Genomic DNA, 57,671 nt, shown 5'->3' with positions numbered 1-57,671 from the left:
TATCGATATCCTTGAAGGTGACCTGGAACCAGTCGAGCGGATTTTCATGCGGATGAAGCCCCGTTTGTACCACCACGCCCTGCTTGCGGACGGCATCGGTACAGGCTTTCAAAGCGTGTTCATTGCCCACGCATTCAATGGCGACATCGCAACCGACGCCGCCTTCGGTTCTCGACCGGACGATGTCGCCGACCAGCTCGCGCTTCGGGTTGATGGTGATCAAATCCGGCAGGATGCCGACCGCCAGTTCCAGCCGCGTATCGTTGATATCGGAGAGGAACAATTGGGCGGCACCGGCAGCTCGGGCCGCAAGCAGCGTCAACACACCAATCGGTCCCGCCCCGGTCACGAGAACACTGCTTCCAGCTGTCACCCCGCCGCGATCACAGGCATAGACCGCCACGGCGGCGGGTTCGACCAGCGCCGCTTCCTCGTCGGTCATTTCATCCGGGATGCGCTGCACATTGTATTCATTCAGCAGGGCATATTCCGCCATGCCGCCGGACTGCCAGCTCAACCCGGCCAAGGCCAGATTCGTACTCAGATGAAAAAGACCGCGATCGGCAAAATAGTCGCCGGAGCGCCGCATGATCAAAGGCTGGACGGAAACCCGGTCACCCGGTTTGACCGACGTCACCCCCGCGCCGACCGCTTCAACGACACCGCCGAATTCATGCCCCAAAATCTGCGGCCCACTCGCCCCGGTGAACGGATGCGGTTCAACCGGAATAAAGATGGGCCCCGACACATATTCGTGCAGGTCCGTTCCGCAAATACCGACAAACCGGTTGCGGATCAACACCTGCCCGGCCTGCGGCGCCGACGAAGGCGCGTCAATATTTTCAAGACGAAGGTCTTTCGCCGCATGGAAACGCAGTGCTTTCATTCATTCCTCCCGGCCCCGTTTCGCGACAAGGCCTGTCTGTTGTTCGCATCAAGCTTCCCGCATTGCGATCAACGCAAGCAGCTGGTGTGCGAAAGCACTGCAAGGAACGTGCCAGCAGCCGGAGTTTCCTCTATCTGACTGACTTTCAAATGTTTTTATGACGAAGGAAGAATTGGCGACAGCGCGGCTGTTGCAATTCGCCACAGCTGTGGCGCAACGCTCTGCAACAGTTGCAACACCTGGGCAGGCCTGACATCAATGCGCTGCCTTTTGGCGGACGCGGCGCAGCTGCCTGTGTACGGTTGAACGGTCGACACCAAGCAGGCGCGCCGCAGCGGAAATGTTTCCGTCCGTTGCCGCCAGAGCTTCCGTCAACCGGGAATGTTCATCATGCTGTTCACGGCCTGCGCTGACCGGATGATTTTGGGCCTGTCGCTGGACGTGCTCGGGAAGATCCGTCAGGTCTACACACCCGTTTTCACAGAGTGCCGCCGCAACATCAAGAACATTGAAAAGTTCGCGGATATTGCCCGGCCAATTGTGCCGCCGCAGCGCCAACTGCGCTTCGGCGGAAACGACCGGAGCCGAACCCGTATCCGCCGTGCATTTCTTCAGGATTTCCGCGAGCAGCCAATCAAAATCGCTGCGGTTCCGCAGCGCCGGCAGTGACAGGGTGGCGGCGTTCAGGCGATAGAACAGGTCCTGGCGGAATGTGCCGTTGCGCACGAGTTCGGCAAGGTCGCGGTGGGATGCGGAGAGAATGCGTACATTGACCGGTTTGGCCCGCGATGCGCCGAGAGGCAAAACCTCGCCTTCGGCCAGCACCCGCAGAAGCCGGCTTTGCAGCGCCAAAGGCATGTCACCGATTTCATCGAGAAACAGCGTGCCACCATCGGCTTCCTCGACAAGCCCCTTGCGCCCCTTCGCCAAAGCTCCTGTGAAGGCACCCGGCGCATAACCGAACAGCTCGCTCTCGATAAGCTGCTCCGGCATAGCAGCACAATTGACGGCAATAAAGCGTCCGCTGGCACCACTGCTGTCATGGATGGCGCGCGCCAGATATTCCTTGCCTGTACCGGTTTCGCCCTGGATCAGAATCGGCAACGACTTGCCGGCAAGCTTTGCCGCCTTTGTCTGCAGCCCAGCCAGATGCGGATCGCCGCCGCTCAACCGGCGCAGCGAGGCGGGGATGCGCTCCTGAACAATCGGTGCACCGCGCGATGGGTAGTGCGGTTCTATCGCATGCGCAAACAGAACATTGCCGTCCCGCGCGAACACCAGCCGGTCTTCGGACGGCCTCGTGCGGGTAAGATTGCCGAGATCGTCGACATCCATATCGAAAAAACGCGATATGGATTGCCCGATCAGATTCGCCGGCTGCCGCCAATCGAGCCCGGACGCGCGCGCCATGATCTTTGCGCCGTCGTGGGTCATGCCGATAATTCGCCCCGCACCGTCGATCGAGATCGCCGCTTCCGGATCGACGTCGAGAAATTCAGGAGAGCGCGAAAAACGCAACACCCACTCATTGCGCGTCTGGGCCATGAGATTGGCAAGCTCGATCCGCCGCGCCGTAGCCGTTACCAGGTGCAGCGCCAAGTTCTGGCTCGTCTTGATTTGCGGCGAACGCAACAGCGAAATATCAAGCACGGCCGAAAGCTGCCCCTGTGCGTCATAGATGGGCGCGGCGGTGCAGGTCAGCGGTGTATGGGTATTGTCAAAATGATCGGTCTGATGAATCGTCAACGGCTCGCCTGTCTCCAGGCAGGAGCCAACGGCACAGGTGCCTGCCCGCGCCTCCGACCATTCCGAACCGAGATAAAGACCCGCCTTGCGCAGATTGTTGTCGAACAGCGGATCGCCGAGGAATTCAACAGTGATCCCGTCGCGATCGGAAAGAAGCAGCACATAGTTCTGACCGGCAACATGACGAAACAGGTTTTCAAGTCCCGACCGCGCGATTGAAATCAACTGCTCCGACTGCTGCCGATGCTCGCGCAACTGGGTTTCGGGAACGATGTAGGCCTCGCATGCCTGTGCCGGGTCCAGCCTGTGCTGCTTGATGCAGCGCAACCAGGATTCAACCACGGTTTCATCACGGTTGGTCGAGCCTCCCAGACTCACCGTCTCGATTTCGCGAATATGGTCCGAATGCAGCGACATGAGATTTTGCCATGCGCCTCCCAGCGCACCGCTCTCCCTTCTTCAGCCAGACCAGTCTGCACGAGTTGGACCAATTGTAAATGCGCAGGGACTTCACAACTCCACGCAACCATAAGTCACAGTGCTGCGCCGCGGCCGGGATACCCCCGACCTATCCCGCACGGCGGTCCGCCAAAATGTCCGCGAGGAAATTCTGAACGTGGCCGAGCACCTGCATGCGATCGTGCGAAATACCGGGAACAAGATCGAATTTCACGGATACACCGGCACCTTCAAAGGAGCGCCGAAGAGATGACAGCCGTTCGGGCCGCGTGCGCCCCGCATCGTTTGCCCCCGGCATCCAGTTTGTACTGCCCTCCGGAATGGTGATTTCCCATGTTTCCAGATCGGCATCGCCGACGACCATATGCATGGGGATACGGGCCAGCGCCTCCCGGTCGAAGGTGATGCCAAACCGTTCCTGCAGATTGCGGATACCCACCCACCAGTCCTTGTCCGGATCAAGCAGGGTCACCGAACCGGGGGCGCCGATTGAGGCGGCCCAAAGTTTTTGCGGATGCAGTATGGCAAAGCGATGGGTGAAGTGACCGCCTCCGGAGAACCCGAACATGGCGAATGTGTCCCAATTCTGCCGGTATTTTGCGGCGACCTCCGCAACCATGTCCAGAAGAAGCAGATCGTAGCGGATATCGCCCTCGATCATGAACTTGTAGCCGCTGCGCGCATCATCGCCCAGGACGCCGACGGGAAAAACCGGGCAAAGAATGGCGCAGTCGTTCCACCGGCCGAATTCGGCAAAGCCATCGCGAAAATCAAGAAACGATGTGCGTCCCGTGCCGTGAACGGCCACCAGAAGATCCACCGTCCCGCCCTCGCCGACGATGGGAGGCACGTAGAGGCAATAATGAAACCGGGGATCGGATTTGCAGGCAAAAATGGCCGTGCGGCCAAGATCATAGATCGCTTGCGCCCGGCTTTCGGATGATGGTGACATGCTATTCCTCGCTACAATGATTCAAGACCGGCCACCGGCTGATTTCCTGCCAACCTCGTCAAAACGCCATCCCAGTTCGACGCCGCCATTGTCGGTGCTGAACAGAGCGGGAATGGCCTGGAGCAGTTTGCGGGTATAGTCCTGCTGGGGATTGTCGAAGATCGCATCACGGCTGCCCTCTTCGACGATGACACCGTTGTTCATGACGATGACCCGGTCGGCGATCTGCTCGACCACGGCCAGATCATGGCTGATGAACAGGCACGAGAAGCCGTGCTTTCGCTGCAGCTCGGCAAACAGCTTGAGCACCTGCGCGCGGACGGTCACATCCAGTGCCGAAACCGGCTCGTCGGCGATGACGAATTGCGGCCGCCTGACAACGGCGCGGGCAATGGCCACGCGTTGCCGCTGGCCGCCGGACAGCTGGTGCGGGAAACGCGCAGCAAACGCCGAAGACAGGCCCACTTCGTCAAGAACTTCCGCGACACGCGCGCTCTTTTCTTTGCTCGTCAGTTCCGTCGAATGGCGAAGTGCCTCCCCGATCAGGCTGCCAATCGTCATGCGCGGATCAAGCGACGAGTAAGGGTCTTGAAACACCATCTGACAATTGAGCCGATACTCCGCGTAGTCGGCCGCCGATGTCTGGACCGACTTGCCGTTGAAAAGGATTTTGCCATCCGTCGGTTCGATCAATCCGGCGATGGTGCGCCCCAAGGTGGTCTTGCCCGACCCCGATCCGCCGACCACCGCCACAACCTCTCCGGGCATAACGCTCAGGCTGACGCCGCTCAGGGCACGCTTGGGCTGCCCCTTGCGCAACAGGCTGCGGCGCGCCGCAAAGTCGACGATGAGGCGATCGACCGTGATCCGCGCCACCGGCGAGACCTTAACGGCCCTTGCGGGCATGCGGTGCGGCAGGGCGGAAAGCAGTTTGCGCGTATAGGGATGCTTCGGCGCACGCAGCAGATCCCGGGTATCCCCCTGCTCGACGATTTCGCCCTGCGACATGACCACAACGCGGTCCGAATATTTTGCCACCATCGCCAGATCGTGGCTGATCATGAGAACCGCCGTGTTGTTCTCGCGTGTGAGGTCAACCATCAGTTCGAGCACATCGCGCTGGACCACAGCATCCAATGCCGTGGTTGGCTCGTCGGCAATCAGCAAGGCCGGTTTGAGCAGCATCACGGCAGCCAGCATGATGCGCTGGCGCATGCCGCCGGAAAAATGATGCGGCATGGCTGCAAGTGCCGTCTGCGGGTCATTCAAGCCAACCCGGGCCAGCATGTCGACAATCAGCCGGTGGCGCTCCCGTCCCGTCAGCCGCCGGTGCAGCCGCAGCCCCTCTTCCAGCTGACGGCCGATCGTCATCGATGGATTGAGCGATGTCATCGGCTCCTGGAAAACCATGCCAATCCGGGCGCCACGCAACGCCTGCAGCGCGCGCTTTTGCATGCTGCCGATTTCCCGTCCTTCGAAACATATCGTTCCGGCGGTACGTTGCACCGCTGGCGGATTGAGGGCAATGACGGCACGGGCAGCCATCGACTTTCCCGAACCGGACTCGCCGACAATTCCGACGATTTCACCCGCTTTGACATTGAAACTGATGGTCTTGAGTATCTGAATTCCCGTTCGTGCCACCTCAAGGGAAAGGCCGCGCACATCGAGCAGTGGTGTGTTCTCCTGCATCGTCAGCCCCTCATCCTTGGATCGAGTTTGTCACGCAGCGCATCGCCGAGAAGATTGATCCCGAGCAGGGTCAGCGAGATGCAGAGACCGGGAAATATGGCCAGCCACACCGCCTGGGATATGAAGGGACGCCCGCTCGCAAGCATGTTGCCCCATGTCGGCGCGGGCGGCGGCACGCCGAGGCCGAGGAAGCTGAGCGCGCTTTCGGCAAGCAGCACCCAGCCGAACATCGACGTGGCGAGGACCGTAAGCGGTGCGACACAGTTGGGCAGGATGTGGCGGCCCATCGTATAGGCGTTCGAGTTGCCCATGACACGCGAGGCTTCGATGAACTCCCGCTCGCGCAGTGACAGGACGTTGCCGCGGACAATCCGCACGACAGTAGGGGTATAGGCGAGGCCAAGCGCCAGAATGATGCCATACTTGTTCGCTCCTACAATCGCGAGCAGCCCGAGCGCCAAGAGGATGCCCGGGAAGGCGAGCAGCGCGTCATTGAAGGTCATGACGATGCGATCGACCCAGCCGCGGAAATAGCCCGTCAATATCCCGATCAGGGTGCCGGCGGTGACGGCGAGCGCCACGGTAAGCAGGCTTATCCAGAAACTGGTCGCCGCACCGGCCAGCAACCGGCTGAGCACATCGCGGCCGAACTCATCCGTCCCCAGCCAGTGGGCGGCGCTTGGCCCGGCAAGTTTGAGCTTGAAGTTGAGGCCGAGCGGATCATAGGGCGTCCATACCGCTCCCATGAATGCCCCGGCCAGCAATGTTCCGATCAGTGCGCTTCCAAGGAGCGCATTGGGAGCGAGATTTCTCATTCGGCAGTCACCCTCGGATCGAATAGGGGATAGAGCAGATCGACAATGAGGTTTACCAGCACGTACACCGTTGCAATGAGCAGAAGGCAGCCCTGGATCACCGGATAGTCCCTGGCGAAAATGGCATCGACAAGCAAACGTCCGAGACCGGGTATGGTGAACACCGTTTCAACCACGGCGATACCGCCGAGCAGATTGCCGAGGACGATGCCGATCAGGGTCCAGGTCGGGCCAAAGGCATTCTTGAACGCGTGCCGCCAGAGGACCGCGGATTCCGACAGGCCCTTGGCCCGGGCGTGGGTGATGTAATCCAGCTGCATGACTTCCAGCGTCGAGGCGCGCGCCATGCGCAGGATCACGCCAATCTCATGCAGGAAGAGCGTTACCACCGGCAGGACGATATAGAGCAATCCCTGCGGAAGGTTCTGGGACATGGAGACATAACCCAGCACCGGTAGCCAGCCCAGCTTCAGCCCGAAAAACAGCAGCAGGAGCAGCCCCATCCAGAATGCCGGGATGGAGAGCAGGATGGTCGCACCACCAACCAGCGCCACGTCCGTCATGCTGTTTTGCCGCCAGGCGGCGATCATCCCCGCCGGTACGGCAACGATACTCGCCAGGAAAACTGCGATCAGGACGATTTCTGCACTGATGCGCAAACGCGCCAATATCAGCGGCAGAACCTCCTGCTGGTTGGTGATCGACCGGCCAAAGTCGCCATGCATTATATTGCCGAGCCAGATTGCGAACTGGGCCGGAATGCTTTGGTCGAGCCCCAGTCTGGCGCGCAGGTCCGCAAGACTTGCCGGATCCGCCAGGTCACCCAGCATCAGCGATGCCGGATCACCAGGAATGAGGCGGATGAGAAAGAACACGGACACCGCCACGATGAACAATGTCGGGATCGCAGTGCCAACGCGGGTAATGGCGAACTTCAGCATGCTGACCTCTCGGGCTTACGGGAACACAGCGTCTACTGTTCGAGACCGAGTTCCCAAAGCCGGAGTTTTGCCTGCCAGACAGGCGTGCCCTTCAAGCGCTTGCTGTTGACGGTTTCACCCGTGCCATTACAGTAAATGATCAAGGGAACATCATGCAGCAGCTTTTTGTGAAGCTCATCGAAGATGGCCTGCCGCTGCGCCTGATCGGATACTTCCATGGCTTTGGCGATCAGCCCCAGCGCCTCCGGATTGTCCCAGACTTTCCGCGGCTGTTTGTCCTTGGGCCCGGAGAACTGCTCGAAACTCAGAGCCGGATCGAGACGCGCGGAATAGGAGAAGGACATCATCTGGTATTTGCCGGAATTGTAGCGGTCGAGCTGGGTTGACCAGTCGAGGACCTCAATGCGGGCGTTGATGCCGACGGCCTGAAGCATGGCCTGTGCCACCACCGCCGCATCGAAACTCGGTGCGGTGGGACGCTTGTTGGCGATAATATTGATTTCCTCGCCCTTGTAGCCGGCCTTGGCGAGCAGGTCCGCCACCTTTGCCGGATCAGGGGCAAAGGCTTCTTTCTGGATATCGCTGTAGTAGCGCGAGCCGGGGAAGATCGCGGAATTGTTGGGACGGCCGGTTCCGTTGGTCGCCTGCGCGACGAGGGTGGGAAGATCGAGCGCCGCGGCGATGGCTTGCCGCATCTCCACCTTGGAAAGCAGCGGATCTTTGGTCTGCATCAGGAACGTATGCTTGGAGGCTTCCGCTCCCGTCGTTACGGTGAAATTCGCATTGGCTGAAAACTCTGGAATGTCGGTGCTCAGAACCGATGCGACATCCAGCGCGCCGGACAATAGACCGGCTTTCACCGTGGCCGGATCCGGTACGACTAGGAATTTGATTTCCTTGATCAGCGGGCGCTTGGAGCCGACATAGCCATCGGCCTTCTCTCCGCCCGGCGAAACATAGTTTTCAAAGGCGTCGAGGGTGATGTATTCCCCGTGCTTCCAGTTGCCGAACTTATATGGCCCGGTGCCGATAGGCTTGTCCCAGCTGCCATCGGCCTTGACCGATGCCTTCTGCAGGACGGCGGTCATCCCGCAATCCGTGCGCGCCAGCGTATCGAGAAAAATCGCGCTCGGGTGATTGATCTTCATGACCACGGTTTGCGGATCAGGTGTCGTGACGGCGTCCACCTTGAGGCCATTGCGGCCGTCAAATTCCGGCAGGCAGCGCCACTCGGTCTTGGGGTCCATGTAACGGGTCCAGCTCCACAGCACGTCGGCAGCGGTCAATGGCTCTCCGTTGTGAAAGGTAACGCCGGACCTGAGCTTGAACGTGTAGGTCAGCCCATCCGGCGAAAGCTCGAAGCTCTGTGCAAGCAGCGGCCCGACGGAGCCGTCTTCTTTATAGCCGACGAGACCCTCGACCGTGTGCAGCACCACCGCATCCGTATAGTCGTCGCGGTTGACGCCGGGATTGGAGCTGCGAATGTCAGCCGGAATTGCCGCGGTAATCGACTGGGCGGCGGCAGGTGCCGCGATCAGCCCCAATGCCAATGACATCAAAATAGCATTCTTCATATTCTGAACCCCATTATTCATTCAGGCTTAGGTGCCCGTTGGTTGAAGAAGGAAAGATTTCCGCCGCTTAAGCGGCCACGACTTGAACCGGGTCCGACCGAAGGCTGTAACGGGTGAAGTTGCGGTTGATGGCCGGCAGGCAGGCAACCTCCATGGTGCCGCTGGCGGGATGCATGATGACCATGGCAACCGTGGCCGAAAGGTTCCCTTCGGTGTTCAATCTCGGCGGCCTGCAAACGGCATAGGGCGTCAGAAAGTCATCGAAGAACGCGCGCTTCATATCGGCAATGCCGAGTTTTTCCCCGGCTTCCTCCAGTATCTTGCGCACGCGCCAGTCACGGTACGGGCTTTCCGGCACATGCGGCAGGCCCGTGTCCCGGAGTTTCGAAAGCGCCACGGGGCTCACCCAATGGTTGGCGTGAACAACCAACCCATTGGCCGGCAATATATGGAATACCTCATCCGGTGCGCACTCAAGGTCGATGGCAAAACCCGCGCCGGTCGAGAGGATCATGTTGTTGGAGCAGGCCTTCGGCGTTCCCGCCACCGCCCGCATCGCAAGGGCGAAATGCGCCTGCTCCAATGCCTTGCGCCGGATCAGTGCCAGCGGGACGCCCTGTTGCCGGTAGTCGCGGTCGGATTCAAGATAGTTTGCAGTGATGCAGACGCCGGCGCTGTTCATGCCGTTCCGCGCAAGACCGCCCGCTTCGACGAATGTCAGGAAATCCGGGCCGTCCTCCTGCAAAACCCGCAAGACAATGGCCGTCTCGGCGCACTCGGTCTTCCAGTCCCAGTTCTGGCCGTGAATAAGAGTGCCGTCCAGGCTTCTCTCGGGAAGAATGACCGCTCCGGTGCATCCATCATCGATCTCATCTTCCTCGTCCAGCGGAGCGTTCTTTTCCAGACGCGCCTTGGCGATGACTTCGGTGCGCGCATTGATCATGACGATATCGTCGAAAGCAACGCCAGCGCCCTCGGCGATGCCACGCATCTCCTCGATGTAGTGCGCACCGAAATTCGCGATTTCCCCCGCAAACTCCTCGATAAGCCGCGTCTTTTCGGATGCGCTGTAGCCCAGCTTGGCAAGCTGGTCGCCATACAGCGCAACGCTTTTTTTCACGCGCTCGGGCACCGCAGCACCGTATTGGCGCCCACGCTCAAACGGCGTCCCGGAGACGGTTACGAAGGGAAAGGATGTCGGATAGGAACTCATCGCTGCGCCTTATAGTGTATTTTGTTTAATTTACGTACACTTTAATACGTAATGATTGCGTGTCAATTGGCTTTTATGCAAAAATAAGCCGCATAGGATATGGAGCCAGGATTGACCGTCAGTGACCTGCAAATAGAAATCGCCCGCCAGATCGTTTCCTTGGCCTCGTCGGAGCGCTGGCCTGTCGGGGAGCGCGTGTCAGATTTTGCGTTGGCCAGAAGGCTGGGGGTCTCACGATCGCCGATCCGCTCGGCCCTTGCTCTGCTGGCGAGCCGCGGCGTTCTGGCCCATGCGCCCGGCCGGGGCTATGTCCTGGCTCTCCTGCCTGATGGCAACGGTGATATCGATGGTATCGCGCCCCCATCGGAGCTGGAAGACATCCACAAACGGCTGATGGCTGACCGGGCGACGGGCGCAATACCGATGGAGGTATCAGAGACGCTGCTGGCGGAGCGTTACAGCTCAACACGCGGAACCATTCGCAAAGTCCTGCTGCGGTTTGCCGCCGAAGGCCTGGTCCAGCGTCAGAGGGGCCACGGCTGGGCTTTTGCCGAAAGCCTCGATACCGACCAAGTGGAGGAGGAAAGCTATCAGTTCCGCATGATTCTGGAATGCGGCGCCCTGCGGCATCCGGGCTTCAAGGTGGACAAGGACCATCTTGCTTCCATCCGCGCCGCGCAGGCGGATATCATGCGCATCCCGCCCGCATCGGTTCAGCGCGATCAGTGGTTCAACGTCAATGCGTCGTTCCACGAAGCCCTGGCGGTCTGGTCGGGCAATCGCTTTCTCGTTCAGGCCGTTCGCCAGCAAAACAGCCTGCGGCGCATTACCGAGTACGCCTATTTCGAAAGACTCCCGCACGAACGCATCCGTCAGGTCTGCATCGAACACATTGCCATTCTCGACGCCCTGTCCGAGAACGACGTGATCTTTGCCGAGGCCCTTTTGCGCCGTCACATCGAAGGCGCAAGCCGCTATGAGGTGGAATGACCGGATGCTGGACTTACTAGTCTCGAGTCATAATCAACCCGTTTCTGCCGTGATTCCCAAAAAAACAACCATAACTAGAAATAAAGACTTCAGACGATAGAAACTGCCGACATATTCGCGTATTGCAGACAGCGATAAATATGTGCGGGGGTGCATCCAATGAATGAAGCCATTCGGGAACTTTTGGCTAAGGTAGGCGGTTTGCCGGTCGCGGTCGATCAGATCAGCGATGAAGAAGACTTATACAATGCGGGGTTGTCCTCGTTCGCCTCTGTCCAGCTGATGCTGGGCATCGAGGACACATTCGATATTGAGTTTTCGGACCAGTTCCTCAACCGCAAATCCTTTGCCAGCATCAAGGCCATCGAACGGACAGTGGAAGCGATCCTCAAGAACAATGAGGACGCCTGATGAACGCCGGCGCCGGTAACAGTCTGCAGCTGCGCGCGTCGCGCGTTGCCGCCATCGCCGCCCAGTTCGCCGACAATGTTGATACCGAAGCACGCTTTCCGCGCGAAGCCATCAATGCGATGAAGGCCGAGCATCTGCTTGGTATCCAAGTTCCCACCGATCTTGGCGGCGAAGCGGCGCAGGTCGAGCAGATTGCGGAAATATGTTCCATTATCGGACAGTCCTGTGCTGCCAGCGCGATGATTTTCGCGATGCACCACATCAAGCTGTCGAGCTTGGTCGAACATGGCAAATCCGCCGAATGGCACCGGGCCTTCATGCGCCGGGTTGCAGCCGAACAGCTGCTGCTGGCCTCTGCAACCACCGAAGGCGGCATTGGCGGGGATTTGCGCAACAGCATATGCGCCATCGAAATTGACGGCGATACCTGCCGCCTCGAAAAGAATGCGACAGTCATTTCCTACGGCACCGAAGCCGATGCGATCCTGATCACGTCCCGCTCGAGCGCGGAGGCCGCATCTTCCGACCAGGTCATGACTGTCTTTGTCAGGGATCAGTACACACTGGAGAAGACAAACGGCTGGGATACCCTCGGCATGCGCGGCACCTGCTCGGAAGGCTTCGTTTTCCGGGGAACCGGCAGCACGGAACAGATCCTGCCCCACCCTTTCGCGGAAATCGCGGCGCAGTCCATGCTGGCCATGGCACATCTCCTCTGGAGCGCGCTCTGGTACGGCATTGCGGTCGATGCCGTAACCCGGGCCCAGTCCTTCGTCAGGGCGGCGGCCAAGCGCATGCCCGGCGTTCAGCAGCCGGGAGCATTGCGTGTCGCCGAAGCGTCGAACATGCTGCAGATGCTGAAGTCCGAAATCGTCGCCTGCCTCAATACCTACCGGCATGCCAAAGACGACAGCGACAAGCTCGCCTCGATGGGCTTTGCTATTACGATGAACAACCTCAAGGTCGGCGCGTCGCAATCCATTCTGCAGATCATCAATCATGCCATGCTCGTCTGCGGCATCATGGGTTACAAGAACGGAACACCCTACAGCCTCGGCCGGCATTTGCGCGATGCCAATTCGGCACAGCTCATGGTCTCCAATGAGCGCATTCTTGGCAACACGGCCACGATGCTGCTCATCCATAAACAGAACACCAGTCTCTTGGGGTAACACGGCATGGACGCTCAAATATCTTTTCTCGACCGCCTGTTTTCGGCTGGTCTCCTTCTCGATACCGGCGTTGACGGTCTTTATGGACGCAGCGGCCGTTTCGAGGACGTTATTGCCGCGTTCGAGCGGCTGATTGACCGCACCGGCGGCAGCGATGGTGCGGAAGCCATCCGCTTCCCGCCCGGGATGAACCGCGCCATCTTCGAAAAAAGCGGCTACATGAAGAGTTTTCCGCAATTGGCCGGAACCATCCACAGTTTCTGCGGATGCGAGCTTGATCATGTCAATCTCATCCAGTGCATGGATGCCGGTAAGGACTGGACGAAGGAACAGGAAGCGACCGACATCGTGCTGACGCCGGCCGCCTGCTATCCGCTCTATCCCGTCGTGGCACAGCGCGGCGACCTGCCGGCCGATGGCGGGCTGTTCGACCTGCAATCCTATTGCTTCCGGCACGAACCGTCGAAAGACCCGGCGCGCCAGCAGATGTTCCGCATGCGTGAATATGTCCGCATGGGCAAGGCCGACGACGTGACGGAATTCCGCCAGCTCTGGATCGAGCGCGGCACGGACATCATGCAGCGGGTGGGTCTTCCCGTTCACATCGACGTTGCCAACGATCCGTTCTTTGGCCGCGCCGGGCGCATGCTGGTCAACAATCAGCGCGATCAGAACCTGAAATTCGAACTGCTTATCCCGATCACTTCAACCGAAAACCCGACCGCCTGCATGAGCTTCAACTATCATCAGGATCATTTCGGCACGAAATGGGGCATTCAATTCGCTGATGGCACGACTGCCCATACTGCCTGTGTCGGATTTGGCCTGGAGCGGATTGCGCTCGCCCTGTTCCACCACCATGGCCTCGATATCGAAGCCTGGCCGGAACAGGTTCGCCAGGAATTGTGGGGCTGACCGGCGGCATGCAAGCTGTTTTCCCCCATATCGATCCGCAGACCTACCGGCCGCATGCCCTGCATGCGCAGGACCGGATTTGGCCGGAGACCAACTGCTACGTTGATCTGTGGATCGAGGTTCTTGCCGCGCAGAACCTGCCGCCGGAAGCAATGCTGGGCTTCACCCTGAGCCAGGACTTTGAAGGTGACCAGTTCACGTTTTTCAAGGTGCCGCTGGAGGATCTGGAGACGCTTTATGGCATTCGCGTCGGCGAGCTTGCCATCTTTGACACGGTGGAAAGCCACGTGGCCGCGCAGATGACGCGGGGCCGCCTCACCCTCGTGGAAATGGACAGCTATTTCATGCCGGACACCCATGGAGTGGGCTACCGCAGCGAGCACGGCAAGACGACGGTCGCCATCAACCGCATGGATACACAAAAACGCAGCCTCGACTATTTCCACAATGGCGGCTTCTTCCGCCTGGACGGCGACGATTTTGACGGCCTGTTCCAACGTCATCTGACTGATGAAGACATGCCGTTCCTGCCCTATACGGAATTTGCAAAATTCCCCGACCAGCCAGCCGATGCCACATCCATACGCGCGAAATCCGCACATCTGCTGCCCGGCCATTTCGCCCGCCGGCCCGCGGCAAATCCCATTCGTGCGTTCATGGATGTGTTTCCGCGGCAAGCCGAGGCCGTGGCGGAACGGCCCTTTGCGTTCTTCCATAAATACGCCTTCAACACGATGCGCCAGCTCGGAGCGAACTTCGAACTCGCCGCCAGCCATCTCACATGGCTGCACCCGGATGGAGGCCTTGCGGCGGCAGCAAAGGATGCGATCCGCATTGCCGAGGTCGCCAAGGCGGCACAGTTCCAGCTTGCCCGTGCCGTCACGCGCAAGAAATTTGCCCCGCTGGGCGATGCGCTCCTTCCAGCCGCCGATGCATGGGACAGCATGATGGATATTCTGACTTCGGAACTCGGCCATCCCAAAGTGCACGCCGCTGCCGAAAGCCGCGTGGACGCCTGACGCGGATGGAGAGCGTGCCGGTGCCGATCAGTAGCGAGGGTGGTCAACTTCTCGGCGATGCGTGGCACCTCATCCTGACGGCATCGGGCGAGGCATCCGGACCGGATCAGTTGCGCCGCGAAGGCGCTTTGCCCAATGTCCCGGTACCCGGCACAGTGGCGGAAGCCCTGGAACAGGCCGGCCGGTTTGAACGTGGCGCTCCCTTTCCACTCAATCAACAGGACGCCTGGTATATCAGGGCATTCGGCAACGAACCGGCGGGAACGGCCATCCTCCGTTTCGAAGGGCTGGCGACAATCGCTGAAGTCTACTGGAACGGCAGCCGCATTCTGCAGTCCGGCAATATGTTCCTGTCGTCGGACGTTGCAGTCGAATTGACCGGCAGGGACGAGCTTGCCATATGTTTTCGCGCATTGGCGCCTCTTCTCAACCGGAAGGGGCCGCGCGCACGCTGGCGCACGCAACTGATGAACGAACAGGGCCTGCGTCTGCTGCGGACCACGCCTCTCGGCTACATGCCCGGCTGGTGTCCCGAAATTCATCCGGCAGGTCCATGGCGCCCGGTAAGGCTGTTGCGGCCGTGCTCCGAGCCGATCGCGGATATTGACATCCACAGCGCATTGACCGGCGGTGGCGACGGCGTTCTCCGCGTGAGCTTTGCCTGGTCTGGCCCGTTCGAACACCCCGTGGTGGAATGTGCTGGCTGCAGCATCGAAGCCGTTCTGAACGATGACGGACGCTGGCATGCGCGTCTTGATGTACCCGGTGTGACCCAGTGGTGGCCCCATACGCACGGTTCGCCCGTCCTGCATGACGTCGTGCTCCGTGCCGGGCATGAAACATATCGGCTGGGGCGCACCGGCTTCAGGAGCCTGGAAATCGACCGGGGTGGGGACGGCCAGGGCTTTGCCTTGATCGTCAACGGCAAGCGCATTTTCTGCCGAGGAGCCGTCTGGAGCTCCGCCGACATTGTCCGCCTGCCGGGCGAACGTGAGGACTACGCACCCTGGCTGCGCCTTGCCGCGGATGCCGGAATGAACATGATCCGCGTCAGCGGCATAACGGCCTATGAAAGCAATGATTTCTTCTATCTGTGCGACGAGCTCGGCATCCTGGTCTGGCAGGATTTCATGTTCGCCAATTTCGATTATCCGGTGAAGGATGCCGAATTCGCAGCGCAAGTCGATGCGGAAGCCCGGCAATTCCTCAAGCGAACGTGCGCGGCCCCATCCCTGGCGGTCCTGTGCGGCGGTAGCGAAATCTACCAGCAGGGCTCGATGCTGGGCTTGCCGGAAACCGTTTGGAAAGGGCCTCTGACCGAGGAAATCCTGCCATCCCTGTCACGCAGCCTGCGTCCCGACGTGCCGTACGTTGCCAATTCACCATGCGACGGTGCCCTGCCCTTCATCGCCAATGCCGGCGTCAGCCACTATTACGGTGTCAGCGCCTATTGCCGGCCGCTGGACGACGCGCGCCGCGCCAGTGTCCGCTTCGCCACGGAATGCCTGGCGTTTTCCAACGTTCCGGAAGCCCGCACATTGACGGCGCACCTGAACGTGCCTGCGGTCCACCATCCCCGCTGGAAAGCAAGGGTGCCCCGCGACAACGATGTATCCTGGGACTTCGAGGATGTGCGGGAGGCCTATCTCGCCATGCTGTACGGATTCGACCCGATGACACTGCGCCGCGAAGACATGCCGTCCTACCTGCACCTGTCCCGGGCGGTAACGGCCGAAGTGATGGAAGCCACCTTTGCCGAGTGGCGGCGGCCGGGAAGCAGCTGCTGGGGCGGGCTGGTCTGGATGCTGCAGGATCTTTTGCCGGGTGCAGGCTGGGGCGTCATCGACAGCGCGGGGGAACCGAAGGCCGTATGGTACGGCTTGAAACGTGCCTGGCGCCCCGTCAATCTCACCCTCACCGATGAGGGCGTCAATGGTCTTGCGCTTCACATCGTCAATGAACGGCCGCACGGGCTGGAAGCCAGCGTGGAGGTCACATCACTGCGCGCCGGGAAACAGCCGGTTGTATCAGGCCGCCGTGATCTGACGCTCGAACCCGGCCAATCATTGACGCTGGCAGCGACGGATCTGTTCGGTGCCTTCTTTGACACAACCTATGCCTATCGCTTTGGCCCGATTTCCCATGATGTGACCGTGGCCCGCCTGAAAGACACGCAGTCCGGCAGGGTTCTCGCCGAAGCTTTCCATTTTCCGCAGGGCCGGACGAAAGCCTTCCATGAGGCGGCGGTCGAAACCGCCCTTACCCTGGAGGGGAATGTCTGGTTCCTTGAGCTGACCACGCCCGTGCTCGCCCAGTCAGTCCATGTGGATATCGAGGGATACCGCCCCGATGACAACTGGTTTCATCTGGCACCTGGCGAGACCAAGAGGCTCGAATTGATCCCGCGGGACGGTACTTCGCTTTCAACCCGCCCAACCGGCGAGATCCGTATTGCCGGAAGTCCTCGCACCGTCTGGTTTGAGTGATCGTCAGCCCGGAAAACGCACCGCCATCCGTTCGAGCGCGTCAATATAGATATCGCGGGCGTGTTGCGGTGTGAGATTGTGATCCGCATCGGCGATCTTCTTGACCGACACATTGGGATACCCGGCAATCCTGCCTTCCCGCGCATCGAAGTAGTAGCCGAAATATTCAAGTCCGGGATCCCGGTAGCTGTAGAGCAGTTCAACGGGACTCTGCCTCTCCTTCAACGCGCCGAATGCCTTGTAGACGGCCCGGCCTTCTGTCGTCCGGCCGCGAAGCAGATGCCGCGCCCGTTTGGCAATGCGCCGGCCCATTCCTCCGGCAACGTTTCGGGCAATGCCGACAAAATCCAGTTCGCCGCGGACAAGACGTTTGAATGTCGAGGCGCGCAACAGCCGGCTGCCATATTCTTCCAGGGTTCGGCTGCCTTCACGCACGGCCTCATCGACCGAACGTCCCGGTTCCCAGTAAAAGGTAATGGGATTGACGAGGACCGCGCCGGACAGCCGCGGATCGGCAACGATGTTCTGAAATCCGAGATAAGCGCCGCTGCAGCGGCCCGCAGCGATGATCGCCGCGGTGCCGAGACTACCCAGGAAAGACAGCGCTTCGCCAACGTCGGCATTCTGCGCATCATGATAGAGCACTTGATCCGGAATACCCGGCACCGGCGGACTATCGGACGCATTGGCCGTATCAAACCGGAGCGAAGCGACGCCGCGCCGTGCCAGCGCGCGCGCTATGGTGACAATCGTGCGCCCCCAACCCGCATGCCTGTCATAAGCAGAGGTCAGAAACAGCACCGTTGCCCCGCGCCGTGTACCTTGCGGCTCGCACAGCACGCCATAGAGCCGGTCACCACGACCGAAACGCAGCGGGGTTTCCGCAAAACCATCGCCCTGCAACGTCCCGGCTTTCACGTCCCGAACGACAGGTGCACGGGCTTCGATGGGCGGGAAGCGTCCTGCAACACCGGCGGCCCAATCGACAATGCGGTCGGCAACGGCGAGCGGCAGCTGCGAGATGACAGGATTGGAAACCAATTTGTCATAGCTGGTGTAGTCCTCGGTCACCGTATCCATGCCGAGCTGGCTGAGATGCGCCGCGAACTCCCGGTCGGACGGTCGGTCCACCCGCGCCAAGACCAGACATTCCGCGGCAATCTTGCTGCCAAGTGTCATCAGGTTTGCCCGGCGCAATCCTTCCGCCACTTCGGTGGGCAGTTTCAACGAGGCAATCGACACGCCAGTTTTGTCGCGCTGGGCTTCCGGCAAGCCAAGGTCGGCGTCAACCATGCCGGACCAGATCGATAGTTCACGCGTATAGTGTCGGCCTGAAACAACCGGCGCCATGAACGCAATGGCTTCAAGCCCGTCAATCCGGCCCGCCGCATCGGCGGCGACAACGCAACCCAATCCCTGGCTCAGAACGATGATGCGCTGGCAGCCCGAGAGGTCCTTCAACAGCCCCGCCCCGGCCACAAGCGCGTCACTCCAGATCCCCAGCCCCCTTGAAAAGTCGCCATCATCCAGCGCGTCACCGGTTCCCGGCCAATCGAAGCGGAAGGACGGGATGCCCTTCTCAGCCAGTTTCTCCGCAATGATGCGCCAGAATTTGCGGGTGCACAGTTCTTCCAGCCCCCACGGGCTGGCGAAAAGCACCGCCATACTGCCCGGATGATCCGAATCAGCCCTTTGAAAAAGTCCAATCGTCTGATTGAAAACAACAGGCTGCGCCGCCGCCCGCCCCCCTATCCTTATTGCGTCCGCAAGTTCCCCGGACTGGATATGGATTTCCTTGTTCATGGTCCGCCTCGCCCCCGATGCTGAAGGAACTGATCTAGCAGAGGAACAGGGGCAATGGCCACCGGCCCTTTCCATCCCGGTTACCAAACGCATAAGAATTCGACCCGCTGCACGGGAGAGCCAACAGCCGTAGTGACAATCGGCCGGAGTCTCCATTAACATCACGCCGGATTACCTTGGGGCGGCCAATGGTTGAATCAGGTCGTTTTCCTGCTTCGCACCGGACGCCGCTGACCCGTATATTGACATCGCGGGAGAAAAGCATGGCCTCTTATAAATATGGAAAGTACCTGCTGAGATACGAGAGCGATCAGTTTGACAAAGAATTCGAACCCGGATCGATCCCCTACAATTCCGGAATATACCGCTGCAAAAACTGCGGTGAGGAGATAGCTGCAACAGAAGGCGTACCGCTGCCGGCTCAACACCGGCACTCGAATAACCTGCCAATCGTCTGGCAATTGCTCGTCTATGCAGCTCCCAGAGACTGAATATCCGGACATTACAAGCGCTGCTGGCGTTCCCGTTACGTCGTCGCCCGCGGGCAGCAGAGGCCTTTCACAACAATGGGTGTTCCACAGCCAAGCGGCCCGGATTTGCAAATTGGAAGCCTAAGCGCTTTTCAATTTCGCCGAATGCGGCCATAGTTGCTGCGTTCGAATTGGAGGATTAAATGAAAAAAATTCTGATCACGGCAACAATACTCTTTGCTGCTCTTGGGTCAGCGGCACAGGCTGACGGAACTCTGGACAAGATCAAGTCCTCTGGCACCATCACGCAGGGTGTCCGGGAGTCATCCGGATTGGCCTATACGCTCGGCAACGGCGTCTACACCGGCTATCACTACGATGTTTGCCAGAATATCATTGCGGACATCAAGAAGAAGCTTGGGCTTGAAAAGCTGGACATCCGGTATCAGCCCGTTACATCGCAGAACCGTGTGCCCCTGGTCCAGAACGGCACCGTTGATCTCGAATGCGGCTCAACAACGAACAACACCGCACGCGCAAAGGACGTTGCATTTGCCGATACCGTGTATGTCGAGGAAGTGAAAATTGCGGTCCGCGCCAACTCCAACATCAGCAAGCTGGAAGATCTGAACGGCAAGAACGTGGCGACCACGACCGGCACCACTTCTGTTCAGACCTTGCGCAAAAACAAGCGCGGCAAAGACATTACCTTCAACGAGGTCTACGGCAAGGATCACGCCGACAGCTTCCTGCTCCTGCAGAGCGGCCGCGCCGATGCGTTCGTGATGGACGCCTCGATCCTCGCGGCCAATATTGCCCGGGCACAAAAGCCGAGCGATTTCAAGGTTCTGCCGGAAGTCCTGTCCGTTGAACCGATCGCCATCATGATCCGCAAGGACGACCCCGAGTTCAAGAAGGCGGTCGATGAAAGCATCGTGGAACAGATCAAGGCGGGCACCATCGCCAAGCTCTACGACAAGTGGTTCATGCAGCCCATTCCGCCGAACAATGTTTCGCTGAACATGCCGGCCTCGGAAGCAACAAAGGAAGCCTGGGCCAATCCGAACGACAAGCCGACCGAGGACTACAAGCAACCCGGTCAATAGGTTTGAGCTTACCAGGGCCGGGAAACGTGCAGTACCGGCCCTGTTGATGCAACACGTGCGGGTGGGCGAGATATGATGGCGTATTGGCAGAACGTATGGGATCGCTGGCAGTTTCTTTGGGATGACCGGGGTGACGGCGTCACCTACTTTCAATGGATGCTGTCGGCTTGGGGCTACACGGTGGCTGTGGCCGCCACCTCGCTCGTAATCGCTCTGGTGTTCGGCATCGTCATTGGCACGTTGCGCACGCTGTCGGGACACCGGGTCATCTCCGCCTTCGCGGCGGGATGGGTTGAACTTTTCCGCAATATTCCCATCCTCGTCCAGCTCTTCATCTGGTTCTTCGTGATTTCCGAACTCGTTCCGGGCATGCGGAGCGTGCCGGGCTTCGTTTTGGCCTGCTGTGCGCTCGGCTTCTTCACCTCCGCCCGTATCGCCGAACAGATACGCGCCGGTATCCAGGCTTTGCCGACAGGCCAGCGCAACGCCGCCTATGCTGTCGGCTTCACCCAGTTCCAGACCTACCGCTATGTGATCCTGCCGCAGACCTTCCGCATCATCATCCCGCCGCTGACCAGCGAAGCGATGAATATTGTCAAGAACTCGTCGGTCGCCTTTGCGGTATCGATTCCCGAACTGATCAGCTTCGCCATGCAGACACAGGAAGAGACGTCGCGCGGGGTCGAGGTCTATCTGGCAGCCACGGTGCTCTATGCGGTAACCGCGCTGGTGGTCAACCGGGTCATGGCCTTCATGGAACGGCGGATGCGCATACCCGGCCTGACGGTCCAGACGCAGGGAGCGCACTGATGGCTACGCTCGACTTTTCATTCTATACATGGGCCAATATCAGCAATTATCTGCTCAGCGGCCTCTATTTCAGCGTCTCGCTTACGATCGCTGCCACCATTGGCGGCATTGCCCTCGGCACCGTCATTGCCCTGATGCGCCTGTCCAACGTCAAGCCGCTGGAATATATCGCCACGTGGTATGTCAATGTGTTTCGCAGCGTGCCGCTGGTGATGGTGATCCTCTGGTTTTTCCTGCTGGTGCCATCCGGCTTTTACGACCTGTTCCCGGGTGGAAGCGGCCAGAAATACCGGGCCGAGATTTGCGCCCTGATTACCTTCATTGTCTTTGAAGCCGCCTTCTTCAGCGAGATCGTGCGCGCCGGCATCCAATCCCTGCCGCGCGGCCAGACGAATGCGGGGCAGGCTCTCGGCATGACCTATGCGCAGAACATGCGCTACATCATCCTGCCCCAGGCGATCCGCAACATGCTGCCGGTCTTCCTGACCCAGACCATCGTGCTGTTCCAGGATACCTCGCTGGTCTATGCCATCGGCGCCTACGACATCCTCAAGGGTTTCGAAATCATGGGCAATACGTTCGGCCGGCGGATCGAAACCTATCTCCTCGCTGCCGTGGTCTATTTTATCATCTCCTTTTTCTTGTCCATGCTCGTCAAGAAACTGAACCAGAAAATCCGCATCGTGCGCTGAACTGAAGGACGCAATCACAATGATCGAAATGAAAAGCGTTTCCAAATGGTATGGCACGACTCAGGTCCTCAACGACTGCTCGGTCAAGATCAACAAGGGAGAAGTTGTCGTCGTTTGCGGGCCGTCCGGCTCAGGCAAATCCACCCTGATCAAGACCATCAACGCGCTTGAACCGATCCAGAAGGGTGAAATCTGGATCGACGGCGTCGCCGTTCACGACAAGGCCACCGACCTGCCGAAATTGAGAAGCCGCGTCGGGATGGTCTTCCAGCACTTCGAACTGTTTCCGCATCTTTCGGTCACCGACAACCTCATCATTGCCCAGATAAAGGTGCTTGGCCGCCGGCGCGACGAGGCCAAGAAACGCGGCCTGCAAATGCTGGAGCGTGTCGGCCTCATCGATCATCAGCACAAATTCCCCGGCCAGCTCTCCGGCGGCCAGCAGCAGCGTGTGGCTATCGCCCGCGCGCTCTCCATGGATCCGATCATCATGCTCTTCGACGAGCCGACATCGGCGCTTGATCCGGAGATGGTGGGCGAGGTGCTGGATGTCATGGTCGGTCTCGCCTCGGAAGGCATGACCATGATGGTCGTGACCCACGAAATGGGTTTTGCCCGGAAAGTCTCCAACCGCGTCATTTTCATGGATGTCGGCGGACGCATTCTCGAGGATACGACCAAGGACGAGTTCTTCGGCAAGATCGAGGACCGCCAGCCGCGCACGCGCGAGTTTCTTAACAAGATTCTGCAGTATTGAGGTAGCGGCAGGGGCGACCGTCCCCGCTTTGTTCAGGCCATCACTGGGTGCCGACCGGGCGTGGCGGATAGATGGCCTGCACCTGTGTGGACCTGGGCGTGCCGGATATCGCACCTGTCGTCATACCCGACGTGCCGGGGTGGGTTTTTCCGGCAATCAGCATATCTTCGTGCACCCAGCCAATCATGTCGGTGGCGGGAATCACGATATGATGCCATTTGCCGGTTTTGCCATAGGAGCGCATTTCGCGTCCTTTTTCCACGGTGCCCGCCGGTTCGGATTTATCCCACGCATTGCGCCGCAAGGTCAGCCTTTCGCGCGCATACACCACCGATGGCGTCATGTTGGGCATGTTGATCCCGCGTGGCAGGTGAATGCCCGTCCTCTCCGCAGGACCAACGGCCAAGGCCGGCCGCTGCAATGGTTGCGGCTGCTGCAATGCTGCCCGCTGCAGCGGCGTGGGCACCACGGGATTCGGCTGTGCGCCGACGGGAACGGAGGGGCGCGGGATCGGAGCATTGAAAGCGGTAGCCGGAATGTTCTCCTGACGCGGCGCGGCTTTCACTGTCTGTTTCACATCTGCGTCTGGCTTTGCGGCGGCTGATCGACTGGTCTGTGCCGCTGGACGCTCGAACCATCCGGCGAAGGCTTTGAGCGGGCCTTTGTGCTGCGTTGCCGACCATACGCTCAATGCGCCAACGCCGACAATCACGGCAAGAGCCAGGAATATACCCATCGAGGACCCGCTCGATGCCGAGCGCGAGGATGATCGCTTCGGCGAACGTGACGGTGAACGGGTGCTGCGCTTTTTCTTGGCCATATGAATCCTGCCCTCTTCGGCCCAGTTGCGGTCGGGCCAGATCAACATCGGGTTTGACAACGTTCCTGAGCGTCGAATCGCGATGTCACCCAGCCTGACAGGGCTTCCTTGGTATTTCGTTACCGGGCAGCAAGGACATGGTGCATCAGCAGCTTGAGGGACGCGGTGGCTGGCGTCGCGGACGATTTTCATCCCGTTATGCCGAGCCCGATACTCTGCCGAACACGTTCCCTAAAGCCCGAGATTTCCGATATGGCTTCAGACCTGTGTACATTGCACACAGATACGTGTACAAAGCACACATGACCATGGACCGGATCTTTGCGGCGGCCAAAGCCGTACTCGAACAGGACGGAATCGCGGGACTCACCATCCGAAAGGTGGCGCAGAGCGCGCAGATGTCGACGATGGCGATGTACCGCCACTTCGCCGACAAGAACGCTCTGCTGAACGCTTTGATGGCGGACGGACTTCGAGCCTGGGAAGAGCGCGCGCGCGCCATTGGCACATCCGATCCGATGGAATGGCTGGAGGAGCTCGGCGAAGCTTACTTGGACTTCGCCATCACGGAACCCCACCGGTTCGACGCCGCGTTCTTCCTGCCCGCTCCCGAGGCGCGCCGCTTTCCAGACGACTTTGCGGCCGGTCGCTCGCCCGTGTTGACCATGGCCATGAAGCGCATCGAAGAGGCGCAGGCAGAGGGACGCATCGGGGACACGCCCGCGCTCGAAATCGCCTTGGCGCTCGCCGCGCTCGGTCAAGGTCTCGTCTCGATGCATCGCGCTAACCGCTTTTCGAGCGAGACGCAGTTCAAAGCGCTCTACCGCACGGCCCTTCACCAATGCCTCGCTTCATTCCAATCTGCTCGGAGAACAAGATGATCGCCGTCCTCGCTGCGCTGCTGAGCGGCGCGATGTTCTACCTGTCACAGGGCTTCGACGACGTATGGATGCTGGCTTGGTTCGCACCGGTGCCGCTCCTGTGGCTGGCCTACGGAAAGCAACCGATGTGGCAGGTCATGGTCGCGAGCGCGGCCGCGATCCTGGCAAGCGGCGGCTACATACTGCAACTGCCTTACATACCGCCGCTCTTCATAATCGTGCCGGTGCTGCTGCTTTACGTTGGCATGTTTTGCGCCGCTGTCTGGTTCGCGCGCTTTGTACACCTCTGGGCGCATCCGTTCGCCACACTCTTCGCGTTTCCAACATGGTGGACGGCGTTCGAACTCCTGAGCCAGCTTCCATCGCCGAACGGCACCTACGGCTCGTTTGCCTACAGCACGATGTCAGCGCCCATCCTTATCCAGAGTGCTTCGCTCTTGGGAATGTATGCCGTCACATTCCTCATTTGCCTCTTCGCCAACACCATTGCCTTGGCGCTGCGCGCCAGGCGGGAGGCCATCGCCGCCATCACTCTGGGCGTTGCTATCTGCGCGGCGAACTTGGCGTTCGGGTTCGTGCGTCTGGCCCAGCCTCAGCCGTCCACCGTCCGGGTGGCAGGCATCGTGGATGAATCCATTGTAGCGAACGCCTGGCGCGCGCATGCTTTGCCGGAGGATCTTGCGGTGACGACAGCCTACGCACAGGAAATCCGTGAAGCGGCTCGCCAGGGCGCCCGTTTCATCGTGACGTCGGAAGGCGGCATGGCATCGATCCCTGAGGCGCAGTCGGCCATCATCGCGCCGCTTGCGTCCGCGTCCAGGGAAACAGGAGTACGGATCATTGCCGGCTTCCATTCTGACCACCCGCCAGCCGACTTCGCGCTTGCATTCGACCCCACGGGACCGACGCAGCGCTATGACAAGCGGCATCCCGTGCCAGGGCTTGAAGAGCGCTACGTGCCCGGTCACGCCTCCGGGACCCTGGCCGACGGATTCGCGATGGAGATCTGCAAAGACATGGATTTCCCCAGCACCATTCGCTCCGATGCCGTGAACGGAGCCCGGCTGGCAGGTGTGCCGGCGGGCGACTTCGGCATCGACGGCTGGCAGCATGCACGAATGGCCATCATGCGCGGCGTCGAGAATGGATTTTCCATGATGCGTCCCGCGCACCATGGTCTGGTGATCGCCAGCGATGCGCAAGGCCGTGTCATCGCGATGAAGGAGGATGCGCCGACGGGCCTGACCATGGTGGTCACGGACCTTCCGCTTGGCCCCGGGCCGACGCTTTACACGCGGATCGGCGATCTCTTCGCATGGCTGTGCCTCGCTTCAACACTTTCGATCGCCATTCTCTCGATGTTGAAACGTCGGCGCGCGGTCACCGCTGCCCCTGCGCAGTCCTAATGCCGCCACCGGCTGCGCAAGGTTCGGATATCGAACGGACGCTTAAACTTGCTGGTCCGCGATGATCAGGCAGCGGCCACAGTTAAAAAAGAATCGTCATGCGTGTCTCCCCTAAGTAGCAATTGCGGAGACAGACCATTATGCCAAGCTCAATCCTGGATGACCGGAAATCTCGGGTTTTAAGGAATGGGCTCGGGATAAGCACTAGATCTGCGCTTCGATGGCTGCCTTGTCTATCACCGACCATACCAGGCTGATCTTTCCGTCTCGAAACTGGTAGAATACATTTTCGCTGAAGGACACTTTCCTCCCATTGATGGGAAGGCCAAAGAAACTCCCTTTTGGCGTCACGTTAAACAGGAGGCGGGCAGCAATATAGGATTGGTCGGAAATCAGCAGATCAATATTGAAATACAGATCCGGAATTTCCACAAAGTCGTTCTCCAGCAGCCCTCGGTACCCTGTCAACCCGATCAGCTTTCCGTTGTAGCGCACGTCCTCCTGAACGAACTTTCCGAGGTTCGGCCAATCCTGCGTATTCAAGCAGGAAATATAGGCCTTGTAGATTTCCGCGAGGTTAGTCTCAGTCATGATAACGGCTCCTTGGCTGCCCGTGAGGTTCAGGACGAGGCGAATACGTGCATCGGTCACCACATTAAGACTCCACCTGCTGCGGCAACTTTCTCATCATACCGATGATCATCGGCTTATTCTGTAAAGCAACTGGACAAATCGCGATAATTTCAATCTATTAGACTGAAGATCCAAATTGAATCAGTGTTATTGCAGGGGGATTGAGCAATGAACATGAGAAGCTTTCTCACACTACTTGTTTTTTGTTCCACGATAATATTCTCGGCAGGCTCTGCTCTTGCTGATGTCGCCTATACAACTGGGAATGTTAATCTTCGCACCGGTCCGGCAACACATTACACCCGCGTTGGTACTCTGGCTGCGGGAATACGCGTGAATGTTCTGGCTTGCCAGTCAAACTGGTGCCGGATCGGACGGCAGGGCATCCGGGGATGGGTGTCAGCCAACTATCTCGATCGCGTGGCCGTTCACAGGCCTGCCATTGTGGTTCGGCCGACGATTGTTGTGCGGCCTCCCTATTATCATGGCCACCGCCCGCCGCCGCGGCCCCACCGCCCTCGCCCGAATTGCAAGATCGCGCCAGGATTCTCTTGCCGGTGAAATCTCGCCATTGTTCCTTCAACCGCACGGTTGGAGGAACGGCGCCATGCATTAATTTGCCCTGATCCGATCAGTGTCGGCATTTGCGATGCTCCCGACGGACCGGTGTCCGTGTGCGGGTTGTACGGCAATACCTGCCAATCCGTCTACAATCATCCAAATGCCATTAACCGTAAATCGCCTTGCGGGTCAGTAACATTAAAATAAATCATTTTCATTCCGCAGATTAGCGTGTAGAAACGCATTCTTATTTCTGAGATTTCGCATCTATCAATACCAATCTCAACTTGAATACAACTGATCCTTCCCTGAGTGTTGTTATGAGTAGGTACGCGTCGATGAAATTCATTAGCCGGAATATTCTCGGACTAGCTCTGCTCTTATCTTCCAGCCTCTTTCTTCATGCAAATGCCGTGGCTGAACCAAGCATTTGCATCCGGCTTCGCCAGCAGCTCAAACTGCCAATCCGGGACGAACCGCAGGTCAATAGAGCTGTCCAAGAGCAAGCGATGAAGCTGCAGCAAGCACGCGCACGCGCCAATCAGGCGGGTTGCGGCAACACGCTCTTTTCCAGAGGAGACCCGAAGCAATGCGCGCGTTTTCAACAGAATGTTGAAAGCCTTGCGGCAGAGCTTGAGAGGCGCAAGCGTGCGGAAACCCGTTCCAAAGGCTCCCCTTCCTCCAAAGCGCACATTCTTGCGGCACTGAAAGCAAATGGGTGCGCTGAAGAGCGGCGGCAGGGGCTGCTCGAGGCGCTTTTCGGCAATTCAGCGTCCGAACCGGAAGTAACGAAAGTCGCAACGCTTCCCAGGCAGGCGATCGAACGGAAACGGCCGCGGCAACCGACGCCAACCCCTGATGCATCCAGTACGAAACTCTATCGAACACTCTGTGTGCGAACGTGCGATGGGTATTATTTTCCGATCTCTTTCGCCGTCCAGACCAAATACTTCGATCGCGACCAGAATACCTGCAGTGAAATGTGTCCCGCGTCGGCGGTAAAATTGTATTCCCACGCCATACCGGAGCAGTCTTCCGAGGATATGATCTCCGTCGAAACAAAGATTCCCTATAAGGACCTGCCCACCGCGTTCAACTATCGTCTTACCGGCGCTCCGCCCGTGGCCAATTGCACGTGCCACAATGCGCAACAATCATTAAAAACATCGGTCAGTGCGGTGGCCCCCGCAGGTCAAGGAGCTTCAACAGCCCTTGGTCCTGAATTGCCAATCGCGCAACGTCCTTCCGAGGTGGAGACATCTGCGGACGCGGACGTGGCACCCAAAAGCAGCGGCAACCCCTTTGGCAGCGTCTTGGCAGAACCCGCCCAGGAGAATGATCGGCGAAATGTACGCATCGTCGGTTCGGCATATCTTCCCGATGAAGAACGGAAAATTGATTTTAAGGCGCCGCGGCCAGCCGAGCCGCTTTTTACGCAAGACCCCGATCGAGCAAACAGGTTCACATTCGGCATGGCCATCGAAACAGTTGCGACCGATATACTGAAGCGGCTTGGAGACTAAGAATTGGCACTCGAAGTGCCTTAGCAATTGACCTCCGATTCAAACCAGCGCCGCCACATACTGCGCAATGGGCAGGCAGGACGTCAGCCCCGGGCTTTCAATACCAAACAGATTGACCAGTCCTTTTACACCGTGCGACGACGGGCCCTCGATAAGGAAATCTGTCACCGTTTCGCCCGCAACACTCAGTTTTGGCCTGATGCCGCAATAGGCAGGCTGGAGAACCCCATCGGGCAACGCGGGCCAATATGTCCGTATTGCCTGATAGAAACGCTCGGCCCGCGCCGGATCGACCGAATAGTCAATGGTATCCACCCACTCGACATCCGGACCAAACCGCATGCTGCCTCCCAGATCGAGCGTCAGGTGGATACCCAGGCCTCCGGGCTCGGGCACTGGATAAATCAGGTGCTGAAACGGCGCGGCACCCGGCACCGAGAAATAGTTTCCCTTTGCATATCGGCGCTCCGGCACATGATGCTTCGGTAATGCCGCAATTTTCGTTGCCAGTTCAGGCGCGTTGAGCCCGCAGGCATTGATAAACACATCCGTGCGAAACTCATACGGCCGGTCAGTTTCCGTCTCGATGGTGTGAACGACAAATCCATCGCTGTCAGCGTCCACGGACACCACCTTGGTATGGAATGCGATCATTGCATCGTGGGCCTGCGCATCTCCAAGCAGCGCCAGCATCAGATCATGGCAATCAACGATTCCGGTAGACTGAGACATAATCGCGGCCGTGCAGTTCAATTCCGGCTCGACGCGACGGGCTTGCGCTCCGGAAAGGAATTGCAGGTCGCCCGCACCGCACCTGCGGGCGCGCCCGGCAATTTCGGTCAGAGTCTCAACCTGCTGGTTATCAGTCGCAACAATCAGTTTGCCGCAGCGCTTATGCGCCACGCCGTATGCATTCGCAAACCGGTAGAGCGCGGCGTTACCTTCCACACAGAACTGCGCCTTCAAACTGGCTTCGGGGTAATAGAGGCCGGCGTGAATGACACCGGAGTTGCGGGAACTTATTCCACTCCCCACCGCACCGCTCTCTTCGGCGATGAGCGTTTCAATGCCTTGTCTTGCAAATTCCCGCGCGATGGCAATCCCGATAACGCCACCGCCCGCAACAACGCAGCCTATGCGATCCACTCTTCACCCCATCGTAGATTCATGATGTCAGTTTTTTCTCCAGACTCTGGAGCGTCTCTATAATCTTGCTGCCGACCCGCTCATAGCTGGGATAGTGCAAAAGGTGTTCTTTGTCCCAGTCAGCCGGCGAGAGATCATTGGCACCATCCTGCGGCGCAAAATTCTTCAGCTCATTGAGAAACTCCTGAACCGAGCGCGCCGTTGGCGGGGTTCCCGTCGCCGCATACAGAAAAAGGGCACGAAGCCAGAACTGGATCGCCATCATTTCTGTCCGTATCTGCTCGTCCTCGATCATGGAAATCCTGGCTCACACGCAACGCCCTGAGAACCATTTCTTTACCACTTTTGTGAGCCGGATTGGTAATTGGTCTGACGGATATCAGGTACATCCTTAAGCGTTCGGCCGAACTGTGAAGACAATAAAATCGATGATCTGCCGATATCTTTCAATGGACACGGCAGGGCCAATTGTCACCATTCGATTCCTGCCCGCGTCGTATTGAGGACGCAGGTACGTCGAACGGCTTAGCCGCCTTTCAACTGAATAGACAGCTTAAACCGGCTTCTACAAAGCGCTAGAGTTAAGGTTGCCTGCGTGCCGCCATGACGTAAAAGTCCGGCTGGCAAACAAGCGCTCGAAAAACGGTCGACAATCACAAGAGAGGTCAGAGGGTGAGCGCTGTACGCCGGGCATTTTTCATGGCGATACTGGAACAGTATTCGCAAGTGATCGTCAGCGTGGCGATGATCACGGTCCTGTCGCGCATGTTGAGCAGCAGCGAGATCGGGATAGCCGTCATCGGCTTGGGAATTGGCACGATTGCGCTGACCGTCAGGGAGTTCGTCACGTCAGAATACCTTATTCAGCGCGACACACTCACACGCGAGGACATAAGAACCAGCTTCACGCTGACCTTCGGCTTCTCCACCGTCATAGGCTGCGCCCTGTTTTTCTCGGCCCCGTTCCTTTCCCGATTTTACGCCGCGCCTGAACTGCTCGCATTCATCAAAATACTGGCCTTTGCAGGTGTTGTCGACGCCGCTGTCTGTCCGATCATCGCCCTGTTGCGCCGGGATCTGACCTTTGGTGCCGTAACCCGCATCAACGCCATCGGAAGCATAACCAATGCTGTTGCGACAATCGCATTTGTTGCCTTGCATTTTGGCTTCATGAGCTTTGCCTGGGGAACACTCGCCTCGGCTATCGTACGGATGCTTCTCGCTTTTCACACCAGACCAATCTTCTGGATGCTGACCCCCTGCCTGAAGAGCTGGCGGGCGGCTTTCGCTTTCGGCTCCTACAAAGGTGCATCGACGCTCCTTGATCGATCGTATGAGGCACTTCCCCAGCTCGTCCTGGGCCGGATCATGCCGCTCACGGCGGTTGGCCTCTACAATCGTGCAAATCTCGTTTGCGGCTTACCCGACAAGATCCTGCTCTCGGCGATATTTTCCGTCGCCTTTCCCGCATTTGCATCGGAAGTCAGAGCGGAACGCGACGTCAAAGCCGCATATCTGCGCATCATAAGCTACATCACGGCCCTGTACTGGCCAGCAACCCTGGCAATGGCCATTCTAGCCTATCCGATTGTTCGCATCGCACTGGGCCCCCAATGGTCCGAGACAGCACCTCTTGTCCAGATTTTTGCGCTGGCCGCGCTCTTCTGGTTTCCCAATATCCTGACCTTTCCCGTTCTCGTCGCAATGGGCGCAAATAGACAGGCATTTGAAGCCAATTTCATTGGCCGGGGACTGTCGATGCTCGTGATCTGCGCAGCCAGCTTTTTCGGGCTCTACGCCCTGGCACTGAGCCAGTTCATAGTCCTGCCCTTTCAGATGTACCTTTCGCTGGTCTATGTCCGCCGACAGGTTCCCTTTGCGTGGGACGAACTGTTTCACGTTTTATACCGAAGCGGCCTCGTGACGATATGGGCCATTGCAGGTCCGCTGCTCGTTCTCGCGGCAAACCGTTTTCAGTTCGACCTGTCGATTGCCCAAGCCTGCATTGCGGGTCTGTTCTCGGCGATAGGATGGTTGGCAGCTCTGGCTTACTTCAAGCATCCTTTCCTCGACGAAGTGGAAAACATTGCAAGAATCGCAATGCCGACATTGCTGGCAAGGATAAACGCCGCGGCCGTCAAATGAGCGGCCCCGTGCTTCGGCTCAAGGATTGGATTTTCGACGATGAAATCCATTGACGTGGTCATACCGAATTACAATTACGCCCACTATCTGAAAAACTGCGTCGACAGCGTGCGCAACCAACCTGCCGAGAGGCTGCGCATTCTGATCATCGACAATGCCTCTACCGACGACAGCGCGGCCGTTGCCAGGATGCTGGCCAGTGCCGATCCCAGAATAGAACTGATGCTGCGCCCCAAAAACCTCGGTGCACACGCGTCATTCAATGACGGTATCGATTGGGCACAATCGGATTATTTTCTGATCCTTTGTTCCGACGATTACCTGGCACCGGGAGCTCTTGCCCGGGCAATGGCCTTCATGGAGGACAATCGCGATGTTCATCTGGTGCATGGCAAGACCCATTTTCGCGCAAACAATACGGAAAGCGATGGGCTGCCGGACAATCCAATGCCTTCGGACTGGTCAAAGCAGGACGGCATGTCCTTTCTGAAATCCCTCTGTCAGAGCGGAAGGAATTTTGTGAGCGGCCCCACGGCGATCGTACGTACGGCAATCCAGAAGAAAGTCGGGTATTACAAGCCCTCCCTGATCCACACAGATGATCTTGAGATGTGGCTGCGTTTTGCCCTTCACGGTGCAGTGGGCCGAACGGAAAACATCCAGGCGGTCGCAAGGGTTCATGATTTCAATCAATCCGCGACCGTTCGCACCCTGGAGCAGTGGAGCATTGAATTCGAAGCAGCGTTCCAGTCATTCTTCGAAAATGACGGGGCAATCCTGACGGATGCTGATGTACTTTTACGGCAGGCGCGCAATGCACTGAGTGAAAGGGCCTACTGGTCGGCAGTCGCGCAATTGTGCCGGGGTGAACCGGGGGCTATGGCGTTGATGCGTCATGCCATCAAGCTCCGGCCGTCCACAGCCTGGCTGCCGCCTCTCCGCTACCTCTTGCGCAGATCAGATGCCTCGGCATTGATTGGCCGCAGCGTCAAGGCTCTTGGGCGGCGACTTGGTACATCCACGGCACCAGACGGCAAGCTATGATGACATGACAGGCTGCTCAGTGAAAAGCGGGCCGATAACCCTCTCTTCCAGCAGTTTTTCCTGAATGGAAAGCTGCCGTTGAACGCGCGCATTCACTCTGGCCAGTTCCAGATGCACCTCATTGAGGTTGGCAAGCATGCGCCGCGTCTGATCTTTCAGGATCTCGACATCGAAGGTTTCAATGTGCTGGCATGCGCGCTGATCATATTGTGCCAGCAGTTCATCATTCTTTTGGGCATATCCGAGCGAGATCGTGGGGCGCGCGAGCTTCAAGGCGCAGACAACATTGTGATAACGCGTCACAACCACAATATCGGTCTTGCCTATCTCCCGCATCAGATCGTGGAGAGTAGCACCATGCTCCACGGTTACGCGTTCTTCGGGCTTGTCATGGATAGGAACCGAGACTCTTTCGACAATGTCACCCACCGCCCGCCAGTCCCGCTCATCGCCGGTCAACAAGCGGACATTGTGCCCCTCGTCGAGCAGCCATTGGATGAAGGAGGCCAACTTGCCGATGTAAGAGCGGTAGATTGCTTCACCAAACACCGCATCCTTTGACCATCCGCGGTAGTCCATAACGCCTACGCCGACGGTTACGGGACTGTCGTATTTGGGAGGCGAGGAAGGTGGGACCGGAAGCCGAAATGCGATATCGGGGAATAGGCCATCACGCTCGACGGAAAGGCCCATCCTTTTCATATAGGCCAAGGAATAAGCGTCCCGATAGGATCGGTACTGCGCCATTCTGGCCGCCGAGCGCAGAAACCAGCGGCTGAGGGGGTGCTCGATCGGACCTGCACCAATGCTGACAAAAGCAATGTCTGCCCCACGCAACCGGGCTGCCAGGCACCAGCGGAAGAGCACAAACGGCCAACCAAAGGGCGTCTCCTGAAAATCATCCAGGATACCGGTGCCGGGGATGATCAACAGATCCACCCCGCTCAAGCTTGCAAACAGCATATAGATACTGGCGATACGGCGCGGGATGTCAGCAAGAAACGCGTTCATTCGAATGAACCACTGGTCTTGCAGAACCAGACCGCTGATCCCGATCGATTTGATCTTGTATTCCTTCTCGACCAGTTCCGGGTTGGAACAGATGCACATGAGTTCGGCTTCAGACGGCAATGAGCGCAGGAAATTCACCATCGCTTCAAGTGAACCGTCGTTCCCGGTATTACCGCTGCCAAACTGCCCCAGTAAGCATATTTTCATCCACGCATCCTCAGCGTCGCGCGCGATCAATGGGATATCTTGCCGACGGAAGTTTGCTGCCGCTGCCGGGCAAAAAACACATGGTCTTTGGAACACCGCACCCAGCCTAATGAGCAAGGGGCTTCCCCCAAAGGGTTATAGGCCTCACCCGCCGCGACACATTCAATTCCCGCGTCTCCCGGTTCATGCTGTTTTCCGGATGAAGCCGAAAAACCCAAGGACAGGACTTCATGAAGTTCGCTTATTTCGTCCGCCCCCATATTGGTGGCACATACACGGTGTTCAGACAGCTGCGCGCCGCGCTGGCTGAAAAGGGAATTGACGTCCGTTGGCTGGGGATGGCCACCTACGGTACTCCTTATGATGCCCAATGGCGTCCTGAGTTCTCTTACGGTTCCCTGGTGGAAACGCCCAACGGAGCAAGTGAACGGGATCAGGCCGAGGCCCTTGTGGAAGCCCTGGAAGAGGGCGAATTTGACGGAATATTCATCAACGTCCTCAGCGATCGAATTCAAACGAATATTGCGCGTTATCTACCCGACAAATTCCTGCGCATCATGATCGTACACAACATCACTGCCGGGACTTACAGCGCGGCAAACGCGATCAAGAACCACGTGCATGCGACCGTCGGCGTTTCCGATCGCATTCGTAGTGACCTGATCAGGAAACTGGGCTTTCCCGCAGACCGAACCTTCGCGATTCCTCATGCCGCGACGGCACCAACCATGCGGCAATTCCAGAGGGAACCCAACCCCGCCGACACATTGCGGGTCATTTTCCTTGGCCGTATCGAGGACGCGTCGAAAGGGGTGTTCTGGTTGCCGGAAATTTTCGCGCATTTGCCGCAGTCCATTCATCTGACTGTTGCCGGCAATGGGCCTGATCTAGAAAGCTTGAAGGCAAAGATGGCAACCCGCCAACGGCAGGCCACCTTTCTCGGCGCGGTTCATCCCGAAGCTGTTTTCGATCTTCTGCTTCGGCATGACGTACTCGTCATGCCCTCGCGTTTCGAAGGATTTGGGCTGACCATAACCGAAGCAATGTCAGCCGGCTGCATACCGGTTGTTTCGCGTATCCGGGGAGTGACCGACACCATCGTCGATGATGGCACCAACGGCTTCCTCTTCACCATCGGAAACGTCAGGGAGGCAGCTCAGATCATCGGCCAGATCCATTCCAGCCGGGAAACCGCGCAATGGATGTCTGACGCGGCACGACACAAGGCCAATAGCACATTCACCATCGGGAATATGGCTGAACGGTATGGCGACGTTATCCGGCACGTCACGACGCACAGACCTGCCATCGCACCACCGCTCAAAATGCGGGATTGGTCCCTGCCGAAAGGCTTGCGCTCGGGTTTGCGAACATTTGTGCCACGCCCGGTGAAGAATTGGCTGCGCATGATGCGGGAGCGCATTTGAAGAGTTATCGGCAGATCAGGTAAAAGGGGTTTGGCACATGACTGCATCGATCCGCAATTTTGAAAATTCAGATCACCTGCGCGACCTGGCGCATGATCTGATTCCGGGTGGCGCACATACCTATGCAAAAGGCGATGATCAATATCCCCTGCTGTCGCCTGGCTTCATCGCCAGGGGCTATGGCAGTCATGTGTGGGACATCGACGGCAATGAGTATATCGAGTACGGCATGGGCAACCGTGCCGTCGGATTGGGCCACGCTTATCCTCCCGTCCTTGAGGCGGTCATGCGCCAGCTCCAGCTCGGCTGCAATTTCACCCGCCCTGCCGAAATCGAGGTCGAGTGTGCAGCGACCTTCCTTGAGACGGTTCAGTCAGCCGAAATGGTCAAATTCTGCAAGGACGGCTCCGATGCCACATCTGCGGCCGTTCGACTGGCCCGGGCCGTCACCGGGCGGGATATGATCGGTATTTGTGCGGATCATCCATTCTTCTCGACAGACGATTGGTTCATTGGTTCAACGGAAATGAATGCCGGCATTCCAACCGCCATTCAGGCACTGACCGTTGGCTTCAAGTATAATGATCTCGAAAGTGCGCGCGCACTCTTTGAACGATATCCCCACAGGATCGCCGCGCTCATACTCGAGCCCTCGCGCAGTGATGGCCCGGCCCAACCATTTCTGAACGATCTGATGGAGCTGTGTCATGAAAATGGGGCTCTGCTCATTCTCGATGAAATGATTACGGGTTTCCGCTGGCATGCCGGAGGCGCACAGAAGCTCTTTGGCATAGAACCCGACCTGTCGTGCTTTGGCAAAGCGCTCGGCAACGGCTTCTCGGTCTCGGCGCTCGCCGGCAAACGCGAGTTCATGAATCTCGGCGGCATTACGCAAGTGTTCAAACCGAGAGTTTTCCTGCTGTCGACCACACACGGTGCGGAAACCCACGCGCTCGCCGCGGCGATTGCAACCATGCGGATTTATCAGAATGAACCGGTAATTGAACATCTTTACGCGCAAGGACAGCGGCTGAGGAGTGGTGTTCAACAGTCGATTGCCCGGCATGACCTCACGGGTTACGTCAGCGTCACCGGCGCCAATTGCTGCCTTGCCTATGCCACGCTGGATACGGAGCGCTTGCCTTCGCAAGCCTTCAGAACGCTGTTTTTACAGGAAACGATACGCCGCGGCATTCTGATGCCATCGCTGGTCGTGAGTTATGCGCATACGAAGGAAGACGTTGACCGCACGATAGACGCGATTGATGGAGCGCTCGGCGTGTACAAGAAAGCGCTGCAGCACGGGGTGGACAAGTATCTGGTTGGCCGCGCTTCGCAGCCGGTCTTCCGCCGCTTCAACAGTCCCGACACGCCCGCTCCCGTTTTAAAACGCGCCAGCAATGCTTGACGCATTTCCGAGGCGGGTTCTGCTATGGGCACTTTTGTTGCTCCTTGGACTGTGCACGTCAGTTGTTGCAAAAGAAGCTGCGTTTCCACTGCACATCTCAGCCAACCAACGCTATTTGGAAGACGCTGCAGGGCGGCCATTCCTGATGACAGCGGACACGGCGTGGTCCCTCATAGGGGACCTGTCCCGCGAAGAAGCCGATCACTACCTGGAGGATCGCAGGAAACGCGGTTTCAACACCATCTTGGTTTCGCTCATCGAGCACCGCTTCAGCCGCAACGCACCGGGCAATTTCTACAAGCGAAAGCCATTTGCGGCAGGCGGCTTTGTCGCTCCCAACGATGCCTATTTTGACGATGCGGAGTGGATTCTGCGCCGGGCGCAAGATCGGGGATTTCTTGTACTGCTCGTCCCGGCCTATCTCGGCGTGAATGGCGGAGATCAGGGGTGGTATGGCGAGATGCGCAATGCCGGCGCCGAAGCAATGAAGGCCTATGGAACCTACATCGGCAAAAGGTTTGGAAAATTCAACAATATAATCTGGATACAGGGCGGCGATTACGATCCACCGGATATGAGCCTGGTCGAGGCTTTGGCCGGATCGATTGCACGCGCTGACCCGGATGCACTGCAAAGTGTGCACGGCGGGAGGGATGCAAGAACAGACCTTGTCTGGAAAGCACCCTGGAAAAAGCTCGATACACTCTACACCTATGGCAATGTTGCAGACGCTGCACGCGTTCAATATCTCGTATCACCGGCCAGACCCTTTTTTCTCATTGAGGGGATGTATGAGGGGGAGAACGGTGCAACGGAGGAAACGGTTCGGGGAGCAGCTTATTCCGCCCTTCTGTCCGGCGCCGGCGGCCAGGTATTCGGCAACAATCCCGTGTGGCATTTTTCAGGTCCCGGCATACATGAGGAAACCGTACCCTGGCAAAAAGCGCTCGCAAGCCGCGGCGCCCAAAGCATGACCTATCTCAAACGATTCTTTGAAACCATTCCCTGGTGGGATCTTGAACCCGATCAGGGCAAATTGCTGACAACACAAGGCCAGCCGGCAGCAGGCATCGCGGTGGCCGCCCGTTCGCCCGGCGAAAGACTTGTCGTGGTCTATCTCTCGGGTATGAACAGCGTCGTTCTCAATGCACAGGCAAACTGGCAGTCCACCAGAGATATCCGCTGGTTCGATCCATCCTCCGGACAATACATGGCTGCCAAAGAGCCAATAGTGAGCGTCGCCGGCACATTGGAATACCGTGTTCCTGCAACTCGGAATGCGTCGGGTTACCGGGACTGGCTTCTCGTCGTGAAACAGCGCGATTAACACAGATCAGGCAAAAGAAGTAGGCGCTTCGCCGAAGGTTCAGCCAATTGCATTTGCGATCCTCCAAACTCCTCTCTCGTCCCAGCCCGCCCACTGGAAGTACCGTGGCATCAAAGACGGCTTCTTTGAAAGGATTGGAACAATGAAGGTACTTGTGACAGGACATCGCGGCTATATCGGTTCAGTCATGGTTCCCTTCTTGCAAAAGGCAGGCCATGAGATCCACGGCTTCGACAGCGAACTCTACCGGAATTGCCATTATGCGCCCGGTGGGGCTCTGCCTGACATACCGGGATTATGCAAAGACATACGCGATGTCACCGCGGACGAGCTGGTAGGCTATGACGCTATTGTTCATCTCGCAGCACTCTCCAACGACCCGCTGGGGAACCTCAACCCGGAGGTCACCTACGACATCAATCATCGCGCAAGCGTTCACTTTGCGACGACCGCGAAGAAGGCCGGCGTCCCGCGTTTCCTTTACGCCTCTTCGTGCAGCAATTACGGTCAATCCGGCAGCGATATAATCGATGAAACCGGAGCATTGAACCCGGTCACGGCCTATGGATGTTCGAAAGTACTGGCCGAACGCGACATCGCGGAACTCGCCGACGAGACGTTCAGCCCAACCTATCTGCGACCGGCAACGGCCTATGGTCTTTCCCCCATGCTGCGTTTCGATATCGTCTTGAATAATCTCGTGGCATGGGCCGTGACGGAAGGTGTCATCCTTTTGAAATCCGACGGAACGCCGTGGAGGCCAATCGTCCACATCGAGGATATTTCACGGGCTTTCCTGGCGGTATTGCAGGCACCCCGGCATGCCGTACACAACGAAGCATTCAATGTCGGACAGTCCGAACACAATTACCGTATCCGCGATATCGCTGAAATCGTCGCGGATATCGTTCCGGGCTGCCGGCTGGAGTTTGCACCCGGCGCCGGCCCCGATACACGTTCGTATCGGGTCAGCTTTGACAAGATCAGGCGGGTTCTTCCCGATTTCAAGCCACGCTGGGATGCGAAAGCCGGGGCCGAGCAATTGCATGCGGCTTATGTAACCGCGAATTTGACACTGGCGGAATTCGAAGGCCCCCGCTATCAGCGGATCAGCCATATCCGTCAGTTGCTCGACGACCGGAAACTCACCTCCAGCCTGCGCCGTATTTCAGCAGTGGAGCGCCATCCAGCGCTGTCCGATGCCGTCATATGATCATCCCGCGCCAGTTGTTAACAACATGGTAAATGCGCCCGACCGGACAAAGTCCTCCGTTGGAACAGCGACAGACATAGGCCTTTCCATTCACACCTTGGCTGCCCGCCTGTTCCCTATATGTCGCAGCATCACGGGCGATGGCGTCCGTGACACCTTGGCCATTCTGGGTCAGCAAATCGATATGGTCGTGCACGAAGTCCCGACGGGAACCCCGGTGTTCGACTGGGTGGTACCGTCCGAATGGAACATCCGCGATGCCTACGTCAAGGATGGCTCCGGCCGCAAGCGCATCGATCTCGCCAAATCCAATCTGCATGTGGTCAGCTACAGCAATCCCATTCACCGCATCATGCAACTGAGCGAACTCAGACCCCACATCCACACGCTACCCGATCAGCCCGATCTGATCCCGTATCGAACCTCATACTACAGCGAGCAATGGGGTCTGTGTACAAGCCATAATGCTCTTCTTGCGCTCGCGGACGGCGAGTACGAAGTCCTGATTGACGCCGAAAAGACCGACGGTCATCTCACCTATGGTGAATACCTGCACAAAGGCACAACCGACAGAGATGTGCTGTTTTCCGCTCATATCTGTCATCCCTCGCTTGCCAATGACAATTGTTCTGGCCTCGCCCTCTTGACCCTGCTCGGCAAGAGTTTGCAGTCCCGCAAGACACGCTACAACTATCGCTTCCTCTTTGCGCCGGGAACGATCGGCGCGCTGACCTGGCTTGCCCGCAACGAAGACAAGGTTGCACGCATCGATCACGGCCTGGTCGTGTCGTGCGTCGGAGACGGCGGCGGCCCCACCTACAAGCGCAGCCGTCAAGGCAACGCCATTATCGACAGGGCGATGGAAAGCGTCCTGTGCTGCGGCAATCGACAGGCAATCATGCAGGACTTCAGCCCCTACGGATATGACGAGCGGCAATATTGCTCCCCGGGATTCAACCTTCCCGTCGGTCTGTTCCAGCGCAGCGGTTTTGGAACCTTCCCTGAATACCATACCTCAGCGGACAATATGGCGCTCATTACACCCGAAAACCTTGCGCTTTCCTACCAGATGATCAGCGAAGTCATCGATATCATTGAAACGAACTGGATCCCGGTCAACCTTTTTCCCAAGGGCGAACCGCAACTGGGCAGGCGCGGCCTCTACGCCTCGCTGGGCGGTGACAAATCAGCCGTGCAGACCTCGATGGCCTTTCTCTGGGTTCTCAACCTCGCAGACGGAAATCACAGCCTTCTCGACATGTCGCTGCGTTCCCGCCTGCCCTATCCGGATATTTTCCGCGCCGCGCAATTATTGCTGGAAAAGGGTCTGCTCGGTGGGGAGCTGCCGCAAGCGTGATGGGATGAGCGTGGTTGGGGCCGGACAGGCTCCCATATTCCTGGCCGCATTCATGTTGAGGTTTTTAACTGCAAAGCTGCTCGCCCAGGAGCGGCCACGACCGGTCCTTGTCGGAAAGAACCGCAGGGGGCGCCGGCCAATCGATCGCAAAGGCCGGGTCATCAAAACGCACGCCGTCAGCAGCGGCTGGATGGTAAAATTCTGAAATCAGATAGGACACCACGGCATCATCGCTCAGGGTTTGGAATCCGTGCGCAAAGCCCTTGGGTATATAGAGCTGGCAATGGTTGCCCTCCGACAGTTCAAATCCGGCATGACGCCGGTAGCTTCGCGAATCCGGCCGCAAATCGATGATCACATCCCATATTGCGCCTCTTATGCATGAAACCAGCTTGACCTCCGCATGGGGCGCCTTCTGGAAATGCATGCCGCGCACTGTGTGCATTGTCAGTGAATGCGAGGCGCTGTGCTGAACGAACTCGGTGGCAAGCCCATGTTCGCGGAACTCCTGCGCGCAGAAGGTCCGCGCAAACGATCCCCGCGTGTCATGGTGGGGAAGCGTCTCGATAAGCCATGCTCCGCTCAGTTCTGTCTCGGTGAACCGCATCTGATCCCGCCTCGTCCACGATGACCTGCCAATAATAGGCACAATCTTGTCAGAGCCCCGGCAGGAATGAAACTCTCCAATAGAGGTAGCGAAAACTGTACTTGAGGTTGTCAGCGGCACCATCCCGCCCGTTTCGCGGCGGTGCCGTTTCAAAGCACACCGTTTGACGGAACGCCGCTTTCGCGGGTCATCCGTTCGGATGATCCGTTTGATCGCATTGGCAGGTCGCCTACCATCCCGTGAGGCCATAGATTCAGACTGGGGAAACAATCATCCCCCGCATCCAGGACACCGACAATTCATCGGGAGCGAAGGTATGAATCTACTGGCGAACACGTTTTCCCTGGCGAACCAATCAAGCAGCAGAACCCATTTCTGCCGCCTTTGCAGCGCGCCGCTCAGACATACATTCGTTGATCTGGGTATGTCGCCGCCGTGCGAGAGTTTCGTTGCCCGCGACCGGCTGGATGATATGGAACCCTATTATCCGTTGCACACCTTCGTTTGCGAGGAATGCCTGCTTGTGCAGCTGAACGAATATGTCACGCCGCAGGCCATCTTCGAGGAATATGCTTATTTCTCCTCCTATTCGACCAGTTGGGTCGAGCATGCGAAAACCTACTGCCATCAGATAGCAAGGCGTTTGCAGCTCGATACGCAAAGCCTTGTTGTCGAGCTCGCCAGCAATGACGGATATCTCCTACAGCATTTCATCCCAATGAAAATTCCGGCGCTCGGCATAGAACCGGCGGCAAATGTCGCCAAGGTTGCGATCGAAAAAGGCGTATCCACGCGCGTGGAATTCTTTGGAGATTCCTATGCCCAGCAGCTGGTCACGGAAGGCCTTCAGGCTGACCTTATCGTTGGGAACAATGTTTTAGCGCAGGTGCCTGATCTCAATGATTTCGTTGCTGGCATGGTTGCGTTGTTGAAACCGCAAGGCGTTATAACCCTCGAATTTCCGCACCTTGAGAAATTGATATCGCAAGGCCAGTTCGACACGATCTATCACGAGCATTTCTCCTATTTCTCGTTGCTCGCCATCGAACATCTGGCGAAACGGCATCACCTCAAAATCATCGATGTGGAAGAGTTATCGACCCATGGCGGATCGCTGCGGGTGTACCTTACCCACGCCGCCAGTACGTGGCTCGTGCGGGAAAGCGTCGCCCGCATCAGACAGGATGAGATAAACGCGCATCTTGATCAGCTTGCCACTTACACCGCCTTCGCCAGCCGCGCCCGCAAGGTCAAGCGCGATCTCCTGACATTTCTCATAGCGGCCAAAACTGAAGGCAAGACGATTTGCGGATATGGCGCGCCCGGCAAGGGCAACACCCTGCTGAACTATTGCGGCATCGGGCCTGACTTCCTTGATTTCACCGTGGACCGCAACCCTTACAAGCATGGCCGTTATACGCCCGGGATGCATATCCCGATTGAGCCTGTGGAGGCGATTGACCGGCTCAAGCCGGACTACATCCTCATTCTTCCCTGGAACCTCAAGGACGAAATCGTGAAGCAAATGCATCATGTTCGCGAATGGGGTGCCAAATTCGTCGTACCCATTCCGGGTGTCGACATTGTTGATCCGAGAGGTGACGAGCTATGAAAGTGGTTCTGTTCTGCGGCGGTATGGGTACCCGTATTCGCGAGTACTCGGAAAATGTACCCAAACCCATGATCCCACTCGGTTCCCAACCCATATTGCGCCACGTGATGCAGTATTATGCCGACTATGGACACGAGGACTTTATTCTTTGCCTGGGTTACAAGGCGAATGTCATCAAGGATTTCTTTCTCAACAGCAGGCCGCAGACCTTTGCCGATTGCGTCGTCAGCGGCGACGGGACTGTCGAAGTTTTGGGTGAATCCCAGAAGGACTGGCGCATATCCCTGATTGATACCGGTATATGGCGTAACATCGGCGAGCGTCTTTGGGCGGTGCGCGATCAGTTGCGCGGCGAACGCGTGTTTCTCGCCAATTACAGCGATGGGCTGACCAATGTCGATCTTGACGATATGATCGAAAAGTTCGAGGCGAGCGGCAAGATCGCCTGCTTTCTTGCCGTGCGCCCGCCCCTTACCTACCATCTTGCGGATATTGCCGATGACGGCCGCGTTTGCGAGTTTCGATCCTCCGACCGTTCGGACATCTGGATCAATGGCGGATACTTTCTCATGCGCAGTGAAATATTTGATTACATGCGCGAGTCCGAAGAGCTGGTGCTGGAGCCCTTCAGCAGGCTTATCAAGGATAACATGCTCATGGCTTACAAGCATGAGGGTTTCTGGCGCTCCATGGATACGCTTCGCGACTGGCAGGCACTGCAGGAGATGGTGGAAAGAGGCGAAATGCCGTGGATGACCCACGCACCCGCCCGCAGTAATTCCAGGGCGTCGAAGGTCAAAGTTTTATGAGGTCATTGCCCTTTGCCTACCACGGGCAACGGCTGTCGGTATTATGCCTCGGCGCCCATTCCGACGACATCGAGATTGGTGCGGGAGGCACAATCCTGCACATGATCTCGGGCGGCGCCTTGCTTGATGTTCACTGGTGCGTGATGAGCAGCCCGGGTGACCGGGCTATGGAAGCGCGCGCATCAGCCGATGCGTTTCTTGCCGGCGCATCATCAACGCATGTAGAGATCGCCGAGTTCGAAGACAGTTACTTTCCAAGTCAAACGCGCGAGTTGAAGACCTGGCTCAATGCATTGCGCGACCGCGTCTCGCCTGACATTATTTTCACCCACGCACGCCATGATGCACATCAGGATCATCGCGCGATCAATCAGCTCACCACAAACGTATTCCGGGACCATCTGGTGCTGGAATATGAGATTCCCAAATGGGACGGGGACCTGACCGAACGCAATGTCTACGTTCCCCTGACCGAAGAGATCATGCAGCGCAAAACGGAACTCCTTCTGAAACACTTCGGAACGCAGCGGTCCAAGGACTGGTTCGATGCGGATACATTCCGCGGTCTTGCGCGCCTCAGAGGCATTGAATGCCGGGCACCGGGCAGATTTGCAGAAGCTTTCACCGCCCGGAAACTCATGATCAGCATGGGCACCGGTCAATAGGGCAAACCGCCTTGCCTGGTTGCAGCCGAATTATCCGGCGATGCGGTGACCTACTTCCGACCGCCGTACACATCGACTCAAGCGAAACCGAGCAAACGTCGTTCGCCCCGATTCGGAACCATCGTTTTACAACGTCTACGCGGTCTAGAACGCAGGTCTAAATCCCGCGATAAAGCCAGTAATACACCCGTTCTATTTTGACCGGTTTACCCCTCTATTTTAATTATACTAATGGATTAGTCATTTCATAATTGCCTTCTTGCTTCCCATCCAAAGGACTACGCGTGGGATTAAAGACTTTCCTCCATGGAAGGCGTAAATTGATATTGCCAAAAGAAGTGCAATTGAGCGGAACAATCCGTTCATGACAAACAAACATGCAACAAAGCATCAAACTTGGGGATAAATTATGGAAAACATGCATGGCAACCATACTCTAGACGAACTGGTAGATGAGGATATTCATAAAATTATAGAAATCACGGATAACTCATCTTACACAATAAGTGCGAACGAAAACAAATTCCAAAAGTATTCTACCAACGACTATTTGCTTATCATTGACCGCCGTGCCCTTGAGAGGGAGTGTCTGGCCCAGGCTTTAGCCGCCCATCACATGGGTTTGAAGGTCAAAACCTGCGGCTCGCTGCAAGAATGGCAAGCTTCCATTAACAATCCTGCTGGGCTGCGTGCCGTACTCGTCAACACGGGAAACCGCAATCTGAGCGACGGCGATCTCTCCGCAGAAATATGCGAACTGGTCGAATCGTTCCAGAGGGTGGCTGTCGTCATGGTTGCGGACAATGATGATCTGACAACCATTCTCAAGGCCCTCGAACTGGGTGTGCAAGGTTATATTCCGACAACCGTTGGAATTGAGATCTGCATGCAGGCTATCGAACTGGCAATCGCCGGCGGGAAATTCGTTCCTGCAAGCTGCGTTCTGTCCCTCAGGAAACTGATGGGTGGCCGCAGCGATGAATTCCGGCACATAACGACCTCGTTTACGGCACGGCAATCGGCAGTCGCCGAGGGGCTGCGCCGGGGCAAGGCCAACAAGATTATCGCCTATGAGCTGAACCTGTGCGAGAGCACAGTGAAGGTTCACATCCGCAACATCATGAAGAAGCTGGGTGCAACCAACCGGACAGAGGTGGCCTACAAGATCGGCGACATGATTCCACACGAAACCAGGTTTTGACGCCGGCTGGACCCCAGCCGTTCGCCATCCGATTTTGCAGGAACTCACGCAATGATCTTCTCCGATAGCATTCCTCACGCATCAGGGCCGGCAATCCATCGCCTTGTTTCAGTTGTTCTCAAGCGGCGGAAGACAATGCTTGCAGCTTTGTCGGCATGCCTCTTGCTGACCACTGCCGCCTATATGACGACGCCGGCCCAATACGTGTCCGAGGCAATCCTTGCTCTGGACGTTCGCAAGTTGCAGGCCCTGCCAACCGAGTCTGTTGTCTCGCCTTTGCCACAGGAGAGCCCGGTGCTGCGCACTGAGCTCGATATCATCAGCTCACGCATGATGGCCGGGAAAGTGCTGACCCGGCTCGATAGCCTGAACTTTGACGCCGATGGACGCATCAATCCCGCCGATCAGCAACCGCCCGCAAATACAGCTGGTCCCGATCCGATAAGCGCTTTGCCGGCGCAATCGGACGAGGACCGCAATCGCAGCCGCATTGACAAATTGCTCTCCAATGTCAGCGTCGTGAATGACGGCAGGTCATACACCATTTACATCAGTTACAGGGCCGACAACCCCCAATACTCCGCTGCGGTGGCCAATGCCTTTGGCGAAGCCTACCTCGACTATCAGGTCGATCTGCAAACATCCGCAACCCGGCGTGTGAGCGACTGGCTTGGCGGAAAACTTGTCAGCCTGCGCGCGACACTTGAACAATCGGAGCGGGCAGCCGCGGACTTCCGCGAAAAATCGGGCCTTGTCAAAGCCAATGGCATGACCCTCCAATCGCAGCAGATCGCTGCCCTCAATACGGAACTTGCCAATTTGCGGGCGAAGCTCGCGGGCGCAGAGGCGCGCCTTTCCACGGCAATCGATGCGTCGAACAACAAAGCCGGCGTTGCATTGTCTGAAATTCTCGGCTCTCCCGCCATACAGCAGTTGCGTGCCGAGCAGTCGCGCGTGGAGCGGTCGCTCCAGGAAATCAGCCAGAGCGGCGCCATACAAAGTGTGCAGCTACCTCAGTTGAACTCGCAGCTTGCCTCGTTGAAGAGCCAGATTGCCGGCGAAGTACAGCAGGTCATCGACAGTTTGAGGAACGAGATCAACGTCACGCATCGCCAGCAGGCGGCAGTGGAAGCAAATCTTCGGGAAATGCAGGAAGGCATGTCCGCCGCGAACCAGGCACTGGTGCATGCTGACCAACTTGACCGCGAGGCGAGCGCAAACCGCGCAATCTACGAGAGCTACCTGACCAGATACAAACAGACCATTGAGCAGGACGGCATAGCAACGGCTGAAGCCCGCATGATCTCGCGTGCCGTACCGGCACGGTCAAGAGCAAGCCCCCACCTTTCAACGTGGATGGCGCTTGGTATCATTGGCGGCACATTCCTGGGCATATGCTTGTCCTTCCTTCTTGAAATAAGGGACAAGTCAATCCGGTCGGCGCAAGCGCTTGAGAATGCCACCCGAACCCCCATCATTGGCCGGATCCCCAAATTGTCCAGCGGCGAGCGCAAAAATGCGGCGCTGATAGTCAGCGAAGGGCGCTACGGCTTTGCACGCGCGATTGCGGATTTGCAGGCCCACCTCCTTCTGTCTTCGCCACAAAAAATGGCCCGTGCCATCGCTGTCACATCAGCCGGGACCCAGGAGGGCAAAACGCTCATCATCGCCGGCCTGGCCCGGTCATTGGCCGCGACAGGTGTTCGTGCCATCATCATCGACGCCAATTTCACCGCCCCCATGGTTGGGCAGGAATTCGGCGATCAGTTTGGGCCTTATCTGGAGGATGTGATCAGAGGCAGGCACACGCTGGAGGCCGTGATTCAGCACGATGTATTCTCATCGATCGACTTTGTGGCAACGCAACCCTGTTCCGTTCCAGCTGAATTCCTGCTGGGACACGAGCAATTTGCCAAGGTGATCAATGCCCTGAAGCATCAATATGACGTCGTGCTCATCGATACTCCAGCGGTTAGCCTGGGGGCAGACGCAATCCGTGTGGCCTCGCTGGCCGATACCACAATCCTTGTCGCACAATGCGAACGGGCCAACATGGACGACATTCTCAACGCCGTGAAGGTGCTCAGTTCCGACGGGCGAAGACTGAGCGGCATCGTCATCAACAGCGATCCAAGCATAAAGGATGCCTCGCCCCCCGATCACCAGCCGCCGGCACCCGCCACAGCGAAGCGCTTCGTGCTGGAAATCGCCAGCCACAAGAAACTCCGCTCTTCAGCGGCCAAGGTATGAGGGCGAAAATGCTCAAAGGAAGAAGGAAAAGCCCGGCATCTCTGCTATCGCGGATAAGCAATCTCCTGATAGCGGGAACCGTATCGTCAACGCTCTTGTTTTCCCTGGCGACTGCTCCTGCTCAAGCAAATCAGGAACCGTACAAGATCGCTTCGGGAGATGTTCTGCTCATAACGGTCTATGGAGATGCCGGATTGACAGGTATCTTTCCTGTCAGCGTCGACGGAACAATTGCCTATCCCATTCTTGGCAACATAGCCGTTGCCAATCATACGATCACCGAAATCGGGCAAACCATCACACAATCGCTTCTGCAGCATATACCTGGTCTTTCCGTTTCTGTTGCCGTGAAGGAATACGCACCCGTTTTTGTCATCGGGGATGTGCAGAAACCCGGAAAATATGAATATCGGCCGGGCATGATTGCCCTGGAATTGTTTGCGTTGAGCGGAGGTTTGCGGCAAGCCGCCGACAAGCTCGACACCGCCGGCATCCAGCTCGTTGCGGCACGGCAGGAATATACCGACACATCGCTGCAACTCTTTGCACAGGATGTGAAGCGCGTGCGTCTCGAAGCCGAATTGAATGGAAAGCAGTTTGACTATGATCTGACGGCGAGCCTCGATGCGATCGATGACAAGGCCGAGCGGCAACGGATCGTCGATTCCGAGCGAAAGCTTTTCGATCTTCGTCTTTCCGCCCTGCAAAGCGAAGCAACCGCACTTGAGGCTCAGAAACAGAACTATGCCGAAGAAATCACCACGCTGGAAGAAAGCACAAAGTTGCGCAACGAGGAAATTTCGCTTCTCGAGCAAAATGTGAAGGCGTCCCAGAGTCTCGTGGACAAAGGCCTTACGGCGCAATCAACATTGCGCGATACCCAACGCCAGCTTTCGGCGATGCGCCGTGATGCGCTCGAATTCGGCTCGTTCCTGGCACGCGCAAAGCAGAACGAGAATGCGATCCAGCAGCGCCTGCTCGCCCTGCACGATTCACGCTCCAATGATGCGGCCAAAGACTTGCGGGACATTGATCTCGATATCCTGAGATTGCGCAAGAAAATGGCATTCATCGCACAAACCATGGGTGAAATCGGTGCCGCGGCCCAGCGCGTGTCGTCGCGTGAGGAAACTGTCAAGCTCACCTTCACGGTGGTTCGGGTTGTGGACGGAAACTATCAGGAAACGGCCTTGTCGGAACATGACGAGATCAGGGCCGGCGATATTCTGCGTGCGCAACTTGAACTGCCCAACGCGGCCACACCCAAGACGATCGTACCCAAGGCCGTCAACTGACTGTGGGTGTCTTGTAGTCAGAGGCCTTCCGCCAGGGCGTATTCCAACGCCCCGGGTTCATCAGGATCCCGTCTGTGCGAACCCGTTCGACGGCGCCAACGACGCCTGCCAGCGGCTGTAGAGATCGCGAATACCGGCCTCCAGCTCGATGCGGGGATGCCATCCCATAGCCTCCATCTGCGACGAATCCAGCAGCTTTCGCGGCGCTCCGTCCGGCTTCGACGTATCGAAATCCACGGAACCCCGATAGCCCACGATCCTGGCAACCAGGAGCGCAAGGTCATGGATGGAAATCTCCGCACCGGAACCGATATTGATGTGGCTGGCCGAGGCATAGTTTTTCATCAGAAAGACACAGGCATCCGCAAGATCGTCCACGTGGAGAAATTCGCGCCTGGGACTTCCCGTGCCCCATACGACGGCCCTGGGGCTGCCCATCGCTTTGGCCTCATGCATTTTGCGTATCAACGCCGGCAGAACATGGGCCTGCTGCAAATCGAAATTATCATTCTGCCCGTAGAGATTGGTTGGCATGGCTGTAATGAAGCATTGTCCGTATTGACGCGCATAAGCCTCCGCCAGTTTCAGCCCCGCGATCTTGGCAATCGCATAGGCCTCATTCGTCGGCTCAAGGCTTCCTGTCAGCAATGCCTGCTCTTCCATGGGCTGGTCAGCATATTTCGGATAAATGCAGCTTGACCCAAGCCATAGGAGTTTCTCCACATCAAGCCGGTGCGCTGCATGCATGATATTCATGGCGATCATGGTATTCTCGTAGAGGAAATCTGCGGGATGGTGGGCGTTCGCCAGGATTCCGCCCACGCGCGCCGCAGCGATGAAAATGACGTCCGGTCGCGCCACCGCCATCCATTCCTCTGTCTCGCGCTGACGTGTCAAATCGAGCTCGGCGTGATCGATCGTGATGAGGCGGCATTCTTCCCGTCTCAACCGCCGCACCAGAGCGGAGCCTACCATGCCGGTGTGTCCGGCAACCCAGACCCGCTTGCCCCGAAGCGCGAAATTGTGCCGGGACACCTCAACCATAGAAGTCATTGCGGCTTTCTTCCCGCATGATCGTCCGCATATCCGATTCAACCATTTCCGATACGAGATCTTCAAAAGCGGTGGTGTGGCTCCAGCCCAGCTTGATGCGGGCCTTTTCCGGGTTCCCCAACAGCAGGTCAACTTCCGCCGGCCTGAAATAGCGTGGATCGATCTCGATGATCTCCTTGCCGCTCTTGCGGTCGTAGCCGATTTCATCGACGCCGGTACCGCTCCATTCAATGGATTTTCCGACGGTTGAAAACGCTCGTTCGACGAATTCGCGCACCGTATGGGTTTCACCCGTTGCCAGCACATAATCGTCGGGATCATCCTGCTGGAGAATACGCCACATCCCATCGACATAATCGCGTGCATGGCCCCAATCGCGCTTGGCTTCGAGGTTTCCCAGGCGAAGCTTGTCCTGCAATCCACGCTCAATCGCGGCGACTGCACGCGTGATTTTCCTGGTCACGAACGTCTCGCCACGGATCGGGCTTTCGTGGTTGAACAGGATGCCATTTGAGGCGTGAAAGCCATAGGCTTCCCGATAATTGACCGTTATCCAGTAGGCATAGAGCTTGGCCACCGCATAGGGGCTGCGGGGATGAAACGGCGTGCCTTCATGCTGAGGCGCCTCAATGCTTTTGCCGAAGAGCTCCGATGTCGAGGCCTGATAAAAACGGCAGGTCTTTTCGATCTTCATGATGCGCATCGCCTCCAGCAGGCGCAAAGTACCCATCGCGTCCGCATTGGCCGTGTATTCCGGCGTTTCGAAGCTGACCTGCACATGGCTTTGCGCTCCAAGATTGTAAATCTCGTCAGGCTGGATTTCCTGGACCACACGGCAAAGGTTGGTGGCGTCCGTCAAATCACCGAAATGCAGATGAAACCGGACATCGTCATCATGCGGATCCTGATAGAGATGGTCGATACGGGCCGTATTGAACGACGACGATCGACGCTTCAGTCCATGCACGATGTAGCCCTTTTTTAGGAGAAACTCGCTGAGATAGGCTCCATCCTGTCCCGTAACCCCAATGATCAATGCCGTTTTCTCAGTCATTCGCAATTCCCGTCCGTGTGTCCTTGAAGTGTGGTGACAAACGCATTGCCGTGCCGAATTCCATCATGAAGAAGCCCGCCCATCGGCAATGGATGGAAGCCAAGTATAGGTGGCGACATCGAATAGACACTTCGGGAATAGGGATAGGAATGCTGATCGAAAACGGCGATTCCGCCATGTGACGGCCGATAATGGCAAGACGGCATGCACGTCTGTCCGCCTCACCCTCTCCAGAAGGCGTAGGGGCTTAAGCCCCGCCAGGACCGCCTGTAGTGCGTTTGTTGATCTTGCTTGCGCGCGCCGCCACCTGCGAAACTTCATTCCTAGCTTTGCCTGCGGCCATACAAACGGCCCGGGCATAGGAAGGATCCGGAATGAGAATCGTTTTCGCAAACCGCTATTTCCTGCCCGATCAATCGGCCACAAGCCGCATGGTATCCAGCCTGGCGTCCGCGCTTGCGCACCACGGCTTCGACGTCACGGCAATTGCAAGCCGCACACTTCACGACCATTCGGGTGTCGTTCTTCCGGCGGAAGAGATGATTGCCGGCGTTGCAGTGAAACGGCTTTGGGCCACCCGGTTCGGACGCCATCATCTGGCAGGAAGGATCGTTGATTATCTGACATTCCACATATCGGTTTTCATATGGTGCCTGAGGTATCTTCGCTCCGGCGACTTGTTTGTCGTTTGCACCGATCCGCCCTTGCTGTCGGTGACGACCGCCCTGCCGGCCTTGTGGCGCAACGCCCGGATAATAAACTGGGTCATGGATCTTTTCCCCGAAGTCGCCATGGAACTGGAGATGCTTTCGAGTAAAGGCATTCCGGGGAAGATCAGCAAAATGCTGCGCAACTGGTCTATGCGCAAGTCGACCATGATTGTCTGCCCGACCGAAATGATGGCGTCCTATTTGCAAGGCAGTGGCATTCCGGGCGATCGGATTCGTGTCATGCACCATTGGTCGGATGGCAGCGAAATCTATCCGATTCCGCGATCAGACAATGGCCTGAGACGGCACTGGGGACTGCAGGATAAATTCGTCGTTGGTTATTCCGGCAACTTTGGGCGGGCACATGACTTTACCACCCTGATTGAAGCGGCAGCCCTGTTGAAAGACGACAGCGATATACAGTTTCTCCTGGTCGGGGGCGGGCAGCAGCGGGCACATATCGAGGAAATTGCGCAGAAGCGTCAGTTGAAGAACATCCTGTTCAAGCCATTGCAGCCACCGGAAAATATTTCGGAAAGCCTGAGTGCCGCCGACGCCCACATTGTCTCGCTCATTCCCAGGCTTGAGCATTGCATTGTCCCGAGCAAGTTTTACGGCATTCTGGCAGCTGGCCGCCCCACGCTCTTCGTTGGAGCGCCCGATGGGGAAGTGGCAAACGTGATTGCGTCAACCCGGTGCGGAGAGGCCGTTGAAATCGGCGAAAGTCAAAAGCTTGCGGGCCTGATCGTCCAGCTGAAAAACTCCCCCCAGCAATGCACCCAGATGGGGTGCAACGCCCGGGACCTGCTGGAAACGGTCTATTCGCGGGACAACGCAGTGCAGTCATGGTCCGACGTCATGTCTGCGTTTCAGCAACCGGGTACGGATCCGTTGAGGTCCACCATTTTTAGGTCAGCATGATGGGTGGAACAGTTGTCGTCAGTCAGTTGGGCGCGCGAATGCATTATGCCGTCCCCCGCATACTCGCCTCGCAAGGCCGGCTTGCGCATTTTTACACGGACATCTGCGCGACCGATAGCTGGCCCCGCGTGATCAACACCGTGCCCCGATCAATGCTCCTGCCATCCCTCAAGCGCTTGATCGGCCGCGTGCCCAAAGGTGTGGCGCCAGACCTGACCTCTACCTTTCCCGCATTCGGCGTCATCTCGGCAATCCGCCGGCTCCGAGTTACAAATGTGATTGAACAGACAAAGCATGCCGTTTGGGCTGGCACCCATTTCTCACAACTGGTGGCATCCAGCGGATTTCATGGAGCAGCCGGCCTCTACGCTTTCAGCGGCGATGCTCTCGAGCAAATGCAGGCGGCCAAAGCACAGGGCATGTGGACGGCCGTGGAACAGATGATCGCGCCGCGCCAGGTCGTTGAAGAACTTGTTCAACAGGAACAACGCAGTTTTCCCGACTGGGCAGGGAAATATGAAGTGAACCGCTATGCGCAAACCTTCGCCGCACGTGAGAAGGCCGAATGGGCGCTTGCGGACATCATCATCTGTCCGTCCGAATTTGTACGCCGCAACGTCGTCGCTTCCGGCGGACCCTCTGATCGATGCGTCGTCGTACCCTATGGCATCGACTCTGAATTCGAAGACCGCAAGACCATTCGAACGGATGGTCCCCTGCGTGTGCTGACCGTCGGCGAGGTGGGGTTGCGCAAGGGCTCGCCCTATGTGGCCGAGGCGGCAAGGCTGGTTGGACCATCCGCACAGTTCCGCATGGCCGGGCCAACGATACTGTCGGCTGACATCCGGCAGAAGCTGGCTGCCGTAGTGGAACTGCGCGGCATCATACCTCGGTCGGAGATGATAAAGGAATATCAATGGGCGGACGTCTTTCTTCTCCCCTCGATATGTGAAGGCTCCGCCACTGCGATCTACGAAGCGCTCGCCGCAGGTTTGCCGGTCATTTGTACCGAGAACGCCGGAAGCGTCGTCAGGGATGGAATAGACGGCTTCATCGTTCCTATTCGTGATAGCAGGGCGATCGCAGACGCACTCCTGCGGCTTGCAAAAAACCCGGCGTTGCGTGCCCGGATGTCGAGCCAGGCAAAGGAGCGGGCTTCCGAATTCACCGTCGAGCGCTACGGCCAGCGGCTTATGGACGTTCTGGCTCCCCGTCTTCAAAAACAATTCGCGGTGGAACGATAGGTATGGAAATTCACCCCATGCAGCCCTTGTCTGAATGGACGCCAAGCAGGAGAGTTCCGATATGCGTATAGTTCATATCATTTCTTCCATTGATCCTGCGCACGGCGGCCCACAGGGCGGGTGCATCCGTTTGGCAGCGGCACAGTCCAACCAGGGCCATGATGTTCATATCGTCAGTTATGGGGGGCCGGACATACAAAGGCGGGCTTTCAAGGCCGCAGATACTGTCCCGCATTTCGCTTCGATAAAGTGGCATTTGCTGGCGGATCCGGATATCAAAGAGCGCATTCTTTGCCTGCAGGGGCGCAAGCAATTGCAGGCAATTCTGGACACAGCATCCTTCGTCCATGTCCACGGTGTCTGGGAGCCATTGCTCAAGGTGGCGGCAAAAATCGCGCATGGCAAAGGCATTCCATATTGTGTGCAACCGCACGGAATGCTTGACGTGTGGAGCTTGAAACAGAAAGCCCTCAAAAAGCGGATTGCCTTGCTTTTGGGTTATCGCGCAATGCTGAACAACGCCAAATTCATACTGGCGCTGAATGCAGACGAAGCGCAACTGCTGAAACCGCTCGAACTCGCATCGCCCAATCTCATCATTCCCAACGGGGTCTTTCTGGAAGAGTTCGAAGAGCTTCCCTCGCACGGGTTCTTCAAGGAGCGGTTTCCGCTGATCGGCAACAAACGCGTCATTTTATTTCTATCGCGGCTTCATACCAAGAAGGGGCTGGATGTCCTGGCAACGGCTTTCGCCCGCATCGCTAACTCCTATCCCGATGTCGATCTGGTTGTGGCAGGTCCGGATGGTGGCGCGCGCGACGCGTTCATCAATCTGGTCGGGCAGTTGCACCTGAACGACCGCGTTCATTTGGTTGGCGGCCTTTATGGCAAGGACAAGCTGCGCGCCCTGGTTGATGCCACCTGTTTTTGCCTGCCAAGTCGCCAGGAAGGCTTCAGCGTCGCCATTCTCGAAGCGCTTGCGTGTGGATTGCCGGTGGTCATCAGCGACGCCTGTCATTTTCCGGAAGTCCGGTCAGCTCGCGCCGGCGCGGTTGTAACCCTTGCCCCGGATGACGTCGCATCTGGTCTTTGCGATATTCTTAGCGACGCCGGAATGGCACATGCAATGGGCCGAAACGGCCGTCAGCTCGTTCGCGACCAATATACCTGGCCGCAGATCGCCGCATCGACGATCAATGGCTATATGGGGAGCATTCGTCCAACGCTGCCTGCCTCGTAACACGGCATATGGCGGGGTTCACACCGGACCGCCACGCCGTGGCCTCACCGGTTTCGCCGGATTGCCGACATAGATCGTCCACGGATCCAAGGCGCGCGCGGCCACGGCTCTCGCACCAAGGACAGCGCCCTCCCCGATGACGACACCGGGGCCGACAAAGGCTTCTGCAGCCACCCAGGCGTTCGCCTCGATGATGATGGATCGGCTGGTCAGCGGAAAATCACTGTCATCGACGTCATGGGTGCCGGTACACAAATGGGCACGCTGCGAGACGATCGCAAAATCCCCGAACGTTATTTCGGCGACATTGTAACAAAGCACACCTGGCCCCATTGACGCGTGCTGTCCCATCACAAGATTGCCGGGCCACCAAATCCGCGCACTGCCGCGAACAATCGCCGTGGGGTGAATCCGTGCCCCAAAGCGCCTCAGCAACCAGATGCGCCAGCGGCTGCACGGCGAAGGGGTCCAAGCTGCCAGCAGGGTCCAGCAGATCATCCAGCTCAATCGCATCAGCCGGAATCGCAGCGCGAAAGTCGCACCGCCGAAACGAGGCAATGGCTCTCCTGATGTATCCAAGGCTGTATCGGCAAAACGTGATCGCATCGCATTATCTCCCTTAAAACATTGCCTCAGCCGTTCAGCTGCCGATCCGACCATCCAAGTTTAGTGTGATACGACCGGGCGAAGATACAGAGGCGCCGACATGACATGAGATTGCACAGGTGGCGCTTGGGATGCTGGACGCCGCGCCCATGCGAGGGCGGGCACCAGGAAAATCAGCATATGCACCCACACAATCAGCGCCCAATCCGTCTGATGGGAAATGGCATGCATGGCGGGGACGATCGACAGCATGTAGACAATCTGGGCCGTCGTCGCGCCGGCATTCGCGGAGACCCACAATCTTCGGACGATATAGGACAGAAGGAGAAATTTGAGGGCGCCAAAATACCAGAAGGACTGAAAAGCGTCAGCCATTCCTGTTTCAGTAGTACCGGTCAAAGGATTGTACTCGCGCCCCAGAGAGGGAAGTGTTGCCATCAGCGCGGTTTTGAACTTGTCGCCAAAAATCTGTGCGGGAACATAGTTGAAGACAAGGCGATTCCAGTGAAACAAGCCATAGTCGAATTCCAGTGACATATCCGTGTTGTAAACGCGCAATATGGCATTGCGCATTTCCGGTCCGCCGTTTTTCAGCAGATTGTCGAAATTGGATGTGATATCGATCCGGGAGATATCCCCCCAGATGGGTCCCGAGTTGGCGCGTGTTATGTCGCGATAATCGCTCATCGAGCTCATCAGCAACATTCCCATCACAATGCCGATGATAGCGAATGCCCGCGGTACAACCCATGATCTTTGGAACCAATATGCCAGCACGAAGATCGCAATCAGTTCTACCGCTTCAGCCCGCTTGCCGGTCACCACTATCCGGTCGAGATAGAATACGAGATCCACGGCAATGATGATGGCAGCCATCCAGGAAACGCGGCGTGCGAAACATAGCGCAGCAATAGCAAGGCCATAGCTCATGAACCGGGCAAAGAACAGCCATGCCACCGGAGCGCCGCTCATCTGCACGCCGACCGAAACGTCGCCGGGTAATCGGCTCAGTTTGTAGTAGAAATATGCGCCCGTAACCGACAGAAGCAATGAAACAATCAGGAGCTTCCTTTCTTCAAAGGACTGTTGAAGGAAGCGAAGCGGCTGCGCATTCTCCGACCATCCGAGCCAGCACATGATGAGGCAAAGAATCGAGAATGCTATCGTCTTGACATAAGCCCCTTGCGGCAGGAACGGGTCAGCAGCGAGCGCCGGAATCTGCGGCAGGATAAAGCTGAATGTGATGACGCCGACCAGAAACGGAAACTGGTAAAGCCTTTCGCGCTGCAGGAGGCCCCAGCCGATCAGCCAGAGAACGGTAACGAGCATAAGCCATGTGAAAAGCCAGTTCATGCCAACATTCCCATGGCAAAGGTCCGGGCATCG

The 57,671-nt window shown here is 57.7% G+C and carries 51 protein-coding genes (2 of these 51 cut by a window edge); 31 read left to right on the top strand and 20 right to left on the bottom strand.

All coding sequences use genetic code 11. The features are described from left to right. The 8 genes from ACIQWS_RS22375 to ACIQWS_RS22340 form a co-directional block, all read right to left on the bottom strand. A protein-coding gene (locus tag ACIQWS_RS22375) for a 2,3-butanediol dehydrogenase (RefSeq protein ID WP_403184440.1) crosses the window boundary here: on the bottom strand, nucleotides 1-886 show its 5' portion. It extends 191 nt beyond the left edge of the window; 886 of the gene's 1,077 nt are visible here — the first part of the coding sequence; the start codon lies at nucleotides 884-886; its stop codon lies beyond the left edge, outside the window. A gap of 255 nt (nucleotides 887-1,141) precedes the next feature. Beyond that, nucleotides 1,142-3,049, bottom strand: coding sequence for a sigma-54-dependent Fis family transcriptional regulator (locus ACIQWS_RS22370; RefSeq protein ID WP_403184438.1), 1,908 nt, complete (start codon nucleotides 3,047-3,049; stop codon nucleotides 1,142-1,144). 151 nt (nucleotides 3,050-3,200) lie between these two features. Further along, a complete protein-coding gene (locus tag ACIQWS_RS22365) occupies nucleotides 3,201-4,043 on the bottom strand; it encodes an alpha/beta hydrolase (protein WP_346306423.1) in 843 nt (280 codons plus the stop codon). A gap of 21 nt (nucleotides 4,044-4,064) precedes the next feature. Further along, the gene (locus ACIQWS_RS22360) at nucleotides 4,065-5,735 is read right to left on the bottom strand and encodes a dipeptide ABC transporter ATP-binding protein (protein ID WP_403184436.1); all 1,671 of its coding nucleotides are present in this window, start codon (nucleotides 5,733-5,735) and stop codon (nucleotides 4,065-4,067) included. 2 nt (nucleotides 5,736-5,737) lie between these two features. After that, entirely contained in the window at nucleotides 5,738-6,550 is an 813-nt protein-coding gene (locus tag ACIQWS_RS22355) for an ABC transporter permease (RefSeq protein ID WP_223615261.1), read from the bottom strand. Continuing rightward, entirely contained in the window at nucleotides 6,547-7,491 is a 945-nt protein-coding gene (locus tag ACIQWS_RS22350) for an ABC transporter permease (RefSeq protein WP_346306421.1), read from the bottom strand. Before ACIQWS_RS22350 ends, ACIQWS_RS22355 begins: the two co-directional genes overlap by 4 nt. A gap of 32 nt (nucleotides 7,492-7,523) precedes the next feature. Continuing rightward, nucleotides 7,524-9,065 carry an ABC transporter substrate-binding protein gene (locus ACIQWS_RS22345; RefSeq protein WP_403184433.1) on the bottom strand — a complete coding sequence of 514 codons (1,542 nt, stop codon included), beginning with the start codon at nucleotides 9,063-9,065 and terminating at the stop codon, nucleotides 7,524-7,526. 67 nt (nucleotides 9,066-9,132) lie between these two features. Then, on the bottom strand, nucleotides 9,133-10,278 hold the full coding sequence (locus tag ACIQWS_RS22340) for a C45 family peptidase (protein WP_346306419.1): 1,146 nt from the start codon (nucleotides 10,276-10,278) through the stop codon (nucleotides 9,133-9,135). Between the two features lie 111 nt (nucleotides 10,279-10,389). Here ACIQWS_RS22340 and ACIQWS_RS22335 point away from each other — a divergent pair, with 111 nt between their 5' ends. The 6 genes from ACIQWS_RS22335 (at nucleotide 10,390) to ACIQWS_RS22310 (ending at nucleotide 17,271) form a co-directional block, all read left to right on the top strand. Further along, on the top strand, nucleotides 10,390-11,268 hold the full coding sequence (locus ACIQWS_RS22335) for a GntR family transcriptional regulator (RefSeq protein ID WP_223615265.1): 879 nt from the start codon (nucleotides 10,390-10,392) through the stop codon (nucleotides 11,266-11,268). A gap of 159 nt (nucleotides 11,269-11,427) precedes the next feature. Next, a complete protein-coding gene (locus ACIQWS_RS22330) occupies nucleotides 11,428-11,679 on the top strand; it encodes an acyl carrier protein (protein WP_223615266.1) in 252 nt (83 codons plus the stop codon). Next, nucleotides 11,679-12,851 carry an acyl-CoA dehydrogenase family protein gene (locus ACIQWS_RS22325; RefSeq protein ID WP_403184429.1) on the top strand — a complete coding sequence of 391 codons (1,173 nt, stop codon included), beginning with the start codon at nucleotides 11,679-11,681 and terminating at the stop codon, nucleotides 12,849-12,851. Before ACIQWS_RS22330 ends, ACIQWS_RS22325 begins: the two co-directional genes overlap by 1 nt. A gap of 6 nt (nucleotides 12,852-12,857) precedes the next feature. Then, nucleotides 12,858-13,766, top strand: coding sequence for an amino acid--[acyl-carrier-protein] ligase (locus tag ACIQWS_RS22320; protein WP_403184426.1), 909 nt, complete (start codon nucleotides 12,858-12,860; stop codon nucleotides 13,764-13,766). Between the two features lie 8 nt (nucleotides 13,767-13,774). Further along, the gene (locus ACIQWS_RS22315; protein WP_403184424.1) at nucleotides 13,775-14,785 is read left to right on the top strand and encodes a DUF1839 family protein; all 1,011 of its coding nucleotides are present in this window, start codon (nucleotides 13,775-13,777) and stop codon (nucleotides 14,783-14,785) included. Between the two features lie 14 nt (nucleotides 14,786-14,799). Further along, entirely contained in the window at nucleotides 14,800-17,271 is a 2,472-nt protein-coding gene (locus ACIQWS_RS22310; protein ID WP_403184422.1) for a glycosyl hydrolase 2 galactose-binding domain-containing protein, read from the top strand. A 3-nt stretch (nucleotides 17,272-17,274) separates the two neighbouring features. Here ACIQWS_RS22310 and ACIQWS_RS22305 read toward each other — a convergent pair whose 3' ends face one another. Next, a complete protein-coding gene (locus tag ACIQWS_RS22305) occupies nucleotides 17,275-18,936 on the bottom strand; it encodes an alpha/beta hydrolase (protein ID WP_403184420.1) in 1,662 nt (553 codons plus the stop codon). A gap of 401 nt (nucleotides 18,937-19,337) precedes the next feature. Between ACIQWS_RS22305 and ACIQWS_RS22300 the strand changes: the two genes are divergently transcribed. From ACIQWS_RS22300 to ACIQWS_RS22280, 5 genes are all read left to right on the top strand, one after another. Continuing rightward, entirely contained in the window at nucleotides 19,338-19,565 is a 228-nt protein-coding gene (locus ACIQWS_RS22300) for a hypothetical protein (protein WP_403184417.1), read from the top strand. 182 nt (nucleotides 19,566-19,747) lie between these two features. After that, nucleotides 19,748-20,650, top strand: coding sequence for an amino acid ABC transporter substrate-binding protein (locus tag ACIQWS_RS22295; protein WP_403184415.1), 903 nt, complete (start codon nucleotides 19,748-19,750; stop codon nucleotides 20,648-20,650). A gap of 75 nt (nucleotides 20,651-20,725) precedes the next feature. Continuing rightward, nucleotides 20,726-21,460, top strand: coding sequence for an amino acid ABC transporter permease (locus ACIQWS_RS22290; protein WP_403184414.1), 735 nt, complete (start codon nucleotides 20,726-20,728; stop codon nucleotides 21,458-21,460). Then, nucleotides 21,460-22,152 carry an amino acid ABC transporter permease gene (locus ACIQWS_RS22285; protein WP_403184411.1) on the top strand — a complete coding sequence of 231 codons (693 nt, stop codon included), beginning with the start codon at nucleotides 21,460-21,462 and terminating at the stop codon, nucleotides 22,150-22,152. The genes ACIQWS_RS22290 and ACIQWS_RS22285 overlap by 1 nt, the downstream gene beginning before the upstream one ends. A 19-nt stretch (nucleotides 22,153-22,171) precedes the next feature. Next, nucleotides 22,172-22,909, top strand: coding sequence for an amino acid ABC transporter ATP-binding protein (locus ACIQWS_RS22280; protein ID WP_223615276.1), 738 nt, complete (start codon nucleotides 22,172-22,174; stop codon nucleotides 22,907-22,909). A 40-nt stretch (nucleotides 22,910-22,949) separates the two neighbouring features. Here ACIQWS_RS22280 and ACIQWS_RS22275 read toward each other — a convergent pair whose 3' ends face one another. Continuing rightward, nucleotides 22,950-23,777, bottom strand: a complete 828-nt coding sequence (locus tag ACIQWS_RS22275) for a hypothetical protein (RefSeq protein WP_403184409.1) — start codon at nucleotides 23,775-23,777, stop codon at nucleotides 22,950-22,952. 254 nt (nucleotides 23,778-24,031) lie between these two features. Between ACIQWS_RS22275 and ACIQWS_RS22270 the strand changes: the two genes are divergently transcribed. Both ACIQWS_RS22270 and ACIQWS_RS22265 read left to right on the top strand, forming a co-directional pair. Then, nucleotides 24,032-24,610 (top strand): TetR/AcrR family transcriptional regulator, encoded by a 579-nt coding sequence (locus ACIQWS_RS22270; RefSeq protein ID WP_403184407.1) that lies wholly within the window; start codon nucleotides 24,032-24,034, stop codon nucleotides 24,608-24,610. Then, a complete protein-coding gene (locus ACIQWS_RS22265; protein ID WP_403184405.1) occupies nucleotides 24,607-26,016 on the top strand; it encodes an apolipoprotein N-acyltransferase in 1,410 nt (469 codons plus the stop codon). Before ACIQWS_RS22270 ends, ACIQWS_RS22265 begins: the two co-directional genes overlap by 4 nt. 204 nt (nucleotides 26,017-26,220) lie before the next feature. On the opposite strand, the gene ACIQWS_RS22260 is transcribed toward ACIQWS_RS22265, so the two are convergent. Next, nucleotides 26,221-26,607 (bottom strand): ester cyclase, encoded by a 387-nt coding sequence (locus ACIQWS_RS22260; protein WP_403184576.1) that lies wholly within the window; start codon nucleotides 26,605-26,607, stop codon nucleotides 26,221-26,223. Nucleotides 26,608-26,817: 210 nt separating this feature from the next. On the opposite strand from ACIQWS_RS22260, the gene ACIQWS_RS22255 reads away from it, so the two are divergent. Together ACIQWS_RS22255 and ACIQWS_RS22250 are read left to right on the top strand one after the other, a co-directional pair. Further along, nucleotides 26,818-27,210 (top strand): SH3 domain-containing protein, encoded by a 393-nt coding sequence (locus tag ACIQWS_RS22255; RefSeq protein WP_403184403.1) that lies wholly within the window; start codon nucleotides 26,818-26,820, stop codon nucleotides 27,208-27,210. 338 nt (nucleotides 27,211-27,548) lie between these two features. Further along, nucleotides 27,549-28,733: a DUF2865 domain-containing protein gene (locus ACIQWS_RS22250; protein WP_403184401.1), complete on the top strand. Its 1,185-nt coding sequence runs from the start codon at nucleotides 27,549-27,551 to the stop codon at nucleotides 28,731-28,733. 39 nt (nucleotides 28,734-28,772) lie between these two features. On the opposite strand, the gene ACIQWS_RS22245 is transcribed toward ACIQWS_RS22250, so the two are convergent. Beyond that, a complete protein-coding gene (locus ACIQWS_RS22245) occupies nucleotides 28,773-29,879 on the bottom strand; it encodes an NAD(P)/FAD-dependent oxidoreductase (RefSeq protein WP_403184399.1) in 1,107 nt (368 codons plus the stop codon). 19 nt (nucleotides 29,880-29,898) lie between these two features. Further along, complete coding sequence (locus ACIQWS_RS22240) at nucleotides 29,899-30,174, bottom strand: hypothetical protein (RefSeq protein ID WP_105735295.1); 276 nt, start codon at nucleotides 30,172-30,174, stop codon at nucleotides 29,899-29,901. Between the two features lie 377 nt (nucleotides 30,175-30,551). Between ACIQWS_RS22240 and ACIQWS_RS22235 the strand changes: the two genes are divergently transcribed. Continuing rightward, the gene (locus ACIQWS_RS22235; RefSeq protein WP_403184397.1) at nucleotides 30,552-32,024 is read left to right on the top strand and encodes an oligosaccharide flippase family protein; all 1,473 of its coding nucleotides are present in this window, start codon (nucleotides 30,552-30,554) and stop codon (nucleotides 32,022-32,024) included. A 39-nt stretch (nucleotides 32,025-32,063) separates the two neighbouring features. Then, nucleotides 32,064-33,068 (top strand): glycosyltransferase family 2 protein, encoded by a 1,005-nt coding sequence (locus ACIQWS_RS22230; RefSeq protein WP_403184395.1) that lies wholly within the window; start codon nucleotides 32,064-32,066, stop codon nucleotides 33,066-33,068. On the opposite strand, the gene ACIQWS_RS22225 is transcribed toward ACIQWS_RS22230, so the two are convergent. Continuing rightward, nucleotides 33,063-34,316, bottom strand: a complete 1,254-nt coding sequence (locus tag ACIQWS_RS22225; protein ID WP_403184393.1) for a polysaccharide pyruvyl transferase family protein — start codon at nucleotides 34,314-34,316, stop codon at nucleotides 33,063-33,065. The genes ACIQWS_RS22230 and ACIQWS_RS22225 overlap by 6 nt on opposite strands. Before the next feature lie 200 nt (nucleotides 34,317-34,516). Between ACIQWS_RS22225 and ACIQWS_RS22220 the strand changes: the two genes are divergently transcribed. From ACIQWS_RS22220 to ACIQWS_RS22200, 5 genes are all read left to right on the top strand, one after another. After that, nucleotides 34,517-35,713: a glycosyltransferase family 4 protein gene (locus ACIQWS_RS22220; RefSeq protein ID WP_403184391.1), complete on the top strand. Its 1,197-nt coding sequence runs from the start codon at nucleotides 34,517-34,519 to the stop codon at nucleotides 35,711-35,713. A 37-nt stretch (nucleotides 35,714-35,750) separates the two neighbouring features. Continuing rightward, on the top strand, nucleotides 35,751-37,121 hold the full coding sequence (locus ACIQWS_RS22215; protein ID WP_403184389.1) for a glutamate-1-semialdehyde 2,1-aminomutase: 1,371 nt from the start codon (nucleotides 35,751-35,753) through the stop codon (nucleotides 37,119-37,121). Beyond that, nucleotides 37,114-38,448: a DUF4038 domain-containing protein gene (locus tag ACIQWS_RS22210; protein WP_403184387.1), complete on the top strand. Its 1,335-nt coding sequence runs from the start codon at nucleotides 37,114-37,116 to the stop codon at nucleotides 38,446-38,448. The genes ACIQWS_RS22215 and ACIQWS_RS22210 overlap by 8 nt, the downstream gene beginning before the upstream one ends. Nucleotides 38,449-38,590: 142 nt before the next feature. Then, nucleotides 38,591-39,661, top strand: coding sequence for an NAD-dependent epimerase/dehydratase family protein (locus tag ACIQWS_RS22205; RefSeq protein ID WP_403184384.1), 1,071 nt, complete (start codon nucleotides 38,591-38,593; stop codon nucleotides 39,659-39,661). A gap of 25 nt (nucleotides 39,662-39,686) precedes the next feature. Next, a complete protein-coding gene (locus tag ACIQWS_RS22200) occupies nucleotides 39,687-41,018 on the top strand; it encodes a DUF4910 domain-containing protein (protein WP_403184382.1) in 1,332 nt (443 codons plus the stop codon). A 64-nt stretch (nucleotides 41,019-41,082) separates the two neighbouring features. On the opposite strand, the gene rfbC is transcribed toward ACIQWS_RS22200, so the two are convergent. Beyond that, nucleotides 41,083-41,625: a dTDP-4-dehydrorhamnose 3,5-epimerase gene (gene rfbC, locus ACIQWS_RS22195; protein WP_403184573.1), complete on the bottom strand. Its 543-nt coding sequence runs from the start codon at nucleotides 41,623-41,625 to the stop codon at nucleotides 41,083-41,085. A 316-nt stretch (nucleotides 41,626-41,941) separates the two neighbouring features. On the opposite strand from rfbC, the gene ACIQWS_RS22190 reads away from it, so the two are divergent. From ACIQWS_RS22190 to ACIQWS_RS22165, 6 genes are all read left to right on the top strand, one after another. Further along, complete coding sequence (locus ACIQWS_RS22190) at nucleotides 41,942-43,237, top strand: methyltransferase domain-containing protein (RefSeq protein WP_403184380.1); 1,296 nt, start codon at nucleotides 41,942-41,944, stop codon at nucleotides 43,235-43,237. Then, nucleotides 43,234-44,046: a glucose-1-phosphate cytidylyltransferase gene (locus tag ACIQWS_RS22185; protein ID WP_403184378.1), complete on the top strand. Its 813-nt coding sequence runs from the start codon at nucleotides 43,234-43,236 to the stop codon at nucleotides 44,044-44,046. Before ACIQWS_RS22190 ends, ACIQWS_RS22185 begins: the two co-directional genes overlap by 4 nt. Beyond that, a complete protein-coding gene (locus ACIQWS_RS22180) occupies nucleotides 44,043-44,711 on the top strand; it encodes a PIG-L deacetylase family protein (protein ID WP_403184376.1) in 669 nt (222 codons plus the stop codon). The genes ACIQWS_RS22185 and ACIQWS_RS22180 overlap by 4 nt, the downstream gene beginning before the upstream one ends. A gap of 409 nt (nucleotides 44,712-45,120) precedes the next feature. Continuing rightward, nucleotides 45,121-45,912: a LuxR C-terminal-related transcriptional regulator gene (locus ACIQWS_RS22175; protein WP_403184374.1), complete on the top strand. Its 792-nt coding sequence runs from the start codon at nucleotides 45,121-45,123 to the stop codon at nucleotides 45,910-45,912. Nucleotides 45,913-46,047: 135 nt separating this feature from the next. After that, nucleotides 46,048-48,162, top strand: a complete 2,115-nt coding sequence (locus tag ACIQWS_RS22170) for a GumC family protein (protein WP_403184372.1) — start codon at nucleotides 46,048-46,050, stop codon at nucleotides 48,160-48,162. Between the two features lie 95 nt (nucleotides 48,163-48,257). Continuing rightward, complete coding sequence (locus tag ACIQWS_RS22165; RefSeq protein WP_403184571.1) at nucleotides 48,258-49,457, top strand: polysaccharide biosynthesis/export family protein; 1,200 nt, start codon at nucleotides 48,258-48,260, stop codon at nucleotides 49,455-49,457. A 60-nt stretch (nucleotides 49,458-49,517) separates the two neighbouring features. Here the strand turns inward: ACIQWS_RS22165 and ACIQWS_RS22160 are convergent, their stop codons facing one another. Together ACIQWS_RS22160 and gmd are read right to left on the bottom strand one after the other, a co-directional pair. Continuing rightward, nucleotides 49,518-50,510: a GDP-L-fucose synthase family protein gene (locus ACIQWS_RS22160; protein WP_403184370.1), complete on the bottom strand. Its 993-nt coding sequence runs from the start codon at nucleotides 50,508-50,510 to the stop codon at nucleotides 49,518-49,520. Next, nucleotides 50,494-51,564 carry a GDP-mannose 4,6-dehydratase gene (gene gmd / locus ACIQWS_RS22155; protein WP_403184367.1) on the bottom strand — a complete coding sequence of 357 codons (1,071 nt, stop codon included), beginning with the start codon at nucleotides 51,562-51,564 and terminating at the stop codon, nucleotides 50,494-50,496. Before gmd ends, ACIQWS_RS22160 begins: the two co-directional genes overlap by 17 nt. 374 nt (nucleotides 51,565-51,938) lie before the next feature. Here gmd and ACIQWS_RS22150 point away from each other — a divergent pair, with 374 nt between their 5' ends. From ACIQWS_RS22150 to ACIQWS_RS22140, 3 genes are read left to right on the top strand one after another with little or no spacing between them, the layout of a single operon-like run. Next, on the top strand, nucleotides 51,939-53,195 hold the full coding sequence (locus tag ACIQWS_RS22150; protein ID WP_403184364.1) for a glycosyltransferase family 4 protein: 1,257 nt from the start codon (nucleotides 51,939-51,941) through the stop codon (nucleotides 53,193-53,195). Beyond that, the gene (locus tag ACIQWS_RS22145) at nucleotides 53,195-54,439 is read left to right on the top strand and encodes a glycosyltransferase family 4 protein (protein WP_403184362.1); all 1,245 of its coding nucleotides are present in this window, start codon (nucleotides 53,195-53,197) and stop codon (nucleotides 54,437-54,439) included. Before ACIQWS_RS22150 ends, ACIQWS_RS22145 begins: the two co-directional genes overlap by 1 nt. Nucleotides 54,440-54,473: 34 nt before the next feature. Then, nucleotides 54,474-55,679, top strand: coding sequence for a glycosyltransferase (locus ACIQWS_RS22140; RefSeq protein WP_403184360.1), 1,206 nt, complete (start codon nucleotides 54,474-54,476; stop codon nucleotides 55,677-55,679). 18 nt (nucleotides 55,680-55,697) lie between these two features. On the opposite strand, the gene ACIQWS_RS22135 is transcribed toward ACIQWS_RS22140, so the two are convergent. The 3 genes in view from ACIQWS_RS22135 to ACIQWS_RS22125 are tightly spaced (at most 60 nt apart) and all read right to left on the bottom strand, a layout consistent with a single transcriptional unit that may run on beyond the window. Then, a complete protein-coding gene (locus ACIQWS_RS22135) occupies nucleotides 55,698-56,285 on the bottom strand; it encodes a putative colanic acid biosynthesis acetyltransferase (protein WP_403184357.1) in 588 nt (195 codons plus the stop codon). A 60-nt stretch (nucleotides 56,286-56,345) separates the two neighbouring features. Further along, complete coding sequence (locus ACIQWS_RS22130) at nucleotides 56,346-57,638, bottom strand: hypothetical protein (protein WP_403184355.1); 1,293 nt, start codon at nucleotides 57,636-57,638, stop codon at nucleotides 56,346-56,348. Beyond that, nucleotides 57,635-57,671: the end of a YdcF family protein gene (locus ACIQWS_RS22125; RefSeq protein WP_403184353.1), read on the bottom strand. 626 nt of this gene lie beyond the right edge of the window; 37 of the gene's 663 nt are visible here — the last part of the coding sequence; the start codon falls outside the window, past its right edge — the gene reads right to left on this strand; it ends in the stop codon at nucleotides 57,635-57,637. Before ACIQWS_RS22125 ends, ACIQWS_RS22130 begins: the two co-directional genes overlap by 4 nt.

This window comes from Phyllobacterium sp. NPDC097923 (genome assembly GCF_044760925.1).
GTDB classification, from domain to species: Bacteria; Pseudomonadota; Alphaproteobacteria; order Rhizobiales; family Rhizobiaceae; genus Phyllobacterium; species Phyllobacterium calauticae.
Note: the sequence above shows the minus strand (reverse complement) of the source record. Positions and strands in the feature narration are given on the sequence as shown.

Excerpts from the sequence above, each read along its gene's own strand:
- ACIQWS_RS22370 (WP_403184438.1), bottom strand. The coding sequence starts at position 3,049 with ATGTCGCTGCATTCGGACCATATTCGCGAAATCGAGACGGTGAGTCTG.
- ACIQWS_RS22365 (WP_346306423.1), bottom strand. The coding sequence starts at position 4,043 with ATGTCACCATCATCCGAAAGCCGGGCGCAAGCGATCTATGATCTTGGC.
- ACIQWS_RS22360 (WP_403184436.1), bottom strand. The coding sequence starts at position 5,735 with ATGCAGGAGAACACACCACTGCTCGATGTGCGCGGCCTTTCCCTTGAG.
- ACIQWS_RS22355 (WP_223615261.1), bottom strand. The coding sequence starts at position 6,550 with ATGAGAAATCTCGCTCCCAATGCGCTCCTTGGAAGCGCACTGATCGGA.
- ACIQWS_RS22350 (WP_346306421.1), bottom strand. The coding sequence starts at position 7,491 with ATGCTGAAGTTCGCCATTACCCGCGTTGGCACTGCGATCCCGACATTG.
- ACIQWS_RS22345 (WP_403184433.1), bottom strand. The coding sequence starts at position 9,065 with ATGAAGAATGCTATTTTGATGTCATTGGCATTGGGGCTGATCGCGGCA.
- ACIQWS_RS22340 (WP_346306419.1), bottom strand. The coding sequence starts at position 10,278 with ATGAGTTCCTATCCGACATCCTTTCCCTTCGTAACCGTCTCCGGGACG.
- ACIQWS_RS22330 (WP_223615266.1), top strand. The coding sequence starts at position 11,428 with ATGAATGAAGCCATTCGGGAACTTTTGGCTAAGGTAGGCGGTTTGCCG.
- ACIQWS_RS22325 (WP_403184429.1), top strand. The coding sequence starts at position 11,679 with ATGAACGCCGGCGCCGGTAACAGTCTGCAGCTGCGCGCGTCGCGCGTT.
- ACIQWS_RS22320 (WP_403184426.1), top strand. The coding sequence starts at position 12,858 with ATGGACGCTCAAATATCTTTTCTCGACCGCCTGTTTTCGGCTGGTCTC.
- ACIQWS_RS22315 (WP_403184424.1), top strand. The coding sequence starts at position 13,775 with ATGCAAGCTGTTTTCCCCCATATCGATCCGCAGACCTACCGGCCGCAT.
- ACIQWS_RS22305 (WP_403184420.1), bottom strand. The coding sequence starts at position 18,936 with ATGGCGGTGCTTTTCGCCAGCCCGTGGGGGCTGGAAGAACTGTGCACC.
- ACIQWS_RS22300 (WP_403184417.1), top strand. The coding sequence starts at position 19,338 with ATGGCCTCTTATAAATATGGAAAGTACCTGCTGAGATACGAGAGCGAT.
- ACIQWS_RS22295 (WP_403184415.1), top strand. The coding sequence starts at position 19,748 with ATGAAAAAAATTCTGATCACGGCAACAATACTCTTTGCTGCTCTTGGG.
- ACIQWS_RS22290 (WP_403184414.1), top strand. The coding sequence starts at position 20,726 with ATGGCGTATTGGCAGAACGTATGGGATCGCTGGCAGTTTCTTTGGGAT.
- ACIQWS_RS22285 (WP_403184411.1), top strand. The coding sequence starts at position 21,460 with ATGGCTACGCTCGACTTTTCATTCTATACATGGGCCAATATCAGCAAT.
- ACIQWS_RS22280 (WP_223615276.1), top strand. The coding sequence starts at position 22,172 with ATGATCGAAATGAAAAGCGTTTCCAAATGGTATGGCACGACTCAGGTC.
- ACIQWS_RS22275 (WP_403184409.1), bottom strand. The coding sequence starts at position 23,777 with ATGTTGATCTGGCCCGACCGCAACTGGGCCGAAGAGGGCAGGATTCAT.
- ACIQWS_RS22270 (WP_403184407.1), top strand. The coding sequence starts at position 24,032 with ATGACCATGGACCGGATCTTTGCGGCGGCCAAAGCCGTACTCGAACAG.
- ACIQWS_RS22265 (WP_403184405.1), top strand. The coding sequence starts at position 24,607 with ATGATCGCCGTCCTCGCTGCGCTGCTGAGCGGCGCGATGTTCTACCTG.
- ACIQWS_RS22260 (WP_403184576.1), bottom strand. The coding sequence starts at position 26,607 with ATGACTGAGACTAACCTCGCGGAAATCTACAAGGCCTATATTTCCTGC.
- ACIQWS_RS22255 (WP_403184403.1), top strand. The coding sequence starts at position 26,818 with ATGAACATGAGAAGCTTTCTCACACTACTTGTTTTTTGTTCCACGATA.
- ACIQWS_RS22250 (WP_403184401.1), top strand. The coding sequence starts at position 27,549 with ATGAAATTCATTAGCCGGAATATTCTCGGACTAGCTCTGCTCTTATCT.
- ACIQWS_RS22240 (WP_105735295.1), bottom strand. The coding sequence starts at position 30,174 with ATGATCGAGGACGAGCAGATACGGACAGAAATGATGGCGATCCAGTTC.
- ACIQWS_RS22230 (WP_403184395.1), top strand. The coding sequence starts at position 32,064 with ATGAAATCCATTGACGTGGTCATACCGAATTACAATTACGCCCACTAT.
- ACIQWS_RS22220 (WP_403184391.1), top strand. The coding sequence starts at position 34,517 with ATGAAGTTCGCTTATTTCGTCCGCCCCCATATTGGTGGCACATACACG.
- ACIQWS_RS22215 (WP_403184389.1), top strand. The coding sequence starts at position 35,751 with ATGACTGCATCGATCCGCAATTTTGAAAATTCAGATCACCTGCGCGAC.
- ACIQWS_RS22210 (WP_403184387.1), top strand. The coding sequence starts at position 37,114 with ATGCTTGACGCATTTCCGAGGCGGGTTCTGCTATGGGCACTTTTGTTG.
- ACIQWS_RS22205 (WP_403184384.1), top strand. The coding sequence starts at position 38,591 with ATGAAGGTACTTGTGACAGGACATCGCGGCTATATCGGTTCAGTCATG.
- ACIQWS_RS22200 (WP_403184382.1), top strand. The coding sequence starts at position 39,687 with ATGGTAAATGCGCCCGACCGGACAAAGTCCTCCGTTGGAACAGCGACA.
- rfbC (WP_403184573.1), bottom strand. The coding sequence starts at position 41,625 with ATGCGGTTCACCGAGACAGAACTGAGCGGAGCATGGCTTATCGAGACG.
- ACIQWS_RS22190 (WP_403184380.1), top strand. The coding sequence starts at position 41,942 with ATGAATCTACTGGCGAACACGTTTTCCCTGGCGAACCAATCAAGCAGC.
- ACIQWS_RS22185 (WP_403184378.1), top strand. The coding sequence starts at position 43,234 with ATGAAAGTGGTTCTGTTCTGCGGCGGTATGGGTACCCGTATTCGCGAG.
- ACIQWS_RS22180 (WP_403184376.1), top strand. The coding sequence starts at position 44,043 with ATGAGGTCATTGCCCTTTGCCTACCACGGGCAACGGCTGTCGGTATTA.
- ACIQWS_RS22175 (WP_403184374.1), top strand. The coding sequence starts at position 45,121 with ATGGAAAACATGCATGGCAACCATACTCTAGACGAACTGGTAGATGAG.
- ACIQWS_RS22170 (WP_403184372.1), top strand. The coding sequence starts at position 46,048 with ATGCTTGCAGCTTTGTCGGCATGCCTCTTGCTGACCACTGCCGCCTAT.
- ACIQWS_RS22160 (WP_403184370.1), bottom strand. The coding sequence starts at position 50,510 with ATGACTTCTATGGTTGAGGTGTCCCGGCACAATTTCGCGCTTCGGGGC.
- gmd (WP_403184367.1), bottom strand. The coding sequence starts at position 51,564 with ATGACTGAGAAAACGGCATTGATCATTGGGGTTACGGGACAGGATGGA.
- ACIQWS_RS22150 (WP_403184364.1), top strand. The coding sequence starts at position 51,939 with ATGAGAATCGTTTTCGCAAACCGCTATTTCCTGCCCGATCAATCGGCC.
- ACIQWS_RS22145 (WP_403184362.1), top strand. The coding sequence starts at position 53,195 with ATGGGTGGAACAGTTGTCGTCAGTCAGTTGGGCGCGCGAATGCATTAT.
- ACIQWS_RS22140 (WP_403184360.1), top strand. The coding sequence starts at position 54,474 with ATGGACGCCAAGCAGGAGAGTTCCGATATGCGTATAGTTCATATCATT.
- ACIQWS_RS22135 (WP_403184357.1), bottom strand. The coding sequence starts at position 56,285 with ATGCGATCACGTTTTGCCGATACAGCCTTGGATACATCAGGAGAGCCA.
- ACIQWS_RS22130 (WP_403184355.1), bottom strand. The coding sequence starts at position 57,638 with ATGAACTGGCTTTTCACATGGCTTATGCTCGTTACCGTTCTCTGGCTG.